The organism is Actinomyces stomatis, assembly GCF_031292835.1.
Taxonomy (GTDB): Bacteria; Actinomycetota; Actinomycetes; order Actinomycetales; family Actinomycetaceae; genus Actinomyces; species Actinomyces stomatis.
Map to the genome: position 1 here is coordinate 57,672 of NZ_JASPEP010000008.1, position 41,950 is coordinate 99,621.

The 41,950-nt window shown below is 69.6% G+C and carries 33 protein-coding genes and 1 pseudogene (1 of these 34 running past the window's edge); 25 read left to right on the forward strand and 9 right to left on the reverse strand.

Annotation, left to right across the window (positions count from 1 at the left end; genetic code table 11):
* Together rsgA and RIV12_RS06605 are read left to right on the forward strand one after the other, a co-directional pair.
* A protein-coding gene (rsgA, locus tag RIV12_RS06600; protein WP_309322893.1) for a ribosome small subunit-dependent GTPase A crosses the window boundary here: on the forward strand, nt 1-729 show its 3' portion. Its footprint begins 396 nt before the window's first position; the window shows 729 of its 1,125 coding nt (coding positions 397-1,125); its start codon lies off the left edge, out of view; the stop codon is at nt 727-729.
* A gap of 259 nt (nt 730-988) precedes the next feature.
* On the forward strand, nt 989-1,720 hold the full coding sequence (locus RIV12_RS06605) for a helix-turn-helix transcriptional regulator (protein WP_075416923.1): 732 nt from the start codon (nt 989-991) through the stop codon (nt 1,718-1,720).
* Between the two features lie 137 nt (nt 1,721-1,857).
* On the opposite strand, the gene RIV12_RS06610 is transcribed toward RIV12_RS06605, so the two are convergent.
* From RIV12_RS06610 to RIV12_RS06620, 3 genes are read right to left on the reverse strand one after another with little or no spacing between them, the layout of a single operon-like run.
* Nucleotides 1,858-3,537: a multicopper oxidase domain-containing protein gene (locus RIV12_RS06610; protein ID WP_309322894.1), complete on the reverse strand. Its 1,680-nt coding sequence runs from the start codon at nt 3,535-3,537 to the stop codon at nt 1,858-1,860.
* Nucleotides 3,534-4,889, reverse strand: coding sequence for a hypothetical protein (locus RIV12_RS06615; RefSeq protein WP_309322895.1), 1,356 nt, complete (start codon nt 4,887-4,889; stop codon nt 3,534-3,536). Before RIV12_RS06615 ends, RIV12_RS06610 begins: the two co-directional genes overlap by 4 nt.
* On the reverse strand, nt 4,886-6,115 hold the full coding sequence (locus RIV12_RS06620) for a hypothetical protein (protein WP_075416920.1): 1,230 nt from the start codon (nt 6,113-6,115) through the stop codon (nt 4,886-4,888). The genes RIV12_RS06615 and RIV12_RS06620 overlap by 4 nt, the downstream gene beginning before the upstream one ends.
* A 229-nt stretch (nt 6,116-6,344) precedes the next feature.
* On the opposite strand from RIV12_RS06620, the gene RIV12_RS06625 reads away from it, so the two are divergent.
* The 3 genes from RIV12_RS06625 to RIV12_RS06635 all read left to right on the forward strand — a co-directional run bounded on the left by RIV12_RS06625 (nt 6,345) and on the right by RIV12_RS06635 (nt 8,325).
* Nucleotides 6,345-6,641 (forward strand): DUF2249 domain-containing protein, encoded by a 297-nt coding sequence (locus RIV12_RS06625; protein WP_003785642.1) that lies wholly within the window; start codon nt 6,345-6,347, stop codon nt 6,639-6,641.
* Nucleotides 6,642-6,762: 121 nt separating this feature from the next.
* Nucleotides 6,763-7,992 carry a GTP 3',8-cyclase MoaA gene (moaA, locus tag RIV12_RS06630; protein ID WP_309322896.1) on the forward strand — a complete coding sequence of 410 codons (1,230 nt, stop codon included), beginning with the start codon at nt 6,763-6,765 and terminating at the stop codon, nt 7,990-7,992.
* Between the two features lie 24 nt (nt 7,993-8,016).
* Nucleotides 8,017-8,325 carry a MoaD/ThiS family protein gene (locus RIV12_RS06635; protein WP_309322897.1) on the forward strand — a complete coding sequence of 103 codons (309 nt, stop codon included), beginning with the start codon at nt 8,017-8,019 and terminating at the stop codon, nt 8,323-8,325.
* Nucleotides 8,326-8,442: 117 nt separating this feature from the next.
* Here RIV12_RS06635 and RIV12_RS06640 read toward each other — a convergent pair whose 3' ends face one another.
* The gene (locus RIV12_RS06640; protein WP_309322898.1) at nt 8,443-8,910 is read right to left on the reverse strand and encodes a molybdenum cofactor biosynthesis protein MoaE; all 468 of its coding nucleotides are present in this window, start codon (nt 8,908-8,910) and stop codon (nt 8,443-8,445) included.
* Nucleotides 8,911-9,091: 181 nt separating this feature from the next.
* On the opposite strand from RIV12_RS06640, the gene RIV12_RS06645 reads away from it, so the two are divergent.
* The 3 genes from RIV12_RS06645 (at nt 9,092) to mobA (ending at nt 11,662) form a co-directional block, all read left to right on the forward strand.
* Entirely contained in the window at nt 9,092-10,417 is a 1,326-nt protein-coding gene (locus RIV12_RS06645; RefSeq protein WP_309322899.1) for a molybdopterin molybdotransferase MoeA, read from the forward strand.
* An 89-nt stretch (nt 10,418-10,506) separates the two neighbouring features.
* Nucleotides 10,507-11,001, forward strand: coding sequence for a cyclic pyranopterin monophosphate synthase MoaC (gene moaC, locus RIV12_RS06650; RefSeq protein ID WP_309322900.1), 495 nt, complete (start codon nt 10,507-10,509; stop codon nt 10,999-11,001).
* Nucleotides 10,988-11,662, forward strand: a complete 675-nt coding sequence (gene mobA / locus RIV12_RS06655) for a molybdenum cofactor guanylyltransferase (RefSeq protein ID WP_309322901.1) — start codon at nt 10,988-10,990, stop codon at nt 11,660-11,662. The genes moaC and mobA overlap by 14 nt, the downstream gene beginning before the upstream one ends.
* A gap of 43 nt (nt 11,663-11,705) precedes the next feature.
* Here the strand turns inward: mobA and RIV12_RS06660 are convergent, their stop codons facing one another.
* Complete coding sequence (locus RIV12_RS06660) at nt 11,706-12,239, reverse strand: MogA/MoaB family molybdenum cofactor biosynthesis protein (protein ID WP_075416915.1); 534 nt, start codon at nt 12,237-12,239, stop codon at nt 11,706-11,708.
* A gap of 321 nt (nt 12,240-12,560) precedes the next feature.
* Between RIV12_RS06660 and RIV12_RS06665 the strand changes: the two genes are divergently transcribed.
* The 8 genes from RIV12_RS06665 to moeB all read left to right on the forward strand — a co-directional run bounded on the left by RIV12_RS06665 (nt 12,561) and on the right by moeB (nt 25,623).
* Nucleotides 12,561-13,889 (forward strand): MFS transporter, encoded by a 1,329-nt coding sequence (locus RIV12_RS06665; RefSeq protein WP_309322902.1) that lies wholly within the window; start codon nt 12,561-12,563, stop codon nt 13,887-13,889.
* A gap of 196 nt (nt 13,890-14,085) precedes the next feature.
* Nucleotides 14,086-17,862 carry a nitrate reductase subunit alpha gene (locus tag RIV12_RS06670; RefSeq protein WP_309322903.1) on the forward strand — a complete coding sequence of 1,259 codons (3,777 nt, stop codon included), beginning with the start codon at nt 14,086-14,088 and terminating at the stop codon, nt 17,860-17,862.
* Nucleotides 17,862-19,544, forward strand: coding sequence for a nitrate reductase subunit beta (narH, locus tag RIV12_RS06675; RefSeq protein ID WP_309322904.1), 1,683 nt, complete (start codon nt 17,862-17,864; stop codon nt 19,542-19,544). The genes RIV12_RS06670 and narH overlap by 1 nt, the downstream gene beginning before the upstream one ends.
* A gap of 1 nt (nt 19,545) precedes the next feature.
* A complete protein-coding gene (narJ, locus tag RIV12_RS06680) occupies nt 19,546-20,307 on the forward strand; it encodes a nitrate reductase molybdenum cofactor assembly chaperone (RefSeq protein ID WP_309322905.1) in 762 nt (253 codons plus the stop codon).
* A gap of 1 nt (nt 20,308) precedes the next feature.
* Nucleotides 20,309-21,097, forward strand: a complete 789-nt coding sequence (narI, locus tag RIV12_RS06685) for a respiratory nitrate reductase subunit gamma (protein ID WP_309322906.1) — start codon at nt 20,309-20,311, stop codon at nt 21,095-21,097.
* 33 nt (nt 21,098-21,130) lie between these two features.
* Nucleotides 21,131-22,093, forward strand: coding sequence for a molybdate ABC transporter substrate-binding protein (gene modA / locus RIV12_RS06690; RefSeq protein ID WP_309322907.1), 963 nt, complete (start codon nt 21,131-21,133; stop codon nt 22,091-22,093).
* Between the two features lie 42 nt (nt 22,094-22,135).
* Nucleotides 22,136-24,253, forward strand: a complete 2,118-nt coding sequence (locus tag RIV12_RS06695; protein ID WP_428978919.1) for an ABC transporter permease — start codon at nt 22,136-22,138, stop codon at nt 24,251-24,253.
* A 41-nt stretch (nt 24,254-24,294) separates the two neighbouring features.
* Nucleotides 24,295-25,623 carry a molybdopterin-synthase adenylyltransferase MoeB gene (gene moeB, locus RIV12_RS06700; RefSeq protein WP_309322908.1) on the forward strand — a complete coding sequence of 443 codons (1,329 nt, stop codon included), beginning with the start codon at nt 24,295-24,297 and terminating at the stop codon, nt 25,621-25,623.
* A gap of 219 nt (nt 25,624-25,842) precedes the next feature.
* Here the strand turns inward: moeB and RIV12_RS06705 are convergent, their stop codons facing one another.
* Nucleotides 25,843-26,409, reverse strand: a complete 567-nt coding sequence (locus RIV12_RS06705) for a zinc transporter (RefSeq protein WP_309322909.1) — start codon at nt 26,407-26,409, stop codon at nt 25,843-25,845.
* 266 nt (nt 26,410-26,675) lie between these two features.
* Nucleotides 26,676-27,329, reverse strand: a complete 654-nt coding sequence (locus tag RIV12_RS06710) for a DUF6318 family protein (protein WP_256696078.1) — start codon at nt 27,327-27,329, stop codon at nt 26,676-26,678.
* A 653-nt stretch (nt 27,330-27,982) separates the two neighbouring features.
* On the opposite strand from RIV12_RS06710, the pseudogene fecE reads away from it, so the two are divergent.
* The 3 genes and pseudogenes from fecE to RIV12_RS06725 form a co-directional block, all read left to right on the forward strand.
* A pseudogene (gene fecE / locus RIV12_RS06715) lies at nt 27,983-28,084 on the forward strand (Fe(3+) dicitrate ABC transporter ATP-binding protein FecE); the annotation flags it as partial.
* 281 nt (nt 28,085-28,365) lie between these two features.
* Nucleotides 28,366-29,388, forward strand: coding sequence for a zinc-dependent alcohol dehydrogenase family protein (locus RIV12_RS06720; RefSeq protein WP_309322917.1), 1,023 nt, complete (start codon nt 28,366-28,368; stop codon nt 29,386-29,388).
* A 125-nt stretch (nt 29,389-29,513) separates the two neighbouring features.
* Nucleotides 29,514-30,065 (forward strand): NAD(P)H-dependent oxidoreductase, encoded by a 552-nt coding sequence (locus RIV12_RS06725; protein ID WP_309322910.1) that lies wholly within the window; start codon nt 29,514-29,516, stop codon nt 30,063-30,065.
* An 84-nt stretch (nt 30,066-30,149) separates the two neighbouring features.
* Here RIV12_RS06725 and RIV12_RS06730 read toward each other — a convergent pair whose 3' ends face one another.
* Nucleotides 30,150-30,644, reverse strand: a complete 495-nt coding sequence (locus tag RIV12_RS06730) for a GNAT family N-acetyltransferase (protein WP_009394633.1) — start codon at nt 30,642-30,644, stop codon at nt 30,150-30,152.
* 94 nt (nt 30,645-30,738) lie between these two features.
* Complete coding sequence (locus RIV12_RS06735; RefSeq protein ID WP_309322911.1) at nt 30,739-32,067, reverse strand: NAD(P)H-dependent oxidoreductase; 1,329 nt, start codon at nt 32,065-32,067, stop codon at nt 30,739-30,741.
* Nucleotides 32,068-32,326: 259 nt separating this feature from the next.
* Between RIV12_RS06735 and RIV12_RS06740 the strand changes: the two genes are divergently transcribed.
* From RIV12_RS06740 to RIV12_RS06765, 6 genes are all read left to right on the forward strand, one after another.
* Nucleotides 32,327-33,220, forward strand: coding sequence for an inositol monophosphatase family protein (locus RIV12_RS06740; protein WP_075419206.1), 894 nt, complete (start codon nt 32,327-32,329; stop codon nt 33,218-33,220).
* A gap of 109 nt (nt 33,221-33,329) precedes the next feature.
* On the forward strand, nt 33,330-34,442 hold the full coding sequence (locus RIV12_RS06745; protein ID WP_075419207.1) for an ATP-binding protein: 1,113 nt from the start codon (nt 33,330-33,332) through the stop codon (nt 34,440-34,442).
* Nucleotides 34,443-34,688: 246 nt separating this feature from the next.
* Complete coding sequence (locus tag RIV12_RS06750; protein ID WP_309322912.1) at nt 34,689-35,525, forward strand: undecaprenyl-diphosphate phosphatase; 837 nt, start codon at nt 34,689-34,691, stop codon at nt 35,523-35,525.
* A 235-nt stretch (nt 35,526-35,760) separates the two neighbouring features.
* Nucleotides 35,761-38,247, forward strand: a complete 2,487-nt coding sequence (locus RIV12_RS06755; RefSeq protein WP_428978920.1) for a tetratricopeptide repeat protein — start codon at nt 35,761-35,763, stop codon at nt 38,245-38,247.
* 51 nt (nt 38,248-38,298) lie between these two features.
* Nucleotides 38,299-39,624 carry a metallophosphoesterase family protein gene (locus RIV12_RS06760; RefSeq protein ID WP_309322914.1) on the forward strand — a complete coding sequence of 442 codons (1,326 nt, stop codon included), beginning with the start codon at nt 38,299-38,301 and terminating at the stop codon, nt 39,622-39,624.
* On the forward strand, nt 39,621-41,950 hold a 2,330-nt coding region (locus tag RIV12_RS06765; protein WP_309322915.1), incomplete at its 3' end, for an AAA family ATPase. The genes RIV12_RS06760 and RIV12_RS06765, both read left to right, overlap by 4 nt.

Below are 41,950 nucleotides of genomic sequence, written 5' to 3' on the forward strand. Positions count from 1 at the left end.
GTCATCGTCACCGCCGTGACCGACCCCGAGCCGCGCCCGCGCATGATCGACCGTTACCTCGTGGCCGCCTACGACGCCGGCATGGAGCCGCTCATCGTGCTCACCAAGACCGACCTGGCCGACGCCGCCCCGTTGACGAGCCTCTACAGCCCCCTGGGCGTGCGCTGCCTGGCCACACGACTGAGCTCCCACGGCCCCGGGGCCGGCCCCTCCCAGACCGGCGCCGACGACGAGCGACCCGACGACGGCGTCGAGGCGGTCCGCCAGGCGCTCAACGGCGCATCCTCGGTCCTCGTGGGCCACTCCGGGGTCGGCAAGTCCACACTCATCAACGCGCTCGTGCCCGGAGCCGACCGCGCCACAGGACACGTCAACGAGGTCACCGGCCGAGGCCGCCACACCTCCACCAGTCTTCAGGCCCTCGAGCTGCCCGGGGGCGGTTGGGTCATCGACACCCCCGGCGTGCGTTCCTTCGGGGTTTCCCACGTCGGCAGCGCCGACGTCCTGCGGGGCTTCCCGGACCTGGCCTCCGTGGCCGAGGACTGCCCGCGCGGGTGCACCCACGAGGACGGCGTCGTCGACTGCGCCCTGGACAGGTGGGCGAGCGCGGCAGATGGGCCGGCCGCATCGGGAACCTCCGCCACCCCCGAGGAGCGGCGCGCGCGGGTGGAGTCCTTCCGCCGGCTGCTGGCGCCCTCACTGGAGGCCGAGGACCCCACCCGCCCCTGAAGCACGCCTGGGCACGGGCGTAGCCCTTCCGGGAGCGTCACGGTTTCGTCGACAGCGCGATCCTTAACTCTGAGGGTCGTTTGCCCCGACAACGGGCGACGACCCGGCAGAAACGGCGTCAGTACTGGGTTTTTTCACGTTTCAACGGACTCGCTATTGGACACCGTGTGCTAAAACTCACATCACAGAGCCGTTGCAGGATTCAACTACAGACCGATTTTGACGGTTCCCACAAGCGAAAGCGCGTTAGTCTCATGACATGCACAACCGTCCGACCCCTCCGCTCCCACGCCCCGCCCTGGGCGACCTGTCCGCACGCGCCAACCTCTCTGCGGCGCGCCGGCGCGTCCTGGAGGTCGTGGAGGCTTCCAACGACGCGATGACGGCCGTTCAGGTCGCCAGCGCCCTCAACCTGCACCACAACACTGTCCGTGAGCACCTCGACGCCCTGGTTGACGCCGGATTCGTCACGGTGTCCACCAAGCCGACGGGCAAGCGGGGCCGCCCGGCCCTGCGCTACGCCTCAACGGCACCCGACCCCCAGCAGATGGTCGACGCCTACCTGCTGCTGCTCGACGCGATCGCCGACACCCTGGGCGAGGGCGAGGAAGCCCGCGCCACCGCTCTGGAGATCGGTCGTCGCTGGGCAGAGCTGACCCCCGGAACCGTTGCCGAGCCCACGGTCGACGGCGAGCAGGTGGACCGGGTCACCGCCCTGATCCCCTACCTGGCGGTCATGGGCTTCGCCCCGGAGGTCTCCGGCGACACCGTTGTCCTGCGCTCCTGCCCGCTCATCACGCGCAACCACCGGCCGCGCGACCTGGTGTGCACCATGCACGAGGGTTTCCTACGGGCCGTCGTCGGCCCCGACCCGGCCGCCTACGAGCGCCTCAAGTTCCTGCCCAACGGGCCTGACGGCTGCCAGATCGGCTCTGCTCAGCCCATCCACGAGGAGCCTGACCTCAAGGTTGTCCACGCCGACGTCGCCTGACCGCGCGGCTCCGACAGCACCATCCGTCCATCCATCCACCACTTCTGAGATCGCAAGGCTTCGGCCCCGGGCACAGTCGCCCGGGGCCGAAGCGGCGTTCAGCGGCGCTCCAAGCCGTGGACTGAGGTGTCCGCGGCTCAGGCACTGACCTCCAGGACGCCGTGAGCGCCCTTCTCCATGTCGGCGAAGGAGTGCGTCACGAACACGTAGTGGCCCGGTTCGGAGGCGACGCACTCCACGAATCCGCCCTGCGCCGGCTGCAGGCCGAGGGCCTGGGAGCCACCGGACCAGGCGTTGCCGATCCGGCTCGGGCCGCCGAGGGTCCAGGCCCCCTCGAAGAAGACCTGGTCGAACTGCAGGCCAACGGCGTGGAACGACGTCGGCAGGGAGGGCCCGGCGGCCATGACCCAGAAGCGCACGCGCTCACCCACTTTGGCCTTGAGCGGCTGCTGGTGGTACTGGAAGGCCACCCCGTTGAAGGTCATGAGGTCGGGGGTCTTGGCTGCGATCTTGTCAGTGCTGGGCTCGCCGCCCTCGGGACCGAGGTAGACCTCGGAGGCGACGATGACGTACTCGCGGTCCACGGCCGGCAGTCCCGGCGGATCGATGATGACGGCCCCGTGCATGCCGGCGGCCAGGTGCAGACTCATCGGCGAGGTGGAGCAGTGGTAGAGCCAGATCCCCGAGTGCTGGGCCTTGAAGGTGTAGACGAGGGACTCCCCGGGGTTGATCGAGCGCATCGCTTTGTCGGGCGGGGTGATCCCGGCGTGGAAGTCGAGGGAGTGGCTCATCGTGCCGTCGTTGATCAGGGTGATCTCGAAGGTGTCCCCCACCTTGCCGCGCAGGACGGGGCCGGGGACCTGCCCGTTGAAGGTCAGGCGCCGTTGGGTGACACCGGCCCCGACCTGCATGACCTGCTCCTTGACGGTGAAGGTGTGCCGGTGGGTCATGGGGCCGCCGTCGGGGCTGCTCGGGGCGGGCGGCAAAGCGGCGTCGAAGGCCTTGAAGTCGGCGGGCAGATGGGCGGAGTAGTCGGGGACCGCGTCATTGCCGGGGCTGACCTGCTTGCCCTGGCCGCCGCCGTGCTGGTGGCCGCCGGCGGCCGTCCCGCCTGCGGTGACGTGGAAGACCATGCCCTGGGCGCGGTGGCCGGCGATGGAGCACCAGCCCTCGATCGGCCCGGCAACGACGCCGGCGTCAAGGGTGCCCTTGGCTCTGGCGGCGACGCGGCCGGTGGTCTGTCCGGTGGCCAGGACGAGGTCATGGACCTGGTCGGCGGTGTTGTCCAGGGTGATGACGAGCCGGTCGCCGGGGGTGACGTCGACCGTGTCCGGTACGAACCGCAGCCCCTCCACCTTGATGGTGGCGTTGACGGTGTTGCCGGTGGGCGCGACGTCCTGGGTGCCTCCGCCCTGGCCCCGGTTGCCGATGACGCTTCCTACGACGACGGCCGCTCCCGCGGTGAGCAGTCCCATGAGGATGCCACGGCGGTCGGCGGACTGGAGCAGGCCGCTCGACGACGACGCGGTGGCCCCGCCTCCCGCCGTCGAACCGGCCCCACCGGGCAGGGGGCGTCGGCTGCGGTCGATGGCGGGGGCCGTACCGGCCGTCACCGCTCGGCGGTGGGCGGCCTCGGGCTTGTCGGCGCTCGTCCCGGCGTGCCCGGCAGCGGCATCGCCTGGAGCCGGAGAAGCACTGTTGGCGTCACTGTTCGCGGTTCCGTTGGCAGCGGTGTCCTGAGGGGCGCCTGCAGCAGCGTCCTCAGGAGCGGCGGCCTCATCGGGGGATGGTGCCTGCGCGTCGGGCGTCTTCGTCATCGGGTTCCCCTTCGGGGCTGGGCGGACCGGCGGTCCGCGGGGTCGGAGGTGGGGGCGGCGTCGGCCGGGGTGCGTGGCGTGCGCTTGCGGCGGGAGAGCTCGCGCAGGCTGAGGATCATGCCCACCAGCAGGTAGGAGGTCACCAGCGCGGCCAGGGCTCCGGCGACGACGCGCACCTGCCAGGGCACACCCGGGCTGAGCGCCAGCAGGAGGCAGGCGTTGGAGGCAGTGACCCGGTAGGCGGCGCAGCGGTCCATGATTGCGTTGGTGGCCCGCGTGGCCGCAGGGCCGCCGCCGAGCATCACCGGGGTGAGGTAGCTCAGGGCCGCCACGAGGATCTGGAGGGCGAAGCCGGCCGCCAGGGGCAGACGCAGGGCGTGAATGACCTGGCGGGCGGCGGCGGCGTCATCGGCCAGTGCCATGCGGGCCCCCAGGACGGCGACACAGCCGACGAACCAGGCCACCGAGGCCGTGGCGGAGGCCGTGGCGAAGGAGGTCGGCGGGACCCGGCGCGCGGTTCGGTACGCGGGCACGAGGACTCCGCAGGCACCACCGAGGTAGACCAGGGTGCCCAGGCCCGCCAGGGGCGGCCACAGCCCGCAGGCGGCCACGAGCGCGGTGCCGCCCACGAGGTAGGGCAGACCGCGGGTGGTCCAGCGCGGCGCGACCGGCTCCATGGGGGTGCGCAGCATCGTGGGCCACAGGACGGTGAGCGTGCCCAGGACCGTGGTGCCCACGAAGCCCAGCAGCATGGTGGTCGTGTGGGCCAGGTAGAAGCCGTCGGCCAGGCCGGAGCGTCCGCGGGCGTTGGACCAGGAGATGAGGAAGCCCAGGAGCGCACCGGTGGCCAGCAGGACCAGGGCGACGGCGTAGTGGACGGCCAGGGCCGCCAGGCGTGGGGCGATGGCGCGCCGGTACTGCACGGTGATGGCCACGACACCGGCAATGGCCTGGGCCATGACGATGACCGCCCCGATGAGCGCCACCACCTGCTGGCCCATGGTGATGCCGGTGAGTACGACGGCGGTGCCGAGGCTGTGGGCGTAGAGGCGCGCGTCCAGGAGGGCGGCGCCGCCCAGGGCCGGGCGGTGCAGGAGGGTGTCGGCGAAGTGGGCCGACCAGATGGTGATGGCGCTGCCGATCCCGCCCAGGAGCAGGGCGTGCAGGGGCAGCCAGGTGCCCCAGGAGGACAGGGGGCCCACGATGGTCAGGGCCGCCAGGACCGCAGCGGTGAGCAACCAGGCCATGACGAGGGCGTTGCGACGCACCTGGGTGGTGCGCCGGGAGGGCTTCTTGGCGGGGCGGCCCGGGCTGCCGGACCGGGCCGCCGGGGAGCCGACGGACAGAGTCATGGCGTCACGGCCTTTCCCCGCTCAGGCTGTGGGCGCCGGCGCCCAGTGGCCTGGCGGATGCTGCCGGAGGTCAGGACGCGTCCCAGGGTGAGGACCATGAAGACGAGGATCGCCGCCACCCCCACGGCGCCGCCGACCTTCCAGATCACGGAGGCCTCCGCCAGCAGGCCCGCGACGCGCACCACCAGGCCGGCGTGCAGCAGAACGTAGGGCAGCCACATGAGCCGGTGGTAGGGCAGGGAGCGGTGGACGATCGCGGGGATGATGACCGGGGCGTGGGCCAGGATCATGGAGAAGGCGAAGCCCACCGTGATGCAGTGGATGACGATCTCGTAGGCGGCTCCGTTCAGCCCCTTCAGGCCCCACAGTGACCAGACCGCCCCGGCGACGGCGAGCCACACATAGCCGGCGAGCATGGAGGCCGCCATGAAGCGCACCCCGCCGCCAGCACGGACGGTGCGCCGGGCGACGTCGTAGTAGGCCATGACGACGGCAAGCCCCAGCAGGGCCGGGCCGACCACGAGGTAGGAGCCCTGAGCGATCAGCATCAGGCAGGCGCCCAGGACCGCCGCGCCGGACAGTGCCTCGACGACGGTCTCCACCATCTCATCGAGGAAGGCGATGCGGGCCAGCTCCAGGCGCTCGCCGATGATGGTGAGCGTGGGGAACAGCAGCCACAGCGGGACGACGTCCTCGATGCCGCGGCCACCCAGCCACAGGACGTCTCCCAGCAGGAGGGCGGACGCGCCCATGGCCTCGACGTCGACGGCGGCGCTGGGGGCTCGCCGGTGAACCCGCAGGTAGATGGCGCACAGGATGCCGGCGGCACCGGTCATGAGTCCCCGGCCGACGACGTCGGGCGCGCCGGCCATGAGGGTCAGGCAGCCCGCGGCACTTCCCAGTGGGGCGAGGAAGGCCCAGGGGGCGCGGGCGGCGACCGCCCGCTCCAGGGCGATGACGGTCCCCAGGAAGCCGACGAGCATGAGGGGGCCGTGAAGCGCCGCCAACTCGGCCCCGTCGATGGGCGCCGGCAGGTTGAGGCGCAGGAGAGCGGCGTTGAGTCCCATGAGGATGCAGGCGGCGCCCAGGGCCAGGGCCACCAGGCGCGGCGCCACCCGACTGGTCAGCGCCCGACCGAGCCGGCCGGCTGCGTTGTCAGCCGCGTCGTCGGCGGCGTGCGCCTTGACCTGCGCATGCGCGGTCGCTGCCAGCTTGTCCGTCTCCACGGCCCAACCGTATCCAACCGCGCTGGAAACACCCGCACTCATATCAACAAAAACGTCACAGACGACACGGTTCCGCGTCGTTGATGAAGTTTCGGTAGGTTTGAGGAGCGCAGGTCGCGCCGCTAGAGGCGGACGGCCGTGCCGGTGGAGATGGACGGCCGTTCCTGCTGGCCCTGCGGTGGTAGTAAGGTCACGCCCACCAGTACGAAACACTCCGAAGGAGACCCCTATGAGCGAGAGCCCCGAGCTGCTGCCCGTCACTGAGAAGAAGTCCAGCTGCGGCTGCCACGAGCACAGCGATGAGCGCCTCACCCTGGACGCGCGCGCCATCCCGCACCGTCTGCGCCACGCCGCGGTCATCGGTGCCGCCTCCTCCCTGAACCCCGGTGAGGGCTTCGACCTGGTGGCCCCGCACGTGCCCACCCCGCTGCTGGCCCAGATCGATCAGCTGCCCTTCACCTTCCAGCACACGCTGCTGGAGCAGTCCGAGGGCTTCGCCCGCGTCGAGATCCTGCGCACCGCCTGATCGGCGCCTCATCACGGCCGGTCGGCGGGAGGTACGCGCGGCTCTGAGCCCTGGGCCATGGGCTCAGGGCCTCATCGGGCCTCACTCCGTGCCACCGGCGCGCTCCCGATATGCTCGACGCATGACGCCAGCACCGCTCGATGCCGCGGTCGTCGGTACGGGCAGGATCCGTGGGACCTCCACGGACCTGCCCATGCCGACGACCCGGTCGGTGCTACCCGAGCCACCTGGACGTCCCGGTCCGTCGGGCTCGGTCCTCCCCGAGGAGACGGCCCCGGTACCGCCGGCCCTGGCTGACGACGACGTCCCCCAGCAGCTGATCGACCGCTACGGGCGCACCGTGCGCGACCTGCGCCTGTCCATCACGGACCGCTGCAACCTGCGCTGCACCTACTGCATGCCCGCGCAGGGGCTCCAGTGGTTGCCCACCCCGGATCTCCTGACCACTGCCGAGCTCACCCGTCTGGGGCGCATCGCCGTCGAGCGCCTGGGGGTGGAGCGCATCCGGCTGACCGGTGGTGAGCCGCTACTGCGTCGGGACCTGGAGGAGATCATCGGCTCACTGTCCGCGCTGCGGACGTCGACAGGGGTCAAGCCGGACATCGCCCTGACCACGAACGGCCTGGGGCTGGAGAGGCGGGCCGCCGGACTGCGTGCAGCGGGCCTGGACCGCGTCAACGTCTCCATCGACTCCCTGGACCCGCAGGACTACGCCGCCATCACTCGCCGAGACCGGCTCGCCGACGTCCTGACGGGGATCGCCGGCGCCCAGGAGGCCGGCCTGGCTCCCATCAAGGTCAATGCCGTGGCCGTGCCCACCACCGTGGAGCACCGCGCGCCACGGCTCCTGGCCGAGTGCCTGCGCCGTGGCTGGCAGCTGCGGTTCATCGAGCACATGCCGCTGGGACCGCGCGAGACCTGGAGCAGCCAGGACGTCGTCGGCGTCGATCAGATCCTGGAGGTGCTGCGGGAGGCCGGATTCACCCTCACCGAGGTGGGCCGTCCGGACCGTCGTCCGGCTGCGCTGTGGCGCGTCGCCGCCGGAAGCGCGTCGGGCCAGGACTACCCGGCCGGGACGGTGGGCGTCATCGCCTCAGTCACCGCCCCCTTCTGCTCGGACTGCGACCGGACCCGCATCACGGCCGACGGGCGCCTCATGACCTGCCTGTTCTCCAGCACCGAGACCGACCTGCGCGGCCCCATGCGCGCCGGGGCCGACGACGACGAGCTCATCCGCATCTGGGCCAGGGCCACCTGGGGCAAGCCCCGCGCGCACGGCTCGGACAGCCCCCAGACCGAGAGCGACGGCTTCGCCCGCCCGCAGCGCACCATGTCGGCCATCGGTGGCTGACCCGAATCGTAAGGAACCACCACGATGAGTCCCTCCCCCGAGCTGTCCCCCAAGACGGGCGCGCAAGCGGGTCCGGAACAGATCTCCGTGACCCTGCGCTACTTCGCCGCGGCCGCTGAGGCCGCCGGGCGCCCTGAGGAGCGTCTGGAGCTGCCCCGGGGCACAACGCTGGCGGGTCTGCGCGAGCAGCTGGCCGGGAGGGGGCTGGAGATGGCGCGAGTCGTCCCGATCTGCAGCTTCTTGGTCAACTCGGTCTCCACCCCGGCGGACTCGCTCACGCCCTTGACCGACGGCGACGCCGTCGACGTACTCCCTCCCTTCGCCGGAGGGTGAGTCTGCGACCACGATGCCGCACCGCGCCCGCATCGATCCGGGCAGGTTTCACGTCGCTCGACCGTTCTTCTTCCCGGGTACGCGAGGAATGCCGGCTCGGCGAAGAAGGAGGGGCGATCAGGCGATGTTGCTCCACTGGGTCGAGCCGTCGGTGAAGGTCTGGCGCTTCCACACCGGCAGGCGCTCCTTGACCTCCTCGACGATCTCGCTGCACACGGCGAAGGCCTCAGCGCGGTGGTCGGAGCTGACTGCGACCGCGAGCGCCGCCTCCCCGACGCTCAGGTCGCCGACACGGTGGACGACGCCGAGGGCGCGCACCCGACCCCGCTGGGCCACGTCCTGGGCGATCTGCTCGACGATCTGGCCGGCCATGGGGTGGCAGGAGTAGCCGATGCCGGTGACGGCGCGCTCGGCGTCGTGGTTACGGACCACGCCCTCGAAGGTGACGACGGCGCCGGCGGCGGCGTCCTGGACGGCGTCGGCGAGCTCGGTGACGCTGATGGGGGCCTCGGTGACCTCGGCTCGTACCACGCGGGCCGTGGAAGCCGGGAGTGGCCGGCTGGGCTGGTCGGGGCTGGGCGTCACGGGTTCTCCTCGTCCTGGGCACCGGGTTGGGCGTCATCGGGTGGTCGGCCGCGAGCATACCCATGTGGGAGCCTCCGGCTGAACGGGCATGATAGGCCCAGGACGTTCGGGCACTGCCCCGCCCGCGACCGTCCACCCTGAGGTCGCGACTCCCAGGTCAGCTCGTCGAGAAAGGACCGCTATGGCGCAGATGATTCCCCTGGAGGACTATGTCGCCCAGGTGCTTGAGGCCCTCTCACCCCTGGAGGCCGGCCGCCTGGCGCTGGGGCGGGCCCACGGCCGGGTACTGGCCGAGGACGTGACCGCCGCCGTCCCGGTGCCGCCGTGGACGAACTCGGCGATGGACGGTTACGCGGTGCGCGCTGAGGACACGACCGGCGCCTGCCCACAGACGCCCGTGGTTCTGCCGGTCAGTGGGGATGTTCCGGCCGGTGCCGCACCGCATCCCCTCGCGGCGGGAACCGCCCAGCGGATCATGACCGGGGCGATGCTGCCCGAGGGTGCGGACGCCATCGTCAAGGTGGAGGACACCGACCAGGATCCCGGCCCGCACCCGATTCCGGAGCGCGTCGAGATCCGCGCCGCGGCGAGTCCCGGTCTCAACGTGCGCCGAGCCGGGGAGAACGTGGCCTCAGGCGACCCGGTCATGGCGGCGGGGACGAGGCTGTCCGCCGCGGCCCTCTCCGCCCTGGCCTCCGTGGGGCTCGGCTCCGTGCTGGTGAGGGCGCAGGTGCGCGTGGCCGTGGTCTCCACCGGGGCCGAGCTGCGTGACGCCGGCCAGGCGCTGGAGCCCGGAACGATCCCCGACTCCAACTCCCTGCTGCTGGCCGGGCTGGTCGCCGAGCACGGGGCCGTGTGCACGAGCGTGGCCCGCAGCGGAGACACGGCCGAGGCCCTGGCCGAGGTGCTGCAGCAGGCCGCGGCCGGCGCCGATCTCATCGTCACCTCCGGGGGCGTGTCCGCGGGGGCCTTCGATCCTCTGACGATGCTGGCGCAGGCTCAGCGGGGCGAGGAGGCCCCGGTGCGTCTGGACTTCGTCAAGGTGGCCATGCAGCCGGGCAAGCCCCAGGGGCACGGCTGGGTGCTCGCCGACGACGGTCGGCGGGTGCCGATCATCTGCCTGCCGGGCAACCCGGTGAGTGTCCTGGTGTCCTTCACCACGATCGTGGCCCCGGCTTTGGCCCGTCTGGCCGGGCAGGACACGGCGGACGGCGGTACCGAGCCGCTTCCGGGCCGGCCTCGCCCGACGGCACGTGCGGCGGTGGGCTGGCGGACCCCGCCGGGGCGGCGCCAGCACGTGCCGGTGCGTTTCACTGACGCCCCCACCGGCTCCGACGTCGGCGACGATTCGGGTCACCTCTGGGCCACTCCCACCCACCGGCTGGGTTCCGGCTCGCACCTGGTGGCCTCACTGCACGCCGCGCAGGCGCTGGCGGTGGTGGACGCCGAGGTCGAGGCGGTCGAGGTCGGCGACGAGCTGCCCCTCATCCCGTTGTCCGCCTCGTAGAGCTCGCGGGCAGCCGCTTGGGAGCCGCCCGCGAGAGCCCGGACCGCGTCCACGACATGTGATCCCACACCCCATTGAAGGAGCCTCATATGACTACCCGCCCCGAGATCACCCTCACCCACCTGGACGAGGCGGGCGCCGCCTACATGGTGGACGTCACCGCCAAGACCCCGACCGTGCGCGAGGCCCGTGCCAGCGCCTTCGTGACCTGCTCGGAGGCGATCGTCGACGCCCTGCGCAGCGGCTCTGTCCCCAAGGGCGATGTGCTCGCCGTGGCCCGCGTGGCCGGGATCGCGGCGACAAAAAAGGTCCCCGAGCTCCTCCCCCTGGCGCATGTCATCGGCGTGCACGGGGCGCACGTGGACCTGGAGATCGTCGACGGCGGCGTGCGCATCGAGACCACGGTGCGCACGGCCGACCGCACAGGCGTGGAGATGGAGGCCCTCACCGCCGCCACCGTGGCGGGACTGGCGATCGTCGACATGGTCAAGGGAGTGGACCGCGGCGTCGAGCTGCGCGAGGCCAAGGTGGTCGCCAAGTCCGGGGGACGCTCAGGGGACTGGGTGCGCGGTGACGGCGCCTGAGCAGGCGGCCGGCGCCGCTGTGAGCTCCGCGGACTCGGCCGATATCGCTGATGTCGCCGACGTCATCGTGCTGGCCGGGGGGACCGGCAGGCGGTTGGACGGAGTCTCCAAGCCCGACGTCGTCGCCCGGGGGGCGCGTCTGCTCGACCACGTGCTGGCCGGTGCGGAGCGGCTGCGGGAACAGGGCCTGGCGCTCGGGCGCGTGTGCGTCGTCGCCCCGGCGGAGGTCGCGCTGCCGGGCGGCGTCCTGCGGGCGCTGGAGGACCCTCCCCTGGGAGGGCCTGTCGCCGGGATCGCGGCCGGGCTGGCGCTGCTGGGCAGGAGCGATCCGGTTGCGGAACTGACCGGGATCCTCACCTGCGACGCGCCCTTCTCCTGGCGGGCGCTGCCGGCCCTGCACCGGGCGCTACTGGGAGCGGGAGGGGAGCTGGACGGCGTCTGCGCCCGCGACGGCGACCACACCCAGTACCTGCTGGGCCTCTACCACCGCCGGGCACTGGCCGCGGCCGTCGCCCCGGGCGGCGTGCCTCTGCGGGACACCGCCGTGCGCCGGGCCCTCGGGGCGCTCCGTGTCACGGCGATACCCACGACTCGGGACGTCGTGCGGGACCTGGACACCTGGGCCGAGGTCCGCGCCTGGGACGCGGGCGACTCTGAGTAACGGGCCCACTCAGGCCGATTCGCTCCGTAGCGCCCGGTGGCGCTCAGTGGTCTCCGCCGCCGAGCTGCTCCAGGACGTGGGGCACCAGGGGGCCGACGACGGCGACGGTGTCCTTGACCCCGCCGCGCGAGCCGGGGGCATTGACGATCAGGGCGCCGTCGGCGCCGCGAGAGGTCACTCCAACCAGGCCGCGGGACAGTCCCGCCAGCGGCGTCTTGGTCAACCCGTGGGCGCGGATCTGCGCCTCAATGCCCTCGATGCGGGTCTCCAGCAGTGGCGCCGTGGCCTCCGGGGTGAGGTCTCGGGGGGTGACCCCGGTACCGCCCGTGGTCAGGACCACCCGCGCGCCGGCGGATACCGCCCGCCTGATCGCCTCGCGCACCGGCTCGACGCCGTCGGGCACGAGGTCCACCGTGTCGACGATGACGTCGTGCTCGGCCAGGAGGCGCTGGGCCAGTGGGCCGGAGAGATCCTCGCGCTCACCGCTGACGCAGCGGTCGGAGACGGTGATGACGGCGCCCTTGACGGGTTCGGGCAGGGCCGCCAGGCCCTTCTGGACGATGGGGGTCTCACTCATGGGCCCACCGTAGTCCGCGAGAGCCTCCGCCGAGACTCTCCGGTCGGAGCCGGCCACCGAGGGGTTCTCGGCGCTCTCACTCCACCCCCCACATTAATTAGATAACCTGAGTTTAACTTAATTTGCTTAAGCCGAGCGCGGCCACCCCTCCGTTTTCCCCTTGTATTGCTCAAACAATCCCCTCCAGCCTGAAGATCTGACCACAGACGTGCATCATGAGGGCGGCGCGTGCCCGCACGCTCCCTCCCACATCGTCACAACAGCCTCAGGTCCACGGCGCCGTCGCCGAGCAGACCGGGCCTTACACACAGCAGGAGCCCTATGCCCACGCTTGACACCTCCGGTCGCGTCCTCACAGGGTGGAACCCCGAGGAGCCGGAGAACTGGTCCGCGAAGATCGCCTGGACCACTCTGGCAATCACCACCTTCTCCCTCATGCTCGGCTTCACCGTCTGGTTCCTACCCAGTGCGGTCGCCCCCAGGCTCAACGACATCGGCTTCCACCTGACCAAGAACCAGATCTACTGGATCACCTCGATGCCGGGCCTGTCCTGTGCCGCGCTGCGCCTGATCTACATGTTCCTGCCCGCCACCATCGGCGCCCGCAAGATGATCGGCTGGTCCTCCCTGCTGTACATCCTGCCGATGCTCGGCTGGTTCTTCGCGGTGCAGAACCACAACACCTCCTTCGGTGTCCTGCTCGCTCTGTCCTTCGCCTGCGGTATCGGGGCCGCCACCTTCTCCGGCTACATGCCGTCGACCGGCTTCTACTTCCCCAAGCGCCTGGCCGGCACCGCCCTGGGCCTGCAGGGAGGCCTGGGCAACATGGGTATGAGCATCATTCAGCTCGCCGCCCCCTTCCTCATGAGCATCAGCCTGTTCGGACTGACCTGGGTCGCCCCCCACCACGAGGGCGCCCCCATGGTCATCAACGCCACCGTCTTCTTCCTGCCCTGGTCCCTCATCGCGGCCTTCCTGACCTTCCGCTACATCAAGGACGTCCCGCTCAAGGCCAACATCAAGGAGCAGATGGACATCTTCGGCAACCTCGACACCTGGCTCATGACGGTCCTGTACATCATGACCTTCGGCGTCTTCTCCGGGTTCGCCGCCCAGACCGCCAACATCATCAACAACAACTACGGCGCCACCTCCGACCTGGCCGACCACTTCGCCAAGGCGGACCTGCCCCAGGGAGCCTCCTACGCCTTCATCGGCACCCTCATCGGCTCCTTCCTGCGCTTCGCCTGGGGGCCCCTGTGCGACCGCTTCGGCGGAGCCATCTGGACCTTCGTCTCCGCCATCGGTATGGCCGTCACGATGGCCTGGTGCGGATACCTGGTGGCCGCCGCGGACGACCCGGCCGACTTCACCATCTTCATGGTGGCGCTGCTGGCCATGTTCTTCTTCGCCGGCGTCGGCAACGCTTCGACCTTCAAGCAGATGCCGATGATCATGCCCAAGCGCCAGGCCGGCGGCGCCATCGGCTTCACCGCCGCCGTCGCCTCGCTCGGCCCCTTCCTGGTCGGTATCGCCCTGACCCTCATGCCGACGCACGTCTTCTTCTACGGCTGCGCCGTCTTCTGCGTCCTGTGCGCCGCCATCTGCTGGATCCGCTACGCCAAGCCGGGCGCCAAGCGTCCGGGCTGATCCGGCACCCGGCCCCGGCCGGGACCTCCCCGTCGGGGCCGCCGCCCACAACCGACTGACCAGCTCGACGGCGGATGCGACCAGCGTCCTGGTCGCATCCGCCGGGAGCAGCCAGAACCACTCAACGCCCGCCCCCACCGGCTCCGGGCCACCAACCACCAGTAACCCGCCAGCTTCACGGACCAAAGGACCATTGATGAGCACCACCGGCTCCCAGACCACCGGCCCCGGGATCGTCCCTGGGCCCGACCAGCAGGTCGAGAACGCCCCCGGACTGCTCACGCTGGGCTCGTACCTGCGTCGAGGACAAGCCTCTGCCGACGCCCGCCGCCTGTTCCTGACCGGTGGGCGCGAGTCCGACACCTTCTACAGGCACCGGTGGAGCCACGACAAGATGGTCCACTCCACCCACGGGGTCAACTGCACCGGGTCGTGCGCCTGGGAGGTCTACGTCTCCGACGGCATCATCACCTGGGAGAAGCAGATCACCGACTACCCCACCACGGGGCCGGACATGCCCGAGTACGAGCCCCGCGGCTGCCCGCGTGGCGCGGCCTTCTCCTGGTACACCTACTCCCCCACGCGCATCCGCTACCCCTACGTGCGCTCAGTCCTGCTGGATGCCTTCCGCGCCGCGAAGGCCGACAACGACGGCGACCCGGTCGCCGCCTGGGCGCAGGTCACCGGTGACCCCACCACCGCCAAGGCCTACAAGTCGGCCCGAGGCAAGGGCGGCATGGTGCGCGTGGGCTGGGACGAGGCCATGGAGATCGTCGCGGCCGCCTACGTCCACACCATCCGCGCCTGGGGACCGGACCGGATCGCCGGCTTCACCGTCATCCCGGCCATGTCCCAGGTCTCCTACGGCTCCGGTGCCCGTCTCCACGAGCTCATCGGCGGCGCGATGCTCTCCTTCTACGACTGGTACGCCGACCTGCCGCCGGCCTCACCGCAGGTCTTCGGAGACCAGACCGACGTCCCCGAGGCCGGCGACTGGTACAACGCCCAGTACCTCATGATGTGGGGCTCCAACCTGCCGCTGACCCGTACCCCGGACGCCCACTTCATGACCGAGGCCCGCTACCACGGGCAGAAGGTCGTGGCCGTCTCCCCCGACTACGCCGACAACACCAAGTTCGCCGACCAGTGGCTGCGTGTGGCCCCGGGCACCGACGGCGCTCTGGCCCAGGCGATGGGGCACGTCATCCTCTCCGAGTTCCACGTCAAGCGCGAGGAGTCCTTCTTCCTGGACTACATGCGCCGTCACACCGACTCCCCCTTCCTCATCGGGCTGGAGCCCTCCCCCGACGGCACCAGCTATGTGCCCGGGCGCTTCGTGACGGCCTCCGACGTCAACGGTGTCGCCACCGGCGCCCCGAAGAACGAGTTCCGTCCCCTCGTGTGGGACCGCGAGCGCGGCCCGGCCGACCCCGGCGGCACGCTGGCCGACCGCTTCACCCCCGAGGGTGAGGGCAAGTGGAACCTGCTCATGGACGGCGTCGACCCGGTCATGAGCATCCTGGACCTGCACGGCGAGGGCCCCCAGGTGCAGGCCGCCGAGGTGCTCCTGCCCCGCTTCGACCTGCCCGGTTCCTCCACTCCCGAGGGATCCGTGGGCGGCGGCGTCGTGCGCCGCGGCGTGCCGGTCACCCGCATCGGGGACCGCCTGGTCACCACCGTCTACGACCTGCTCCTGGCCCAGTACGCCGTCGAGCGCCCCTCCATGCCGGGCGAGTGGCCCGCGGACTACCAGGACGCCACGGTCCCGGGCACACCAGCCTGGGCCAGCGAGATCACCGGCGTTCCGGGCCCCGCCATCATCCAGGTGGCGCGCGATTTCGCCCTCAATGCCGTGGAGTCAGGCGGCCGCTCCCAGATCGTCATGGGCGCAGGCATCAACCACTACTACCACGCCGACCAGATCTACCGGACGATCCTGGCACTGACCTCCATGTGCGCCACCCAGGGCGTCAACGGCGGCGGCTGGGCCCACTACGTGGGTCAGGAGAAGGTCCGCCCGCTCAGCGGCTTCCAGCAGTACGCCTTCGCCCTGGACTGGCACCGCCCGGCCCGGCAGATGATCGCCACCGGCTTCTGGTACATCACCACCGACCAGTGGCGCTACGACGCCACCTCTGCCGAGCGCCTCGCCTCCCCGCTGGGGCCCGGGACCCTGGCGGGCAAGACGACGACCGACGCCATGGTCGAGGCCATGAAGCGCGGGTGGACGCCGTCCTACCCGACCTTCAACCGCAGCCCGCTGCTTCTGGGCCAGCAGGCCGCCGAGGCGGGCATGGACCCCAAGGACTACGTCGTCGAGCAGCTGCGCTCCGGCGAGCTGCGCTTCGCCTGCGAGGACCCCGACGCCCCCGAGAATTTCCCGCGCATCCTGTGCTCGTGGCGCACGAACCTGCTGGGCAGCTCGGCCAAGGGCACGGAGTTCTTCTTGCGCCACATGGTGGGTGCGGACAACGACGTCAACGCCGTCGAGACCCCGGCCGAGCAGCGTCCCGCCTCGGTGACATGGCGCGACGAGGCCCCCGTGGGCAAGCTCGATCTCATGTGGACCGCGGACTTCCGCAACACCTCCACCACCCTGCACTCCGACGTCGTCCTGCCGGCGGCCACCTGGTACGAGAAGCACGACATCTCCTCGACCGACATGCACCCCTTCGTGCACTCCTTCAACGCGGCCATCGACCCGCCCTGGGAGGCGCGCACCGACTTCCAGGTCTTCCAGACCCTGGCCGAGCTCATCTCCGCCTGGGCCCCGCGTTACCTGGGCACCCAGACCGACGTCGTCGCCGCACCCCTCAACCACGACACCCCCGACGCCCTGACGATGGCGCACGGCGACGTGTCCTCCCTCCCCCAGGAGTGGGTGCCGGGAGTGACGATGCCCAAGCTGGTACCCACCCAGCGCGACTACACCCAGATCCGGGCCAAGTTCGACGCCCTGGGCCCCCTGGCCGAGAAGCTGGGGCTGCCCTGCAAGGGCATCATGCTCAAGCCCGGGCCGGAGGTGGAGCGCCTGGCCCGCAACCACGGGGTCTCCACCGACGGCGAGGCCGCCGGCCGGCCGCTGCTCGACACCGACATCCGCGCCGCCGACGCGATCCTGGCGCTGTCGGGCACCACCAACGGACGCATCTCCACCGAGGGCTGGGACACGCTGTCCAAGCGCACCGGCACCCCGCTGGTCGAGCTCAGCGAGGAGGAGGCCGGCAAGCTCATCTCCTTCGCCGACACCCAGGTCAAGCCCCAGGGGGTCATCACCTCCCCGGAGTGGTCCGGCTCCGAGCACGGCGGGCGGCGCTACTCGGCCTTCGTGGTCAACGTGGAGCACGCCAAGCCCTGGCACACCCTGACCGGGCGCATGCACTACTACCTCGACCACGACTGGATGCGGGACATGGGCGAGTCCCTGCCGGTCTTCCGGCCACCGCTGGACTTCCACGCCCTGTACGGGGAGGCCGCGCCGGGCTCAGTGTCCACGAGCCAGGCGGGCACGGCGGAGGTCGCAGTGCGCTACATCACCGCGCACAACAAGTGGGCGATCCACTCGCAGTACTTCGACAACCTGCACATGCTCACGCTGGGACGCGGGGGCCAGACCATCTGGATGAGCCCCCAGGACGCCGACAAGATCGGAGTCAAGGACAACGAGTGGGTCGAGGCCTACAACCGCAACGGCATCGTGGCGGCGCGCGCTATCGTCTCCCACCGCATCCCCGAGGGCATGGTCTTCATGCACCACGCCCAGGAGCGCACCATGAACACCCCGCTGACCGAGTCCAGTGGCAGGCGTGGCGGGACGCATAACTCGCTGACCCGGATCGTGCTCAAGCCCAGCCACTTCGCCGGCGGCTACGGGCAGCTGGCCTACGCCTTCAACTACATCGGCCCCACGGGCAACAACCGCGACGAGGTCACGCTTATCCGTCGCCGCAGCAACCAGGAGGTGACTTTCTGATGAAGGTCATGGCCCAGATCGCAATGGTGATGAACCTCGACAAGTGCATCGGCTGCCACACCTGTTCAGTGACCTGCAAGCAGGCCTGGACCAACCGTGAGGGCACCGAGTACATGTGGTTCAACAACGTCGAGACCCGTCCCGGCGTCGGCTACCCCAAGGGCTGGGAGGACCAGGACACCTGGCGCGGCGGCTGGGAGCGCACGGCCTCGGGCCGCCTGCGGCCCCGCTCGGGCGGACGCCTGCGCCGCCTGGCCAACATCTTCGCCAACCCGGAGATGCCCACGGTCGAGGACTACTACGAGCCGTGGACCTACGAGTACGACAAGCTGCTCTCGGCCCCGAAGGACTCCCCGGCGCTTCCGGTGGCACGCGCCAAGAGCCAGCTGACCGGCGAGTACATGCCCACCATCAAGTGGGGCCCCAACTGGGACGACGACCTGGGCGGCTCCATGGAGACCCTCCAGCAGGACCCGATCATCGAGGCGATGAGCACGAAGGTGCGCACCGACATCGAGTCGGCCTTCATGTTCTACCTGCCGCGCATCTGCGAGCACTGCCTCAACCCCACCTGCGTGTCCGCCTGCCCGTCGGGCGCCATGTACAAGCGCACCGAGGACGGCATCGTCCTGGTGGACCAGGACGCCTGCCGCGGCTGGCGCATGTGCGTGTCCTCCTGCCCTTACAAGAAGGTCTACTTCAACCACGCCACCGGCAAGGCCGAGAAGTGCACCCTGTGCTACCCGCGTCTGGAGATCGGCGAGCCCACCGTGTGCTCGGAGACCTGCGTGGGCCGCCTGCGCTACCTGGGCGTCCTCCTCTACGACGCCGATCGCGTCTCACAGGCCGCCGCCGTCAAGGACCCGCAGGACCTCTACATGGCCCAGCGCGAGATCCTCCTCAACCCCCACGACCCCGAGGTCGTGGCGGGCGCGCGCGCCGAGGGTGTCCCGGACAACTGGATCGAGGCGGCCCAGGCCTCCCCCATCTGGGACCTCATCGACACCTACGAGGTGGCCCTGCCCCTGCACCCCGAGTACCGCACCATGCCGATGGTCTGGTACATCCCGCCGCTCTCCCCGGTCGTCGACGAGGTCGCGGCCGCCGGCCTGGACGGCGAGAACTACAAGGTGCTGCTCACGGCCGTCTCCGACATGCGCATCCCGCTGGAGTACCTGGCGGGCCTGTTCACGGCCGGTGAGACCAACACGGTGGAGCTCGTGCTGCGGCGCCTGGCCGCGATGCGCTCCCACATGCGCGACGTGCGCCTGGGCCGCGAGCCCGACCCCGCCATCGCCGCCGCCGTGGGCCTGGACGGCAAGAAGCTGGAGGCCATGTACCGCCTGCTGGCCATCGCCAAGTACGACGACCGCTACGTCATCCCCACCACCAAGCCCGAGGTCCCCCGCGGCATGGAGTCCATGGGCAACGACGTCAAGACCCTTCTGGGTGAGGGCGCACCGGCCGGATGCCACCCCGACGTCGCCTCCTTCCACGGTCAGGGCGGTGCCGGCGGCGTCAACAACGGCCCGGTGAGCCTGCCGCTGCCGACCGTGCGCCGCGAGCCGGTGCCGGCTGCCGGCCCGGGCATGCCGCAGGTCGGCGTGCCTGAGCCGGTGGGGCAGGCCCAGGTGGCCGACTCCTCGACCGGCCCGGCGGTCGCGGCCCCCAGGGACCTCTGAGATGGTCTCCTTCGTCCGCGCCCCCCGGGCCCTTCAGGAACCCACCGAGGTGCACCTGACGCCCTCTCAGCGAGCCACCGTGCACATGGCGGCCTCGCTGCTGCTGGACTACCCGGCCGAGGGCACTCTGGAGACGCGTCTGAACGCCGTCGAGGCCGAGCTGGCCACGCTGCCGGCGGAGGTGGCCGTCCTACTGGAAGAGTTCATCACTCAGGCACGGCGCCGCGGCGAGCGGGCCATGGCCGAGCACTACGTGGAGGTCTTCGACCGACGCCGGCGCTGCTGCCTGTACCTGACGTACTACACGGTGGGCGACACCCGGCACCGGGGCGCCGCGCTGCTGGCCTTCAAGCAAGCGCTGGCAGCGGCCGGATACGAGATGGCCGCTGATGAGCTGCCCGACTACCTGCCGGTGGTCCTCGAGCTGTCCGCGCGCAGCGGTGATGAGGTGGCCGGCACGCTCCTGTCCTCCCACCGCGAGGGCATCGAGGTGCTGCGCAGCGCCCTGGCCGACGCCGCCTCCCCCTATGCGGGACTGGTGGAGGCCGTCTCGATGACCCTGCCACGGATCGACGAGGCCACCGCCGAGCGCGTGCGCGCCCTCGTGGCAGCCGGCCCGCCCACCGAGACCGTCGGAGTCACCGACACCCTGCCCTTCCCCACCATCCCCGTGCGCAACCCGAGCCTGTCCGGTGCACCCGCCGTGCCGGGCTCCGTACCAGTCGCCGACCCGTCCCCCTCACGAGCAGCCAGGAGAGCATGACATGAGCCCGATTCAGCAGAACCTCATGTGGGTGGCCCTGCCCTACGCCAGCCTGGTGCTGCTGGTGGCAGGCATGATCTGGCGGTGGCGCACCGACCAGTTCGGGTGGACCTCCCGCTCCTCGCAGTGGAACGAGTCCCGCATCCTGCGCCTGGCCTCCCCCCTGTTCCACCTGGGCTTCCTCATGGTGATGGGCGGTCACGTCGTCGGGCTCCTGGTGCCCAAGGACGTCACCGAGATGCTGGGCATCTCCCAGCACATGTACCACCTGGGCGCCACCTACCTGGGAACCTTCGCGGCCATCATGACGATCGTGGGCCTGGCAGGGCTCATCTACCGGCGCCTCGTCGTCAAGAGCGTGCGCCTGGCCACCACCCGCAACGACCTGGTCATGTACTGCTTCCTCATCGTCCCGATCCTGCTGGGATCGGCCGCCACGGTCCTCAACCAGCTCGCCGACGCCCACGGCTACGACTACCGCGAGACGATCAGCCCCTGGCTGCGCTCGGTGCTGATCCTCCAGCCTCGCCCCGAGCTCATGGCCGACGTGCCGGTCTCCTTCAAGCTCCACGTCATCGCCGGCTTCCTGCTCCTGGCGATCTGGCCCTTCACCCGCCTGGTCCACGTGGTCTCCGCACCCGTGGGCTACGTGACCCGCCCCTACGTGGTCTACCGTTCACGCGAGGGCGCCACCTCCACTGCACGGACCTCACGCGGCTGGACCCCGGTACGGACCCAGGGAACCGGCAACCAGGGGGTCAACGACGTCACCCCCTCCCAGGGAGCCTGAACCGGCCGCCCTGCCTTCTCGAAAGGACACGCATTGAGTGTCTCCCGCCGCGCGGCCATCGCCGCCGTCAGCCTGCTCTCCGCCGTCTCCCTGGCCGCCTGCGGCGGCTCCGCCTCCAACAGCTCCACCGGCGCCGCTTCGGGCGCCGCCTCCGCAAGCGCCTCGGGCGGCGTGCAGAAGGCCACCGGCAAGGTCACGGTCCTGGCCGCCGCCTCCCTCCAGAACGCCTTCGAGGAGATCGAGAAGACCGTGGAGAAGGACAACCCCGGCCTGGATGTCACCTTCGACTTCCAGGGTTCCCAGGACCTGGTGTCCTCCCTGGCGGGCGGTAACAGCGCCGATGTCCTGGCCACCGCCAACAACTCCACGATGAAGACCGCTGCGGACCAGAAGCTGGTCGGGGACCAGACCGAGTTCGCCACCAACGTCCTGACCCTCATCGTCCCCAAGGGCAACCCCAAGAAGATCACCGGGCTGGACTCGTCGCTGGAGGGCGCCAACCTGGTCATCTGCGCCCCCGAGGTGCCCTGCGGTGAGGCCACCAAGAAGCTCGCCGCCGCGCAGGGAGTCACTCTCAACCCGGTCTCCGAGGAGCAGAAGGTGACCGACGTGCGAGGCAAGGTCGAGTCCGGTGAGGCCGACGCCGGCATCGTCTACACCACTGACGCCGCGGCCGCCAAGGACAAGGCGGACAAGATCGACATCCCCGACGGCGGCGTCGTCAACCACTACCCGATCGCCCAGACGGCCGAGCCCGAGAACCCTGCGGGCGCTCAGGCATTCATTGACGCCGTCACCGGCAAGGCCGGTCAGGAGATCCTGGCCAAGCACGGCTTCGGCAAGCCCGGCAGCACCACTGCCAGCGCGAGTGCCGGGGCGAGCTCCAGCGCTGGGGGCGGTACCGCAGCGAGCACCGCCCCGTCCCAGGCCGCGACCGCTGAGGGGTCGTCCGCCCCGGAGGCGAACAAGTCCACCGCGGAGACGACCGCTCCGTGACGGCTTGCAGGTCTGACTCGGCGACCTGGTACACATGATTCTGTGAACCAGATGCCCCCCGTTGCGCTCTCCGAGCAGCAGTCGGTACGACGGCCCGTTCGCGCCCTCCTGGGGCGTGGGCGGGCCGCTCGTTCGCCTTTGCCCGTCCTCGTGACCGCGCTGGCCGTCTTGGGAGGTTGCGCGATCGTTCTGCCCCTGGTGGGCATGGGGACTCGCGTGTCCTGGGGGCAGCTCCCCCAGCTGCTGGCGACGCCGTCGGCGCAGGCTGCGCTGTGGCTCTCGATCCGCACCTGCCTGACCTCCACGGTCATCTGCGTGGTGCTGGGTGTACCGCTGGCGCTGCTGCTGTCCCGCAGCTGGCCGGGTGTGAGGATCGCGCGGATCCTCGCGGTGCTGCCGATGACGATGCCACCGGTGGTGGCCGGTATCGCGCTGCTGTCCACGTTGGGGAACCGGGGCTTGCTGGGGGCGCAGCTGAAGGAGTGGGGAGTTCCCATCGCCTTCTCCACCACTGCGGTGGTCATCGCCCAGGTGTTCGTCTCCATGCCTTTCCTGGTGGTCACCCTGGAGGCGGCGCTGCGCAGCCGCGACAAGCAGGCCGAAGTCACCGCCCGGAGCCTCGGGGCCGGCCCATGGCGGGTTCTGGCGCAGGTAACGCTGCCGCTGGCGACGCCGGCTCTGGCCCGGGGCACCGCCCTGGCCCTGGGCCGGAGCCTGGGCGAGTTCGGGGCGACCATCGCCTTCGCGGGCTCCAAGGAGGGCGTCACCCGTACGATGCCACTGGCCATCTACCTGGAGCGGGAGAAGGACACAGCCACCTCGTTGGCCCTCGCCGCCGTGCTCATCGGGCTGTCCTTCGTCATCGTCGGGGCGACCAACATCGACTGGGGCAGGGTGGCCAGCCACCTGCTGGCCCGCCACGGACACCAGGACCACGAAGCCGCTGCGTCGGAGCCCCAGAGCTCGGAGCCCTCGGCCCCGGGCGGGGATGACCGGACTGCCGAGTCGCCCCAGGGCACCGGGCGTGGCCAGGACCTGCAGGTCGCCTTCGAGCTGCCGGAGCGTGATGTCGCCGTCGACCTGGAGGTGGAGGCGGGGCGCACGACGGCTCTCATCGGTCCTAATGGCTCGGGCAAGTCGACGGTCTGCTCCGTGGTGGCCGGTCTGCTGGATGCTGAGAACGGTCGAGTGGTGCTCGGTGGACGAGTGCTGGACGGCCCTGGGCGCTTCATTCGGGCGGGGCGCCGCCGGGTGGCGCTGCTCAGCCAGGAGCCGGGCGTCTTCACCCACATGTCGGTGCTGGGCAACGTGGTGTTCGCGCTGCGCTGCCAGGGGGTGAGCCGGGCGGAGGCGACGCGTCGGGCCCGCGCCGAGCTGGCCGCCGTCGGGGCCGCTCACCTGGCCTCCCGTTCGGGTGGCGCGCTCTCGGGCGGGCAGGCGGCCCGGGTGGCGCTGGCTCGGGCGCTGGCGACGGGGCCTCGCCTGCTGGTCCTGGACGAGCCGATGGCCGCCCTGGACGTCACCGCCCGCCAGGAGATGCGCCGCCTGGTGGCTCGCCGTTGCGCCGAGGAGGGACTGACACTGCTGCTGGTGACCCATGACGTCCTGGACCTGACGGCGCTGGCTGAGGACGTCGTCGTCCTGGACCGGGGCCGAGTGGTGGAGCAGGGGCCGACGGCGCGGGTCCTGTCCGCGCCGCGTTCGGACTTCGTCGCCCACCTGACGGGGACGGCCGTGCTCACGGGGGTCATCGACGGCGACGCCGAGGCTCCCGGGTTGCGGCTGCCGTCAGGGCAGGTCATCCACGGCCGTCCCCGGGAGGAGGCCACTGGCCGGCAGGTCGGCGAGCCGGCCGTCCGCGACAGCCATGACGAGGTGTTGCACCCCGGAGCGCCGGGTATTGCGCTGGTGCCGCCCGACGCCGTCGCCCTCTACCGGCAGGCACCGCACGGCAGTCCCCGCAATGTCCTGACCGGCCGGGTGACGGGGCTGGAGCGCTCCGGGGCGCTGGTGAGTGTGCGCCTGGAGCTCGAGGAGGGGCAGCGGCTGTCAGCGGCGGTCACCGCGGGTGCCGTGGCCGAGCTCGGCATCACCGAGGGCCGGGAGGTCTGCTGCGTCATCAAGGCGGTGCAGGTGCGTATCCTGGCTCGCCGGGGTTGAGGACCGCGGCGCTGAGACCTTGGATGAAGAACCGGGCGAGGATGAGGGAGGGCGAAGTGAGCGCTGTTGAGGGAAGCGATCTGGATGGCGTCTGCGGTTCGGTGATCGCTGAGGAGCGTCTACGACCGCTGAGCCGCGATGAGCTGGAGCGCTACCACCGCAATGCCCTCGTGCCGCAGGTGGGGCTCGTGGGGCAGCAGCGCATCCGCGCCTCCCGAATCCTGCTCATCGGTGCCGGTGGGCTCGGGGCGCCGGCGGCCCTGTACCTGGCGGCCGCCGGAGTGGGGACGATCGGGCTCATTGACGACGACAACGTCGACGTGTCCAACCTGCAACGCCAGGTCATTCACGCCACGGCGGCCGTGGGGCGCCCCAAGGTGGACTCGGCGGCCGAGGCGATCAGGGCGCTCAATCCTGACGTTGAGGTCGTTGCCCACCGGAGGCGGTTGACGGCCGATAACGCCCGGGGCCTTCTGGGCGGCTGGGACGTGGTCATTGACGGCACGGACAACTTCCCCACGCGGTACCTGGTCAATGACGCCACCGTCATGCTGGGGCTGCCGCTGGTGCACGGGGCGGTACTGGGGTTCAACGGGCAGGTGGGGGTTTTCGACGCGCGCCGGGGACCGTGCTACCGGTGCCTGCACCCCGCCCCGCCGCCCGCAGGATCGGTGCCCTCCTGCGCGGAGGCCGGGGTGCTGGGAGTGCTGCCCGGCATCATCGGGACGATGCAAGCCGCCGAGGCGCTCAAGCTGGTCATCGGTGGCGCCCAGCCGCTGCTGGGGCGCCTGGCGATGCTCGATGCCTGGGGGGGGGCGCACCTGCGGGAGATTCCGGTGGCGAAGAACCCGGCCTGCCCGGTGTGCGGGGAGAACCCGAGTATCACCGGGCTGGTCACGGGGGCTGATGCCTGCGTGCTCCCCCAGGCTCCTGATGCCGATGCGCAGCCCCATGCACGAGCCACCAGGGAGGACTCCCACCGGCAAGCCGGGCACCCCGAGTCGGGCTCCAGTACATGCCCCTGGACTCAGGTGGCTGGAGAGGCCCAGACATCAGGATCGGCGGAGGGCATCATCTCTGTTGCCGAGCTGCAGGGGCTCCTGGACGCTGCCGAGCCACCGGCGCTGCTGGACGTGCGCGAGGACGTCGAGGTGGCGCTCGAGCCACTGGAGGGAGCCCAGCACATTCCACTGCGCGAGGTGGTGGTGCGTATGGGTGAGCTGGACGCGAGCCGGTTGACTGTCGTTGTGTGCGCTGCTGGGGTGCGCTCGGTCCGGGCCATCGAAGCACTGAAAGCGGCTGGCTACCCAGGGCGACTCCTCAACCTTGAGGATGGGATGAAGGCATGGACGTCTGGCTCATCCGCCTAAAAGGTGCCTGCGGTGTTGGGTGCCTGACTTCTGGGTGTGGAGGGATGCCCGGCTGGATGAGGCCCGCTCACCTCGGCGTATCTGAGATGGCGGACCTCAAGCGGGGCCAGTAGGGATTCCGGACCCACCCCTGGGGGATGGTGTTTTCGGTGTCGTGATGTTTGCTCGCATCACGCGAGTGGAGATGGCGAGATGTGAGTGGAGCAGGCGTGTGGGGAGTTAGTGGCCTTGGGCTTCTTCGGCGTCGTCGGTGAGGTAGGTGATGATGCGGACGAGGTCGTAGGGGGTGGAGGTCTCGGTGGTGGTGATGGTGCCGTCGATGGGGTGCCAGGTGGTGTCGCCTTGGGGGCGGTAGCGGGTGGTCCAGGTGGTGGTCAGGGTGGTGGTGACGGCGGTGGCGGTGTGCTGGTAGTGGTGGGTGACGGTCTGGTTGGGGTAGGGGGCTCCGGGGTCGGTGGTGGTTGTGGTGGTGCCGTCTCCCCAGTTCCAGGTGTAGGAGGTGGGGGTGAACTCGACCTCGATGGGGGTGCCCAGGATGGTGGTGGTCTGGTAGCGCACGGCGGGGTTGGTGTAGACGATGAAGGGCATGGAGATGACGACCTGCGGCCCTGGGGGCTGACGGGTGATGCCCGAGCCGGAGGCGATGAGCGTGGCCGCCTGGCGGGTGGTGATCGTGATCGTGCGGGGCCCACCACCGTTGGTGGGTTCGGCGGGTTGAGCAGGCCCGTCGCTTGGTGGGTTGTAGCACTTGTCGCTTATATGCCCGGATTCGTCCTTCTGAGGCATGCATTTTTGCTGGGGCTTCTCATCCCACATCGACGGGTCGGAGGCCACCACAGCCGGACGCTCCTGAGACGGAGGCTCTTCAGAACCCGGCGTCCCCTCCTGCGGAACGGTCTCAGTCACCTCGCCATAGGCCTGACTGCCACCGTCGACGTTTCTCGCCCCTAACTTCGCCCCAGGAGCATTGGAATCTTGTTCTTCAGCCCTCAAAGAAGGGGTCACGAGAAGTAAAACCGAAACTATAGCAGCGGCAATACTGCATCTTGCTTTCATTTTGAAACCACCTCAACAGCCCCAATCATCCATCTGCCATTATTGTATCGAATTCCGAAGTTCACCTCCTGCCCAGTTATTGCTTCAGAGGTGGTGGGATTACTTCCATCTCCGTAGTATGAAGCCATCTTTCCGTAGTTGACGATGACCTTGACTCTGTTGTAGTCGTAACCTTTTAGCTTCTCATAGAAGGTCATTTCGATGATTTCCTGATCCCACTTGTCTGCCCATCCCCCTTTGCTGTGGATGTCGTTGGCGTCATCGATAGTGGACTGGCAGAACTTGCAGCGGTCATCGCTCATGGCAGCTAGTTCGGTGGTGTTGCCGGTCATGAAGGCGTAGCGGTAGAGCTCGAGGAAGTAGCGAACACTGGAAGCGGCCCCCTCGGGGCTCTCCTGGTTCATCTGCTCAGGCTTGGCGGGTGCGGGTTCTGCCAGGGCGGCGTCGCGCTTGGCCTTGAGATCGGGGGTCAGAGCAGCGTCCCGGGAGGCGCTTGCCGAGGCGTTGGCGTCGGCGACGCCCTTCTCAGCCCGGGCGATAGCAGCGGATGCGCTGGCACTCGCGCTGGCGCTGGCCTCGGCCTCGGCATCCTTCAACGAGCAGGCCGCCACCCCCAGCGCCAGCACACACACCGCCACCAATCCAGCCACACCCCTCCGGCGCCCGAGACGAGCACCAGACCAACCCCGGCGCCCCAACAGCGCCGACCCGCTCAACCGTTCCCGCCTTCCACGTAGAGCCAGTTGCTCCGCGTGCCCGCTGGAGCCGTCGGGGTCCAGGCGGGATTGAGGGCTTTGCATCATGGGGTGTCGTTTTGGTGGGGCCGTCTGGTCGGGGCTGGTTGCTGGCTGCCGTACACCTGTGGGTGTGGGGGATCGTAGGGACGCACTGATCACGGAAGCCTCCTCGCCGCCGAAACAACTCCATGCACCCCCTGGCCGGGCGACGCTGCCCGTCCAGGTGGTGTATTGACATTACCCGTCCACACGCCCCCACACCAGACCTTGACGCCACCCTGTGGAAAACCGCGACACAGGAGCCTCCACGCCCCAGAGGGGCAGTTCAGCGACCCTCGCGTCACCCTGGCCCGCGGCCACCCGCTCGCGTCCGAGGTCGAGGAGAAGCGATGTGGCTGCGTGAGCCGCGCTCACACTCCGCCACCTGACCTCATAGGACTCCACCAACCATCACACAACCGAAACGACACCCCACGGGTAGCCCGACACTCAGCCCGCAGCACACTCAACTCAGGCCGCCAAGATTCCAACCAGCACCGACCCGGAAAATCGAGGAAGCCCTCGGCCTGGAGGCCCAGGTCATCTCCGACCCTCTCACCGGAACCCCGCTGGTTCTGCCCCTTCCGCGCGGGACCGCTGCGACGACGCCGGCAGGTGTGGCCGGGTAGGGACTGGAAGGGCCCGCAATCGGGCTTCGGCCGAGCGCGATCATCCGTGATCGTCCGCAACCGTCGCCGCCCGCTCGCCGGCACCGGTCTTCGCCCGCTCTCGGGCCGAATCACGCCACCCCCTAAACCGAGGCCGGTCCCCCGCAGCCCCACTGGGTAGCCCTGATAGAACCTGCCAGACGGTGGACCCACGTTGAGGCACGCGCCTAGTCTTCACGTATCAACCCGCACTGATGTGAGGACTGCTTGTGACTGCTTCTGCACCCACCCTGCCCACCACCATGCGCGGCGTCGTCATGCACGCCGCCGGTGACGTCCGCGTCGAGGACCGCGAGGTCCCCCACGTCGTCGAACCCACCGACGCCGTCGTCAAGCTCGAGGCCGCCTGCGTGTGCGGCTCGGACCTGTGGCCCTACCGGGGCATCTCCCCCCTGGAGGAGGCCCGCCCTATGGGCCACGAGTACGTGGGCACCGTCGTCGAGGTCGGCGACGAGGTCAAGAACGTCAAGGTCGGCGACTTCGTCGTCGGCTCCTTCTGCCTGAGCGACAACACCTGCGAGATCTGCGAGGACGGCTACCAGTCGCGCTGCGCCAACGGCGGCTTCATCGGGGACACCCAGGCCGAGTACACGCGCGTGGCCCTGGCCGACGGAACCCTCGTCGTCGTTCCCGGCGGCAAGCCCGAGGACCCCGAGATCATCGCCTCGCTGCTCGCCGCCTCCGACGTCCTGGGAACCGGCTGGTTCGGGGCCGTGGCGGCCCAAGCCGGTCCCGGCAAGACCATCGCGGTGGTCGGCGACGGCGCCGTGGGCCTGTCCGCGGTGCTGGCCGCCAAGGCCCTGGGGGCTGAGAAGGTCATCGTCTTCTCCCGACACGAGGACCGGGCCGCCCTGGCCCGCGAGTTCGGCGCCGACGTCGTCATCGCCGAGCGCGGCGACGAGGGCGCCGCGAAGGTCAAGGAGCTCACCGGCGGCTACGGCGCTCACGGCGTCGTCGAGGCCGTGGGCAACCAGACCTCGATGATGCAGGCCATCGCCTCCTGCCGCCCCGGCGGGCACCTCGGCTACGTGGGCGTGGCCCACGGCGTCTCCCTGCCCGGGGACCAGCTCTTCTTCGCCGAGATCAACATGCTGGGCGGCCCCGCCCCCGTGCGCCGCTTCCTGCCCGACCTCATCGACCGCATCCTCAAGCGCGAGATCAACCCCGGCAAGGTCTTCACCCTGCGCCTCCCACTGGAGGAGGCCCCCGAGGCCTACAAGGCCATGGACGAGCGCCGCGCCATCAAGGTGCTCCTGGAGCCCTGACCTGCTCCGTGCCCGCCCGGCACCCCAGGTGCATGGCACCGGGGAGGCCCAGGGCACGACGTCGTTGACGTCGCCCCACCGAGCGACGCACCACCCACCATCACCGCCTGACAACAGGAGCATTCATGAAGACCCTCGTTCTCGTCTTCCACCCCGACATGTCCGCCTCGCGCGTCAACCGGCCCCTGGCGGCCAGGGCCGAGACCCTCGGTGACGACGTCACCGTGCGCTACATGTACGACATCTACCCCGACCAGAAGGTCGACGTCGCCGCCGAGCAGGCCGCCCTGGAGACCGCCGACCGGGTCGTCCTCCAGTTCCCCATGTACTGGTACTCCACTCCCGCCCTTCTCAAGCAGTGGCAGGACGACGTGCTCCTCTACGGCTGGGCCTACGGCTCGACCGGCAAGGCCCTGGCCGGCAAGGAGCTGCTGGTGGCCGTCAGCACCGGCGGCTCCAGTGACGCCTACAGCCACGAGGCCTCCTACGGCTACACGATCACCGAGCTGCTGCGCCCGCTCCAGGCGACGGCGAACATGGTCCAGATGACCTACCTCGAGCCCTTCACCACCACCGGGACCCTCACCATCACCGATGAGGCCCTGACTCAGCGGGCCGAGGACTACGCGGCCGTCCTGCAGTCCAAGGACCTGCCCGTCCTGGAGCTTCACGGCTGAGCACGCCGGCACGCAGCTTCCACAAGTCCGAGGGCCCCAGACCGGCGAACCGGCCTGGGGCCCTCGGCGCGTCTCACGGGCGTCTCAGTCGCCGTCGGCCAGGTCCTTGAAGTAGCGTGCCACCGGCCAGCGCTGGAAGCCGAGCCCCTCATAGGTGGCGCGGGCCGGGGCGTGCCCGTGGTCCCCGCCGGTCTCCACCATCACCATGGCCATTCCCGCTGCCCGGGCCCGTTCCATGGAGTGGTTCATGAGGGCCCGCCCGATGCCGCGACGCTGGTAGTCGGGGTCGACGACGACGATATAGACCTCCCCCATCCGGTCCTCGGGGTGCAACCGGGTACACACCCAGCCCACCGGGCGCCCCTCGAGGACGGCGACGTCGACGCCGTCGGGCTCACCATCGAGGACCTCGGCGAGATCTGCGACCTGCCGCTGCCGCCAGCCCTCGGGGTAGAAGGAGTGGTAGACGAAGGCGGGCACGTCCTGCTCCATAAGCGGGAACACCGGGGCCCAGGCGCGCAGGGACAGGTCCAGCAGCGCCTGACGCTGCTCCGGCCGGTACGCGACGATCTCAACCATGCCAAGATCCTACGGCGCTCCCCATGGATACGCCGGGTCCCCGCCGGTCATCGCGCCGGCAGGGACCCAGAAGGCTCAGGACCGCTCAGGAACTTCAGCCGAAGATGTCGAGCAGCGGGAGCTCAGGGGTCTGGAGGACCGCGGCGTAGTCCTGCGCACGGCCGGCGATGGCCTCATCGGTGATCTCCAGGGCACCCACCGACAGGAAGGGCACCGCGTACTTGGTGCCGATGACTCGCGAGGTCCCCTGCATGGGCCGCAAGAACTCGTGGATCGTGTAGATGTGCGCGCCCTCGCGGCCGTAGGCGCTGCCGGCGCCGCCGACACTGACGGCCAGAAGCAGCTCCTTGCCGTGCAGGGCGGTGCCGGTCGAGCCGTAGGCCCAGCCGAAGGTGAGGACGTCGTCGAGCCACTTCTTGAGCAGGGGCGGGCAGGAGAGCCAGTACATGGGGTACTGCAGCACGATCCGGTCGGCGCCCAGCAGGGCCGCCTGCTCGGTGGCCACATCGATGTTGAAGTCGGGGTAGATGTCGTACATGTAGCGCACGGTGATGTTGCCGCCGAGCGACTCCGCCGCGGCCCCGAGGGCCTTGTTAACCCGCGACTCGGAGATATTGGGGTGGAAGACGAGAACGAGAGTGTTCACGGAGGACTCCCTGGTGTCGTTGGACTGTGATGCGGGGGATGCTCCCCGTGAGGCGCCGTGGTCGCCGGCGCCGGAGGCGGACAGGACGTCGCTCAGGCTGGAGAAGCCGCCGATGATGACCTCCACCTTGGGAGCCATCGCGCTGCGGTCCAGCCAGGACTCCTTAGGGCGGAAGGGGACGCGGTCGGCGTCGTCGCCGCCGTGCAGCTCGTGCGGCCCACGCATCCCCAGGGCGGCGCCCGAGCCGCCGAAGCGCTCGTCCCACATGCGGGTGGCGGCGTCGATGCCTCGCTCGCCCTGACCCGGCCGACGGTCGGACTCGATGGTCTCCGCCATGGCGACCGCCTGTTGGTGGGCGGTCAGAACCGTCGAGAGGGTGTAGTTGAGCGCCAGGTAGGCGTCCTCGCTGCGCAGACCACCGGAGACGAGGGCGTTGTGGGCGCGCTTGGCCACGGACATGAAAGGCACGTAGGCCCAGGCCAGGTTGATGAGGGTGTGGTCCAGGCCGGGATGGGCGTCGAGCACGTCCCACAGCGAGTCGGAGAGCTGGCGCAGGTAGTCCTGCCAGCTCAGGCCGGTGGGGGGCAGTGTGACGTCGGCGGACACACGCTCCAGGCAGGCCACGAGCAGGTCGTCGCGTGAGCTGACGGTGCGCCCCAGATCAGCCGCACTCACCCCGAGCCGACGCGCCACCTTGCCCATCGTGAACCGGTCCACACCGATCTCAAGGGCCGCTGTGACGACGTCATCCCTGGTAAAACCGGCACTATGCTGCATTGAGCCTCCCGGGTTGGGTCATACTCGTCAGCGTAACGAACCAATAACAGGCCGCCAAATCGAAGGCGCCTATCCACATGATGACCGACGCCGTTCTTCCGCAATATAACGATAAAAAACCACCTCTCCTCCGCATTGCTCACACAGTTCGGAATCTCAAGGCGGGATAACGACTCGACGCTCCTCTGGCGGCCCACCCGGTGGCGCGCCCGACAACGGTGGGGTCTCACCGAGCCCCCTCCCCCGTTACCGTGGTGCCATGAGCGAGACTCCCCGCCCACAACGCCCCGTCTTTCCGGAACCGCCCGCGGCGCCCTCACCGGCAGCGGCACCGCCCGCTGTGACGGCACCCCCGGCCAAGCAGCGGCGGTGGCGCGACGACCTGCACCTGGCGCACACGATCGCCAACAAGGTGGACAGCCTCACCCAGGCCCGTTTCGACGCCGGCAACTTCACCGTGGAGACCAAGTCGGACCTCACCCCGGTCACCGAGGCCGACAAGGAGGCCGAGCGCGTCATCCGCGAGCAGCTGGGGCGGGCACGCGGACGCGACTCCGTCCTGGGCGAGGAGCTGCCCACCACCGGGCACTCCTCACGTCAGTGGGTCATCGACCCGATCGACGGGACCAAGAACTTCGTGCGGGGCGTGCCTGTGTGGGCCACGCTCATCGGCCTCATCGAGGACGGCCAGTGCGTCGTCGGACTGGTCTCCGCCCCCGCGCTGGGGAGGCGCTGGTGGGCCGTGTCCGGCGGCGGGGCCTGGACCGGGCGCTCACTGAGCTCGGCGCGGCGGCTGTCGGTGTCCGGCGTCGACGACCTCACCCGGGCCTCGATGTCCTACTCCTCGCTGTCGGGGTGGGCCCAGACCAAGCGGCTGCGCGGGATGCTGGGGCTCATGCAGTCGTGCTGGCGCACCCGCGCCTACGGGGACTTCTGGTCCTACATGCTGGTGGCCGAGGGCGCCGTGGATCTGGCCGCCGAGCCCGAGCTCGAGCTCTACGACATGGCGGCACTCGTTCCCGTCATCACCGAGGCGGGTGGGCGCTTCACCTCCCTCGACGGCGAGCCCGGCCCCTTCGGGGGCAACGCGGTGGCCACGAACTCGCTGCTGCACGACGTCGCCCTGCACCACCTGAGCGCCGAGACGGACTGAGTCGCCGCAGCCAGCCGAGCCTTCACCTCCCATCACTGGAACTCAGCACGCCCTAAAGTTATAAAAGATCTAAAAGATCTAAAACGCGCAAAAGTGGAGACGATCACGCATGGCCAACCCCTTCAAACCCACAGCGGGCGCAACGCCTCCCTTACTTGTTGGCCGCAACCGCGTCATCGAGGAGTTTCTGGAGAGCCTCGATGACGGCCCCGGAGCACCCGGACTCCTGGAGCTCATCACTGGCGCTCGGGGCGTCGGGAAGACCGTCATGCTCACCGCACTGGGAGACTCGGCACGAGAGCGCGGCTGGGTGGTCGTTGATGAGACCGCACGCGAGGGACTCATGGATCGCCTCGCCGCCGAATTCACTCGCCAGTTATCGCAGCTCGCCGGCAAGGAGCGCTCACGGTTGACCTCCTTGAGCCTAAGCACACCGCTCGGAGGCGGTAGCGCAACACTCGAGCACGCACCTGCTCCTGAGCCCTCCTGGCGGCAGAAGGCGCGAGCACTGACCCAGTGGCTCGCGGAGCACGGCACCGGCCTGCTGCTCACGATCGACGAAGTGCATGCCATTCCGCGCGAGGAACTGCGAGCCCTGTCCGCAGAGGTGCAGCACCTCATTCGCGAAGGGGCTCCCATCGGCCTGCTCATGGCAGGACTCCCCAAAGCCGTTGAGGAGCTCCTCAATGACGACATCACCACCTTCCTGCGTCGAGCCGAGCGGATAGAACTCGGTGAGGTGGCCATCGACGACGTCTGTGAGGCCCTGAAGTCGACCTTCGACACGGGCGCGAAGGCGTTGAGCAACGACCTGGCCCAGGAGTGCGCGAACGCGACCGACGGTTACCCATTCATGATCCAGCTCGTGGGGTACCAGGTGTGGAAGCACAGTGGCGATGGCCCAGTGACCCAGCCATCAGTCGCCGCAGGAACGACCGCTGCCCGACTGCGCCTCGGCAACCTGGTTCATGCTCCGGCACTACGCGACCTGTCCGACGTCGACCGCACCATGCTCGTGTGCATGGCCAAGGACGACGGCCCCTCACAGATCGCCGACATCGCCGAACGCATGGATCGCCCTGTCAACTACGTGTCGGTCTACCGCAACCGGCTGCTCGCCGCCGGGATCATCAAGACCGCCGGCTACGGCAAGGTCGACTTCGCCGCCCCCTATCTGCGTGAGTACCTGCGCGAGCACGCAGCGCACCTCGTCATGGAGTGAGGCGCAGCCGCAGCCGACCACCCGCAGCCACACGCCGGGATCACGCGGGCTGGACTTGCCACGCATCCAACGTTATAAAAGGGTCACAAACTTATACGCGGCCGCAGAACTGGGCGTTTGACCCGGCGTCGCCGCGCGGCTGAACCGCCACCGCTGCGGCGGGTACCACAGTTACCCGGCCGTTTCCCCACCTTGTGCGCCGGTAACCTGCCGTGAGTCCACCATCCATCCACCCCAGGAGTCCCTTTGAACTGGCTGCACGCCGTCCTCCTCGGCATTGTCGAGGGCATCACCGAGTTCCTCCCGGTGTCCTCCACCGGGCACCTCAACATCGTCGAGAAGCTGCTCGGCTACGAGATCAACTCCGCGGGCATGACCGCCTTCACCGCCGTCATCCAGGTGGGTGCGATCCTCGCGGCCATCATCTACTTCTGGGCCGACATCGTCCGCATCGTCACCGCCTGGTTCAAGGGCCTGAGCAACAGGCAGGCCCGCCAGGACCCCGACTACACGCTCGGTTGGGGCATCATCCTGGGCTCGATCCCGGTGGCCGTCGTCGGGCTGCTGTTCAAGGACTTCATTGAGGGACCGGTCCGCTCCCTGTGGGTGATCGCCGGGGCCCTCATCATCTGGTCGGGGGCCATGTGGTTGGCCGACCACCAGCAGAACCTCAGCAAGGGCATGAAGGACGTGACCGTCAAGGACGCCCTCATCATCGGTGCGTTCCAGGCCCTCTCCCCGGTTTTCCCCGGCATCTCCCGTTCCGGGGCGACGATCTCCGCCGGCCTGTTCCTCAAGTTCGACCGGGTGACGGCTACGCGTCTGTCCTTCTACATGGGCATCCCGTCCCTGGTCGCGGCCGGGCTGCTGGAGGCAGCAACCGAGGCCAGCACCATCAGCAACACCGTGGGCTGGACGCCCACCATTATCGCGACCGTCGTCTCCGGCATCGTCGCTTACGCGACCATCGCCTGGCTGCTGCGCTTCGTGTCCTCCAACAAGTTCACCTCCTTCCTCGTCTACCGCGTGCTGCTGGGCCTGGTCATCATCGCCCTGGTCTCCGCCGGCACCATCGCCGCCTGACGGAGTCCTTTTCACCGGCACCGGTCCACCGACCGCAGCATTCTTCGCGTGGGGCAACGGATTTTTCCGTTGCCCCACGCTATTTCTGTGTTCCTCAGCATCGAACCCTGATGCCTCACGAATCCTGCTTCTGCATTTCCGCCCACTTGTACGATAGGCGGTATGGCCGCCCCTGGGGTAAGCACAGACTCACGAGCCTCTGACGACGACTAAGGACATCAGGGAGATCCATAGCATGATCACACACCACCAATCCGCTTCTCCGACGAGAATTCGCTTCGGCAGTCACCCCATGATCGTCGCCGATTTTGTCAAGCGGCAAGGGCAGGATGACCTCTTTCATGCCGTTGTCACTCGCGCCGAGCCCCGCACAGTTCTGATGGGGATGCGGGGATGCGGTAAGACTCAGCTGGCCGCAGCGGTTGCGGCCAGGTGCGAGAAGGAGGGCTGGCCCTTGGTCGCGTGGATTCATGCGGCTTCGCGCAAGGAAATCATTGCCAACCTCTACGAGCTCGCGCTGCGGATCGGTATCTACGCGCCGAGCAACATCCCCCTGGAGGTCATTGTTCGGCGCCTCCTGGATCAGTTGCGCTCAGCGAATGAGAGCAACCGTCTCTTCGTCTTCGACAACGTGGAGAATCCCGACGACCTGAGAGACCTCATCCCCGAGGGCGCCGGAGTTCGGACCATCATCACTACGACGCGCCACCTCGACGGGGAGGGCCTGGGGTGGTTGCGGTTGACGGTTGGCGCCTTCGATCGGGAGCAGTCGATCACCTTCCTGTGCGAGCGCACCGGAGACACTCACCGCGACGCAGCTGACCGAATCGCGGATGCACTTGGCGACACGCCCGTCGCCATCGCCCAAGCCGCTGCGACAGCAAAAGGGGGTGGATGCACCTTATCCGGCTACCTTGACAGGCTGAGCAATCACCCGCTCGAGTCACGCATCAGTCGCCTCGAGGGTGATAACTACCCTGACGCCGTCGGCATCGCACTGCTCATGGCATATGAACAGGCCTTGGAGCAGCTCAGCACCAAGCACCCTCAGCAGGAGAGGATCGCCATATCGCTCCTTGACGCACTGTCCCTCCTGGGTGCGTCCGGAGTACCGACTCACTGGCTCTTGAGGCTCGACAACAACTCCGACGACGCACGCAACACCCTGTCTTTCCTGAAGAGCACTTCCATCCTCCAAGAATCCAGCGACGGCGACAAGACCATTATTCACCGCCTCCAGGGACACGTTTATCGGGACACCTACCTGAGCAACCAGAAGAAGCCCGGTGAGGCACGTACGTCCGCCACAACAGTTCTCAGCGGAATGGACGTAGACCGACTAGAGAATGTTGAACAGCGGCGGCATGAAACCCGCAATCTCATCGAGCAACTACTCTCAGTCACATCACAGGACTACTCTCATTCATTGTATTCCGAGCCACAAGTGTCTTTAAAGCTCGCCGAGACACTGCAATGCGCAACCAGCCTTGAGATATCGCAGATAGCCCTTACTCTCACTGAATCCGTGACTCAGGTCTGCGACACTTTGGGCCCCCACCACCCCCACACCCTCTCCCCACGCAACGAACTCGCCCGCGCCTACCGGGCGAGCGGCAGGCTCGACAAAGCCATTGCCATGTACAAGCAGATCCTCGAGGATTCCACCCGCATCCTGGGAACCGACCATCCCAGCACTCTCGCCTCACGCGACGACCTCGCCGCCGCCTACCGGGATGCGAGCAGGCTCGACGACGCCATCCCCCTGTACGAGCGGATCTTCGACGACGTCATGCGCATCCTGGGTCCTGACGACCTCGGCATCCTGGCCTCTGGTCTCAACCTCGCCGACGTCTACCGGGATGCGAGCAGGCTCGACGACGCCATCGCCATGTACAAGCAGAACCTTCAGGACTCCGCCCGTATCCTGGGCCCCCACCACCCCCGTACCCTCGCCTCACGCAACCATCTCGCCGGCACCTGCCGGGACATGGGCAGACTCGATGAGGCCATCTCCCTATACGAGCAATACCTCGAGGACCTCACCCGCATTCTGGGTCCCGACCACCCCGACACCCTCGCCTCGCGTAGCAATCTTGCCGGCGCCTACCAGGCAGCGGGCAGACTCGACGAGGCCATCTCCCTCTTCGAGCAGAACCTCGACGGCCGCACCCGTCTCCTCGGCCCCGACCACCCTGGAACCTTGGCCTCACGGCACAATCTCGCCGGCGCCTACCAGGCAGCGGGCAGACTCGACGAGGCCATCTCCCTCTTCGAGCAGAACCTCGACGACTTCACCCGCCTCCTGGGCCCCGACCATCCCGACACCTTCACCTCACGTAGCACCCTCGCCGGCGCCTACCAGGCAGCCGGCAGACTCCACGACACCATCCCCCTGCACGAGCAGACCCTCACCGACCGCGCCCGCACCCTGGGGCCCGATCACCCCGTAACCCTCACCTCACGTAACAATCTCGCCGGCGCCTACCAGGCGGCCGGCAGGCTCAACGAAGCCATCGCCCTGCATCGGCAGACTCTCAAAGACAGCATCCGATCCCTGGGCCCCCACCACCCCCACACCCTCACCTCACGCAACAACCTCGCCAGCGCCTATCGCGCCGCAGGTCGAATTGAAGAGGCGGTGGCGCTCTTTAAGACACCATCGGACTCAGTGGACGAGCAGAACGGCACGAAGGACGACTCTGACCAGGAGACCGGTCACTGACCGCCACAGGGCGCCGTCATTGATGTCGGTGGGCTGTGAGACAGTGTCCGCATGCGGATCCTCCACACCTCCGACTGGCACCTGGGGCGCACCTTCCACGGGCGCGTGCTCGATGACGCACACGCCGCCCTCGCCGACCATCTCGTCGAGCTCGTCACCGCCGAGTCAGTCGACGCCGTCCTCGTCGCCGGGGACGTCTACGACCGCGCCATCCCGCCAAATGACGCCGTCGCCCTCCTCGATGAGACGCTGCGCCGCCTGACCGAGCGCACCCGGGTGGTCCTCACCCCCGGCAACCACGACTCCGCCCGCCGCCTCGGCTTCGCCGCCGACCTCATGCGCGAGGGCCTCATCATCCGGGCCCGCACCGCCGGTCTCGACCGCGGCATCGTCCTGCCCGACGCCGACGGGAACGAGGCCGCCATCGTCCATGCCCTGCCCTACCTCGACCCCGACGCCGCCCGCGAGATCCTCCCGCCCCTCCTCGCCGAACGCCTCGGCGAGGAGACCCCCACGAAAGACACTGCCGGAGGGGACCAGGACGAGAACCGGGACGCCTCCTCCCAGCCCGGCCCGCCGGAGCGCCCGCGCCTGCCCCGCTCCCACGAGGCCGTCGTCTCCGCCGCCCTGCGCCTCGTGGCGGCGGACCTGGACCGTATGCGCGCCGGCCGCAGCCGGCGCCTGCCGAGCCTGCTCATGGCCCACGCCTTCGTCGTCGGCGGCGAAGCGTGCGAGTCCGAGCGGGACATTCGCGTCGGCGGCGTCGACTCCGTGCCCTCCGGCGTCTTCACCACCCTGGGCGGCTCGGCCCTGGCCGAGCGCAGCGGTGGCCTGGACTACGTCGCCCTCGGTCACCTCCACCGTCCCCAGGAGCTCACCCGGCCCGCCGGCCCGCGCCTGGTCTACTCCGGCTCGCCCCTGCCCTTCTCCTTCGACGAGGCCGAGGGCGCCCGCAACTCCGCCACCAAGTCCTCCGTGCTGCTGGACCTGGGCGCCGACGGAGTCACCGGCCTCGAACGCATCCCCACCCCGGTCCTGCACCAGGTGCGCACCCTGACCGGCACCATGCCCGAGCTCCTCTCCCCCGCCTTCGACGACGCCACCGGCGCCTGGGTGCGCGTCATTCTCCAGGGTGAGCGGCCACCCGGCGCCCTGGCCACCCTCAAGGAGCGCTTCCCCGACCTCCTGGCCTTCCAGCACGAGGCCCCCACGCGCACGGCCCGCGAGCGCATCACCGTCACCGCCGCGGCCGACCCGCTGCGCATCACCGAGGACTTCTTCGACGACGTCTGCGGGCGCGCTGCGCAGCCCTCCGAGCGCGGCGTCCTGCGCAGCGCGTACGAGTCCGCCCTGGCGAGCGCGAGGAGCGAGCGATGAGGATCCACTCCCTGACCATGACCGGCATCGGCCCCTACGCGGGGCGGGAGCACATCGACTTCGACGCGGTGGGCGCCTCGGGCCGCTTCCTGCTCACCGGCCCCACCGGGTCGGGCAAGACCACCATCATCGACGCGATCGTCTTCGCCCTCTACGGGGACGTGGCCGACTCGGCCGACTCCTCCAAGGAGCGCATCCGCTCCACCCTCGTGGGCCCGCACATCGAGAGCGTCATCGAGCTCGTCTTCTCCACCGGCGCCGGCGTCTACCGGGTGCGCCGCACCCCCACCTACGAGCGGGCCAAACGGCGCGGCCAGGGCACCACCACCCAGAACGGCACCGTCAAGCTCTGGCACCTGGCCGAGGTCGGCGGGGAGCCGCTCGACGAGCCCGTCACCCGCGTGGGCGACGCCGACGCGGAGATCGCGCGCGCCGTGGGCTTAAGCCGGGAGCAGTTCACGCAGACGGTCGTCCTGCCGCAGGGCAAGTTCGCCCGGTTCCTGCGCGCCGACTCCTCTGAGCGCCAGCACCTCCTCAAGGACGTCTTCGGCACCGGCATCTACGACGCCATCCAGGACGCCCTCATCCAGGCCTCCCGGGACGGGGCCCGGAGGGTCGAGCAGGCCGCGGCCGACCTGCGCGGGCAAGTCGCCTCCCTGGGACGGCACCCCCTCCTCTCTGAGGCCCTCTCCCCCATTGAGACTGCAGATGCCATTGAGGAGGCCGACGGCGCCGATCAGGCAGTTCTCCAGGATGACTCGTCACCGGAGGCCCCGTCCGGAGGGACCCAGGAGGCACTGCCGCTGCCCATGGATGACGCCGACCGTGAGGAGCCGGAGGCGGTCGGCGCCGGCCCTGCTCCAACGCCGGCTCAGGCCTTGGAGGCGGCGATGGCCGGTGCCACCCCGGACCTGGTGGCTCTTCGCCGCGTCGGGGCCGAGGTGCTGGAGGCCTCGCGCGGCGGTGCCCGGCGAGCCGATGCTCAGGCCGAGGTCGCGGGGAAAGTGCTCGCTCGGGCTCGGGCCGCTCGTGAGGAGGCCCAGAGCCTCCACGATCTCCTGGAGCGACGCCGGGTGCTGGTCGAGGAGAAGCAGCGGCTGGCCGAGCGTACCGAGCAGGACACCGCCAATGCCGAGCGCCTTCGGGACGCCGAGCACGCCTCCCGGGTGCGGCCCTACCTGACTGCCGAGCAGGCAGCCCGTGGCCGCGCCCAGCAGGCCGTCGCCGCTCTGGCCGCTCGCGCCGACCAGAGCGGCCTGGCCCACCTGGCCGAGCAGGCCGAAGTCACCAGTGCCGGCAGCACAGAGGATGCCGCCGGCAGCGACACTCACAGCCATGGTGCTGAGGAGACGCCCGCCGCCCTCGTCGAGCCTCTGGTCCGTGAAGCGCGGCGCCAACTCGCCGCGCTCGAGGATGAACCGAGCGGGACAAGGGCCGGCGCTACCGAAGCGGGCGCCCTGACCTCGCAGGACTCCGAAGCCGCTGAGGCCCCCATGGCGGCCGATGCATCCGAGACGGCCCACGCCGAGGCACTCAGCCCCCGCGGCCTTGACGACCTGGCGCACCAGTACCGTCGCGAGCACGGGCAGCTCGAGGCCCTCGTCGACCTGGAGTCCGGACTCCCAGCCCGCGAGAGCGCCGCGGAGCAGCGGGAGGTGGAGCTGCAGCGCGCTGCCGCCCAGCTGGAGCAGCAGGCGGACAAGCTCGCCGAACGCCCCGCGCAGCGCACCGCCCGGGTGGAGGAGCTGGAGGCGGCGCGCGCGGCCCACGAGCGCCTCGAGGGCCTCCAGGGCCGCCGTGCCCGGGCCGAGGAGCGTCACCGGGCCGCCCTCGCCGTCGAGCAGCTCAGCGCCCGGCTCACTCAACGGGAAGAAGCGTGTACCCAGGCGGCCGCGCTCGCGCGGGAGGCGACCGAGCGGGTTCGCGCCACCCGCCTGGCCTGGATCTCCGGGACCGCCGGGGCGCTGGCGGGCGAGCTCACCGAGGGCGATCCCTGCCCCGTGTGCGGCTCGACCACGCACCCCTCCCCCGCCTCCGCAGGCACCGACGGCGCCACCCGCCAGCAGGTCGAAACCGCCGAAGAGCACCAGAAGCAGGCTGACGAGGCGCTCAGCGATGCCGTCCGGGAGCGGGACGCCTGTGCCGCCCGACTTGAGGAGGCCCAGCGCGCCAGTGACGGCATGGATGCCCCCACCGCCCAAGAGGCGCTGGAGGCGGCTGCCACCGCCCTGGCCGCGGCTCAGGCCGCAGCCGACGGCGTCGACGAGCTGGTCGAGCGGCTCGAGGCCTTCGATGCCGGCACCGAGCAGGAGCGCGCCGCGCTCGA

Excerpts from the sequence above, each read along its gene's own strand:
- RIV12_RS06605 (WP_075416923.1), top strand. The coding sequence starts at position 989 with ATGCACAACCGTCCGACCCCTCCGCTCCCACGCCCCGCCCTGGGCGAC.
- RIV12_RS06610 (WP_309322894.1), bottom strand. The coding sequence starts at position 3,537 with ATGACGAAGACGCCCGACGCGCAGGCACCATCCCCCGATGAGGCCGCC.
- RIV12_RS06615 (WP_309322895.1), bottom strand. The coding sequence starts at position 4,889 with ATGACTCTGTCCGTCGGCTCCCCGGCGGCCCGGTCCGGCAGCCCGGGC.
- RIV12_RS06625 (WP_003785642.1), top strand. The coding sequence starts at position 6,345 with ATGAGCGAGAGCCCCGAGCTGCTGCCCGTCACTGAGAAGAAGTCCAGC.
- moaA (WP_309322896.1), top strand. The coding sequence starts at position 6,763 with ATGACGCCAGCACCGCTCGATGCCGCGGTCGTCGGTACGGGCAGGATC.
- RIV12_RS06635 (WP_309322897.1), top strand. The coding sequence starts at position 8,017 with ATGAGTCCCTCCCCCGAGCTGTCCCCCAAGACGGGCGCGCAAGCGGGT.
- RIV12_RS06645 (WP_309322899.1), top strand. The coding sequence starts at position 9,092 with ATGGCGCAGATGATTCCCCTGGAGGACTATGTCGCCCAGGTGCTTGAG.
- moaC (WP_309322900.1), top strand. The coding sequence starts at position 10,507 with ATGACTACCCGCCCCGAGATCACCCTCACCCACCTGGACGAGGCGGGC.
- RIV12_RS06660 (WP_075416915.1), bottom strand. The coding sequence starts at position 12,239 with ATGAGTGAGACCCCCATCGTCCAGAAGGGCCTGGCGGCCCTGCCCGAA.
- RIV12_RS06665 (WP_309322902.1), top strand. The coding sequence starts at position 12,561 with ATGCCCACGCTTGACACCTCCGGTCGCGTCCTCACAGGGTGGAACCCC.
- RIV12_RS06670 (WP_309322903.1), top strand. The coding sequence starts at position 14,086 with ATGAGCACCACCGGCTCCCAGACCACCGGCCCCGGGATCGTCCCTGGG.
- narH (WP_309322904.1), top strand. The coding sequence starts at position 17,862 with ATGAAGGTCATGGCCCAGATCGCAATGGTGATGAACCTCGACAAGTGC.
- narJ (WP_309322905.1), top strand. The coding sequence starts at position 19,546 with ATGGTCTCCTTCGTCCGCGCCCCCCGGGCCCTTCAGGAACCCACCGAG.
- narI (WP_309322906.1), top strand. The coding sequence starts at position 20,309 with ATGAGCCCGATTCAGCAGAACCTCATGTGGGTGGCCCTGCCCTACGCC.
- moeB (WP_309322908.1), top strand. The coding sequence starts at position 24,295 with ATGAGGGAGGGCGAAGTGAGCGCTGTTGAGGGAAGCGATCTGGATGGC.
- RIV12_RS06705 (WP_309322909.1), bottom strand. The coding sequence starts at position 26,409 with ATGCCTCAGAAGGACGAATCCGGGCATATAAGCGACAAGTGCTACAAC.
- RIV12_RS06720 (WP_309322917.1), top strand. The coding sequence starts at position 28,366 with ATGCGCGGCGTCGTCATGCACGCCGCCGGTGACGTCCGCGTCGAGGAC.
- RIV12_RS06725 (WP_309322910.1), top strand. The coding sequence starts at position 29,514 with ATGAAGACCCTCGTTCTCGTCTTCCACCCCGACATGTCCGCCTCGCGC.
- RIV12_RS06730 (WP_009394633.1), bottom strand. The coding sequence starts at position 30,644 with ATGGTTGAGATCGTCGCGTACCGGCCGGAGCAGCGTCAGGCGCTGCTG.
- RIV12_RS06735 (WP_309322911.1), bottom strand. The coding sequence starts at position 32,067 with ATGCAGCATAGTGCCGGTTTTACCAGGGATGACGTCGTCACAGCGGCC.
- RIV12_RS06740 (WP_075419206.1), top strand. The coding sequence starts at position 32,327 with ATGAGCGAGACTCCCCGCCCACAACGCCCCGTCTTTCCGGAACCGCCC.
- RIV12_RS06745 (WP_075419207.1), top strand. The coding sequence starts at position 33,330 with ATGGCCAACCCCTTCAAACCCACAGCGGGCGCAACGCCTCCCTTACTT.
- RIV12_RS06755 (WP_428978920.1), top strand. The coding sequence starts at position 35,761 with ATGATCACACACCACCAATCCGCTTCTCCGACGAGAATTCGCTTCGGC.
- RIV12_RS06760 (WP_309322914.1), top strand. The coding sequence starts at position 38,299 with ATGCGGATCCTCCACACCTCCGACTGGCACCTGGGGCGCACCTTCCAC.